This is a genomic window from Acinetobacter sp. 12966, assembly GCF_031196995.1.
In the GTDB taxonomy this organism is placed as follows: Bacteria; Pseudomonadota; Gammaproteobacteria; order Pseudomonadales; family Moraxellaceae; genus Acinetobacter; species Acinetobacter geminorum.
Genome location: NZ_JAVIMC010000071.1, coordinates 230,686 through 288,356, shown reverse-complemented (window position 1 = coordinate 288,356; position 57,671 = coordinate 230,686). Strand labels below are relative to the sequence as shown.

The window sequence follows — 57,671 nt, the reverse complement described above, 5'->3', positions numbered from 1 at the left end:
TATGGCTGCTTTTGCAGTAATAGCTACAATTATTGTTCAACTTTATTCAGACTCTATGATTGTCGCAGGGCTGGTAGGTGTTGCGATTTTGAGCTGTGCAGGAATTTTCAAATGGAAAGAAGCTGATGATGTTATCGTTAGTGGTATGAGAATGATGGCATTGGTTGGCTTTACCATGATTGCTGCTCAAGGCTTTGCAGCGGTAATTGAGGCAACACATCAAGTTCCTGAATTGGTCAAAGCCACAGCTGGATGGATTGGTGATAGTAAAGCACTTGCTGCTTTTGTGATGTTGTTAGTGGGATTATTGATTACTTTAGGAATTGGTTCTTCATTTTCTACTGTGCCAATTTTGGCAATCATGTACGTACCTTTGTGTTTACAATTTGGTTTCTCTCCTATGGCTACAATTGCACTTATTGGTACAGCAGCAGCATTAGGTGATGCTGGATCACCAGCCTCTGACTCAACCTTAGGGCCAACAGCTGGTTTAGGGGTAGACGGGCAACATGATCATATTTGGGATACGGTTGTACCTACTTTTGTTCACTTCAATATTCCGCTATTAATTTTTGGCTGGATCGCTGCAATGGTTTTATAAAGTTTTTATAAAATATTGAATCATAAACCTTCTTAATCATGATCTTTAGATTTAAATTAAGAAGGTTTTTTATTGTCTAAATAAAACATGTATTCAAAATAAATTATATTAAAATACTCGGAATTTTAAAGTATATTAAAATGGTTGGTAATATAAAATAATCTTGATTAGTAAGGTTGGAATAAAACCTATTAAAATAGTTGGGTAATATATAATTTTATTTAAAACAGTAGTTTAAAAATAAACTATAAAATAATTTTATAATGAGTATTGCATGGGTTTAAAATAAATGTTTATTATAAATATAAATAAGGTTGGAGATATTAAAGTGTTCAAAAAAGCTTTGGTTATTGCATTAATGGGGATGTCTTCTTTTACTTTTGCTGGTAACTGGCAAGTGAAATTTGGTGGTAGTGTTATTGCGCCATCAGAAGATACGACACTTGCTGAAAACACTGTAGTTGAAGCAGATGATGAATATGCTTTTACACCATCAGTAGAATACTTCTTTGGCCAGTCTCCATTTTCGGCAGAATTATTATTAGCAGCGCCTGTTAATCATGATGTGTTGTTAAATGGAAATAAGGTAGCACGTATTAAACAATTACCGCCAACGATTACTGCTAAATATCATTTTAAAAATTCGACTCGTTTCACACCTTATATTGGTGTTGGTGCTACAGCATTTATTGCTTGGGATGAAGATGGTATTGTAAAAGATGTAAAAGAAGACTTTGGCGTGGCAGGACAAGTTGGTTTTAATTTCCAACCTGCTGATGCTAAAAACTGGGGTGTATTTGTAGATGTACGTTATGCTGATTTAAGCCCAGAAGTTACTTTAACAAATGGTGCTAAATTTGATCTAGATATTAATCCTTTTGTTTACACTTTGGGTTATAGCTATAAATTTTAAGCATAATAATAAATAGAAAAATATAATAATAAACCTAGACTCAGGCACCTCACATATATTTTATGTGAGGTTTTTTTATGGATTTTATTTGCACTAAAAAAGCATAAAACAGACAGTTTTACACATATTTTCTGCAAGTTTTTTTCTAAACTAATTTCTATTCATTACAAGCATGGGAATAAAAATATGAATAACAAATTAGCGATTTGTTTAGCACTCTTGAGCGGTATTGCTTTTACTCAAAATTTACAAGCTGCAAGTTTTTCTTGCGATGCTGCAAAAACGAAAACGGAAAAAAGTATTTGTAAAAACCGTTCTTTAAATGATGCAGATGTAAAAATGGCAACGACGTATCAAATCGTTCTGCATGCTTTACCTATGGGTGGGCGAGATAATCAGAAAGATACTCAGCAGCAATGGCTGAAAAAAAGAAACGCTTGTGCTGCAAATGTCAGTTGTATTGGCAAAGCTTACCAACAACGTCAAAAGCAGTTAGATGCGATATTGCAAGATAGGGTGTTAAGCCACGGCCCATTTTAATTAGAGTAAAAATTTTTGATATTCAGGATTGAAAAATTCTAGAAGTACTCCATTCATAAAGCATTCGAGAACAAACAGCTTCAAAATTTAAGGAGTGATTTATGAGTGAACAAGCATCACAAAATTATAGTTTCCAAGCAGAAGTAGCCCAGCTTTTACATTTAGTGACGCATTCTCTCTATTCTAACCCTGAGATTTTCTTACGTGAGCTTATCTCTAATGCATCAGATGCATGTGATAAGTTACGTTTTGAAGGAATCAATCATCCTGAATATTATGAAAATGATCCAGACTTACATGTACGAATCAGCTTAAATAAAGAAGATAAAACGTTAACGATTTCTGATAACGGTATTGGTTTAAGCCAACAAGAAGCAATTGATAACTTGGGTACAATTGCTAAGTCAGGCACTAAAGATTTCATGTCAAAATTGACTGGCGATCAAAAAGCAGATGCTCAGTTGATTGGTCAATTTGGTGTGGGTTTCTATTCAGGTTTTATTGTTGCCGACAAGATTACGGTTGAATCACGCCGTGCGGGTCTAGAGACATCTGAAGGGGTGCGCTGGATTAGTGGTGGTACAGGCGAGTTTGAAGTTCAGCAAATTGATAAGGCCTCACGTGGTACTGACATTATTCTTCACTTACGTGATGATGCACTTGATTATTTAGAATCTTATAAAGTTAAGCAAATCGTTAATAAATACTCTGACCACATTAGCTTGCCAATTGAAATGCAAAAAGAAGTTTGGCAAGAAGAAGAGGTTGCTGAAGGTGAAGAGCCTAAAGGTGGCCGAATGGTCAAAACTGACGAGTGGGAAGCGATTAACTCGGCAAGTGCTTTATGGACACGTAACAAGAGTGAAGTGACTGAAGAGCAATATATTGAGTTTTATAAAAACTTAACTCATGACTTTGAAGCGCCACTGGCTTGGGCACATAACCGTGTTGAAGGTAGTACGGAATATACCCAGTTACTTTATATTCCAAGTAAAGCACCTCATGACATTTTTACTCGTGAAGCAAAAGCGGGAATTAAGCTATATGTAAAACGCGTCTTTATTATGGATGATGCGGATAATTTGATTCCAAACTATTTACGCTTTGTTCAAGGTGTAGTGGACAGTGCTGATTTACCGCTTAATGTTAGTCGTGAATTGTTGCAAGAAAGCCGTGATGTCAAAACGATTCGTGAAGGTAATGCACGCCGTGTATTAACTGTACTTGATGGTTTGGCTAAATCGGAAGATGAAAAAGACCAAGAAAAATTCAAGACTTTCTACAGTGAATTTGGTTCAGTACTTAAAGAAGGCTTGGGCGAAGACTTTGGTAATCGTGAACGTATTTTAAAATTATTACGTTATGCGACTTCAACAAATGATGAAGTAACGACTTCTTTTGCTGACTATAAGGCACGTATGAAAGAGGGGCAAAAAGCCATCTATTATGTGACTGCTGACAGTCTAGCAGCAGCGAAAAACTCGCCGCAGCTTGAGTTGTTTAAGAAAAAAGGTATTGAAGTATTATTAATGGCAGAGCGTGTTGATGAATGGGCAATGAATTTTGTCCAAGAGTTTGACGGTACTCCATTAAAGAATGTATCTAAAGGCGCGGTTGATTTAGGTGATTTGCAAGATGCCGAAGAGAAAAAGGCACTTGAGCAAGCGGCTGAACAGTTTAAGCCTGTGGTTGAGAAATTAAGTGATTCGTTGAAGGCTAAAACTAAAGAAGTACGTGTAACAACTCGTTTGGTAGATTCTCCTGCATGTTTAGTAACAAGTGAGGGTGAGTTGTCTCCACAACTTATTCGTATGCTTAAACAAGCGGGGCAAGCTGTACCTGAAATCAAGCCAATTTTAGAAATTAACCCTGAGCATCCTTTGGTGAAAAAACTTGAAGGTTCAGAACAGTTTGATGATTTGGCAAACGTAATTTTTGATCAGGCTGTGATTGCAGAAGGTGGTTTACCAGAAGACCCAGCAGCTTATGTGAAGCGTATTAATAGCTTATTGTTGAAATAATTTTTTGATATAAAAAAGCCTCTGAACTGTCAGGGGCTTTTTTGTGGATAAAGAAAGAGTTATCCACAACTTGATGATTTTTGGTTAAAAATTAGCTTCAAGATTCATTTGCACACTAAGTTGATGCTTAGGATCATCATCAAGATGATTAAAAAAATTAAGATCATTTTGCATAAAAATCCAATCTCGCCATATAGGCTGACGCCATGAAATATAAGGACCCCAGCTATTTAGTCGCATATCATTTTTGGTATATACACCACCGCTATAAATACCGTAAGTCAGACTATTATCTTTTAAAAACTCAAATTGTTGAAAAGTCCAATTGCCCCAGTTGTATTCTTCATTTTCGCTCTTATTCACATTAAATTTATTAGAAAATAATGTGTTATCTTGCATTTTTTGCGTTAGGTTTAGCGTGGTTTCAGTGTAGTTTCGGCTAGTAGAGCCATAGCGAAATATCTGCTCTGTATCAAAGCTAATGTTATGTCTCAAATTCCATTTCTTTTTTGCCAGAAACTGGACATACACATCACTCTCAGAGTTAGATCCTAAATCAAGGTCATTTTCAAAAGGCATCCATTTTGAAATGGTGGTCCAGCTTGCACTCAGTGGATTAGTAGCCGAAACCTGTGCCGATGAGGTCTTCTTCTTTTTCTTACCAAAGGCTTTATAAGTTTGTTCAGGCTGAGTCGCACGTTTCCATAACGTATCATTTCCAAATACAGCCATAAGTTCTTGAATTAAACCAGCATCAGATAAAGCATTGTGTGCTTCTACTTCACAAGGTGAGTGTGAAAGTGATTGTCTTTTTACTTTAGCGAAGCTTGTAGAAGAATAGGGGTAACGCCGTGACCGTTGGTGTTTTAAAGAGTTATAAAAAAATTGAGTGTGTGGAAGTAAAGCTAATAGACCTAAACTATAAATACAAATGAAGACTGTCGATTTATTTTGAAATGGAGAAGAAAATTGATTCATTTTTAAAGATAAGGAATCAAAAATAAAATTAGAACAATACTTTAAAAGGCTAATCTTAAAATTTTATTTAAAAGTATTTTCTTATTCATCACCTTGGATAAGGTTCCAAGGTGATGTTTGCTAGCTTAGAAAAGTGCTTCTAAACGTAAGAAGGTGCTGACAAAATGGTTACGATCTTCGCGGTGGTCATTAAAGTAATTTACATCGCCTTGTACAAAGAACCATTCACGTAAAACGGGTTGGCGCCATGAAACAAACGGTCCCCAACTGTTTAAACGCAAGTCATTGTCGTTGTAATAACCGCTAGTATAAATACCATAGTTAAAACGGTTGTTTGCAAAGAAACTGTGTTCGCGGAAAGTTCGGTTTTCCCAAGCTAGATCATCATCCTGATCATCAGCATAGGTCAGGCTGAACTGATTCGATAAAAACGGTTGATTTGGCCTAGCATGTGTAAGTTCAAGATTGCTACGCAGATAGTTTTCGCTGTCTATGCCGTAACGATAAATTTGCTCTGCATAAAACTTAAAATCATTACGAAGTTGCCAGTCTCTTGATGCTTTTAAACGAACATAAATATCGTCTCCAGAACGAATACCTAAGTCAGCATCTGTTTCAAAAGGTAACTTTTTCGAGAAATTTGACCAACGTAAAGCGATTGAGCTGTTGTCATCTCGAGTTCGTTTACCATCTAACTTTTTATTTGGATCTTGATTGGGATTCTGATTGACATTGGCTGGGCTATTATTAAATTCGTCATCTAACGAGTCATCACCAAATACCACGCTAATGCGTTTCTCTAGAGTAGGTAATTTAATCTTACCGCGAATTCTGGGTTTGATTTCATAGTTATCGTATTCATTCCAATAGTTATCGACCATGACACGAATGGTTGCGGTAGCTGGCTTTTGTGGATCGACTTCACCAAACCAATTATCAATTTTTTCAGAAGTACGATCGGCCCAATTACGAATTTTCTTTTGCTTACGGTCAACCCAGGTTTGATCTTCTGTTTGTTCGGTAGGTGGAACAATAGGTTGATTAGACTGCTCTGGAAAAATAGTTGGAGTCGCGTCCACCCAGCGCGGAATTTGATCTAACAGATTTTCATCTGAGTTAACTTCGGTTTGTACTCCAGATGATGTACTTCCTACTTGTTGGTTTGTAGAAGAAGAGACCGTCTCTGCATGAGCGATGCATACTGAACCAAATCCAATAGTTAAAAGTGCAAAAAGCTGCCGGTATGGCATTACATGAAATGTTTTCATATCTATCTTTATGTTTTGTTGTTGTTTCCACTTTTGTTGATTTTTCTAATAAAATCAAGAGGGAGACACAAAAGTTAAGTAAATTTAACTTTTTTTACATATTTGAAATAAATGAAAAAGTTTAAGCTAGTAGCGGTTATTTTTAGCCAAAAAAAATCCCCCAGTGAAGGGGGACGATAGATCAAGGAAACTTTAAATTCCGATCATTAAACACATAAAAAACAGAACATTACAGCGCGAATATTCTAAGCGGCAATAATAAACTGATTTTTAGCAATTAGATAGTTCTTTTTTTAGAACGCTCTATTGCTAAAATGGTGATAAAACATACGATTTGATCACATTTTAATTGTGTTGATCTATTTCTTTGGAATATCACATGATTCATCAGTACAAACAGCTGCATCATCTTGCTCGACTTCTTCAGTATTTGCTTTGATTTGCGCTTTTTCTAAAACTTGTAAAAAGACTTCACGAGGTTGAGCACCAGCAAGCGCGATTCTTTGGTCGAATACAAAAAATGGCACGCCAGTTACATTGAGCTGCTCTTGAGCAATTTTTTCATCATGACGGACAAAGTCAGATAGTTCGTTGGTATCTAATACATATTCAACTTCGGCATTATCAAGGCCAATACGAGATGCAATTTCTTCTACGACTTCACGTTCGCCAATTGCGAGACCTTCGGTCATATAAGCATGGAAAAAAGCTTCTTTTGCTTGGTTGCCTAAACCTTTGCTTTGTGCAAGGTGAATAATACGGTGTGCATTAAAACTATTGCCTGAGTTGGCTTTTTGCCATTGAAAATCAATACCTTCAGAGGCAGCCATGGCCGCAATATTGCGTTCCATTTCTTCCATCTCTTCATAGGTACGGCCGTATTTTTTAGCCAAACGTTCTGTATTTGAAGTGTCATGTTTTGCTGGCGCATCAGGATCTAATTCAAAACTATGCCAGTGAATTTCAAGATCAATACCTGCTTCAGCAGCGACATGTTCAAGGCGTTTTTTGCCGATATAACAGAAAGGGCAAACTACATCAGACCAGACATCAACACGCATGGGAGAATCTCATAAATTTTAATTACCCATCATAATAGGGATGATGGATAAGGATTTAAAGCTTTGAGTAGCGAATACAGTGTTGCGTATTGTGAAATAAATGGCATATAAAGAAGAATAAGCTCTATTTTATAACGATAAAGAGCAAAACTATAAGAATGGAAATAGGAGGTGTGTATGCGCCGAGTTTTGATTGCGATTGCAAGTCTGGTTGTTATCACAAGCATTATTTTTTTCACCTATCAACATATCAAACAGCAGCAGGCCAAAGACAGTAGTCAAATGTTTGATGTCGTCATGACTGAAAAAATGAATCAGCTTTATGAACAAGCACAAGATTGGTCTAAACCCGTCCAGCTCGATATTCATGATAAGCGTTTGGCAGGGCACTATAAGCAAATTTCAGAATTTCTCTTAAGTTATTGGATTCAAAATATAAATGCACGTAATGAATATTTAAGAGAATTAAAAGCAGCAAAGTGGGATACTTTTTTAAATGTTGATCGTTTAGATCTTGATAAAAAACAGAAGTATGTGGAAACAGAAAAAATGTTAGCCGATGTTCGTACGGCTTCAGATAAATATCAAACTCAATATGAAAAAATTCATAAAACTTTCTTAGCAAAAGTTCAGGAATTATCTGTGGATGCAGAGATGAGGCAACTGCTGGAAATGAAATTGGGGTCTCAACAAAAAGCAGATCAAGATCATGCAATTTTTATGATTGAGCTACAAATTTTAGATAAAGCTGAACAAATGTTTAAGCTTCTAAAAAATTATGAATGGCAAAAGAAAGATCAGATGATTCTTTTTCATGAAAATGCTCAGGTCAAAAAGTTTAATGGGCTTTATCAAGATGTTCTAAAGCTAAATGCAAAAATTGAAAAAATTAAGAAAAAAAATGTAGCTGCGCTCGAAGGAGATTTAAAAGAATAAATTGAACGTGAGCATCAAAATTTATGGATTGGTGCTCTCAGCTTTCCCTTTACTTAAAAAAGATTGTAATAAACTTTGAGAAGATTGTAGTTTGTTTAACTGCTCAGACACATGCATGAGTTCAGTTTGCAGTTTTTCTTGAACCACTGAGCATAGTGTAAATACGCGTTCATCTAAATCAAAACAAGGCAGCAAGACCTGAATATCTTTTAGATGCATGCCTGCATCATTTAATATTTTAATTTTCTTAATATTTTCAATATCTTTTTGCGTATAACTTCGGTAGTTATTACTTGCTCGATAAGGCTTTATAAGCCCTAAACTCTCATAATAACGCAGCATACGAGGGCTTACTTTTGTGAGTTCGGCAACTTTAGCTAAGTTCATAAAATGGGGTTGACCTTAACACTGGTGTCATAGTTTAGCATGTTTTTATCTTTCAAAATGGTACTTGTTCCATGATCAGAAAACTCATTTTATTGGTGTTATTCGGCTTCATGTCATTTATTGCAAATGCCAAAATAATTGAACTTCGGGAGAACAACATGCGTCAAATATTTGTACTTCATGGTTATTCAGCTTCTATAGATGATCACTGGTTTTTAGACCTAAAACATCAAATAGAAGATGAGCATACAACCGTTACCTTAATTCCATTTCCAGATTCTGAGCATCCTGATGTAGATGCATGGCAAAAGGTTTTAGATCAACAGATCCCTAAGGTGGATGAAAATACTTATTTTGTTGCGCACAGTTTAGGGGTGATTACGTTACTGCACTTTTTGCAAAGACATGATTATCAAAATATTGGAGGAATGATTTTAGTATCTGGATTCTCTGGACCAATTTCAGTTTCTTCACCTCTTAGTCCTTATATAACAAAGAGTAAAGTCGACACCAACTATTTCCGTGACATAAAGAAAAAGCTGGTTTATTTGTCTGATAATGATGATTTGGTTCCACCACAACTAACGATTCAATTGGCTAAGGATATTGATGCGCCTTATATTACCGTTCCTAATGGTGGGCACTTTTTAGGTCGGGAAGGTTATACGGAATTTCCGCAATTAGTCGATTCTTTAAAAGAAATATTAGAAAATTGATAAAAAATCCCCGCATTGAGCGGGGATTTTTTATCTTTACTGAAATTTGTAATTTTTATTCCTAATCTATTAAGGCTGGTAAATGATACCCATGACTTTCGCAGGTAAAGCGATAATATCGAAAGTTAAGGTAAACGGAAGCAGTGGTAAACTTGCTAGCTTCTCCTTAGTTGATAAGGGCACTTTTCCGCTTTTATCATGAAGATATTGGATTCTAACGTGATATGGCTTAGATAAAGGGGTTATTTTTTTAAGATTGTTTACAGGAGGATAAACAGTTCCTCTAAGATTTAACTCAAATTTATGTAGTTCTAATGTCTTTTCATAGTCACATGGAACTACACCATATTGTTTAAATAAAGCTGATTCTTTCTCGTTCAATTTCCCATTAGGTGGGGTGTAAGAAAATCTAATATGTCCGTAAAAATGGTTACTATTCGAAGCTGGAGCATTAAAATCTAGCTCATTACTTATTTGAATATATTGTGGATTTAATTGACTAATTAATTGAATGAAATCGTTACCGCCTTTACTAATGACATAACTATATTTTTTCCCTGCGATAACAATACTGTCCTCTGGTTCATTTGGGAGAGATACTGATGGTTTACCGAATGCAATTACATCATCTTCTGTTAAAGTGATCCATTCATAGCCTGAGTCGTATTTTGTAAATAGCTCTCGCGTGTTTTCACCAATAATTCGATTACTCACACAACCAGTGAGAAAGAAACTGGCTAGTAAGCAGCTCATAAGAATATTCTGATTTAATATTTTAAAGTTCATTATTTCTGTCGAATTCAATAGATTTATAAAAAGCTGACTATAAACAAAAAATCGTAATATTTAAATCTGGCAATATAATATGACTTAGCCACATTCAGATTAATTTCTAAAATCTTTTATGAATTTCTTTTTAATAATTTTAAAAATCTAACGTTATTTACCGTTTATCTGAGCATTACTGAATCAAAAATGACTTTGTTGTAGCCTATTTATAGAACATTTTATTTAGTCATCATTTTGAGTTCGCGTAGGGTGACTGATCTTGGGAGCCAGTTATGAACTTTCTAAAACAATCAGCCTTTATTGCTGTATTTGCTTTTATGGGTTTACCAACTGTTCAAGCAGAAGAAGTGGCTACTTTACCAACAATTCGCGTTATGGCCGAATCTGAGCTACGTGAAGAAGTAGGCTTTGTCCCATTTCAAGAAGATAAAAAAGTGCGTCAGGCTCTACAACATCGTGAGTATAAAACTCATAACGATATACAGAATGCTTTAGTCCCTGAAGGCATGACTACAGTAGATTATCAGCCAGTCATGGCACAGCCAGACTTGTCTCAGCTTTCTCCATTTCTACAAGAGTATATTTTAGCTGTAGCGGGCGGGATTCAGTCTTCTGATCCAACCAATGGTCTTTTTGAAATGTTAAAGCCGCTGAACATTAACCGAAGTAATGTCGATGCTTATCGTGAAGGTACGATGAAAGTAAATTTAGATGATATTTTGAAATTACAGCAACAAATCCAAGATGGTTTAAAAGGCCGATAAAAAAAATCCCCGCACTAAGCGGGGACAGTAGTTTTATAGTTAATAAATATTTATTGAACAATAGTCAATTTTGGTCTTTTTGACTCTTTATAATCTGTAAATAAGGTGAGTGAACGAAAAGTTAGGTTATCAAAATCTTCCCAAGAGATACCTATTTCATTGAGCATTTCATTTATTGAAAAATTGCCTTTCGCATCTAAAAGTTTTAATAATTTTAGATACAGAATTGATTGATCGTGGTGAGTTGGTTGAGGCTCATTTTTGTGATAGCCCAATGAGTTAATTTTCATGCAATTACTTCTATAAACCCAATCTGTAATTAAATTAAGTTTATGGGATTTATAATTGATCGCTTGTAATGAAACACGCCAATAACTTTTATATTTTAGCATATTGCCAATACTCATTTCATTTGGCGCTAACTCACGGAAACTTTCATTAGGCATTAAAAAACAGGAAGCGAATCTATCAGCTTCACTTTCACGTTTTTTGTAATCAATATCGTCGGTTGGTGTTTGTGTATCATAAATATGCAAAAAAATATGTGCGAGTTCATGCGCAGCATCAAACCTCGATCGTTCTGCAGATTTAAAAGTATCTAATAATACGAATGGTTGTCCATCAAGTGAAATAGAAAGCGCATCTACCTCTCTAACATTTAATGGAAGAGAGAATACCTTTATACCCTTAAGTTCCATTAAAGAAATTATATTATTAATAGGTTGTACACCTAGTCCCCATTCACTTCTTATACGTAAAGCAGTAATTTCAGGGGAGTCATCACTATCAGGATCAAGATTATAATCATCCAATATATTAAAGACAGGAAGATTCTTAATATTTCTTGAAAAATAAGAACTAATCGATTCTGCTAAAGAAATATATTCGGCGATAGAATTCGAATAAGATGCTTTGATCCTAGCTCTTGCTCTAAAATTGACTTCAGACATTCCAAACGGTGTAGAGTTCTTTTCGTAAAAAAAAGACAAAGGGACATTAAAAATCTGAGATAATTTTTTCCAAAAGTCATAGGGTACACTTCTCTCTCCACTCAAGTATTTTTTAAAAGTGGCTAAGGGAATATCAAGAGCTTCAGCTGTTCTCGAATGACTAAAACCGCGCAAATTTTGCGCGGCTTTGATACGATCAAGTTGGTACATACAAATTCTCATTAAAGCAAATTATTTAACTCTTTGAAGTTAAATAGCTTGTAAGTCTCCGAAGTCATCTTCGGTAATAGGATTGTTCTCATCCGGAATTGGTGCTTCATATGCCTCTGGAGCATTTGGAGATTCAGTCATAATTAATCTTAATGTATGATTAATAGGGTAGCACTTAGTTTTTTCATCCTCAGCAGACACCTTATAAACACCAGTAGCATATGCAATTTCAAATGGTAAGAAACTACTATTTTCAGAATCGATTAGGTTACTTGGTTGATAGTAAACAATAAAAGTTCTGAAAAATTTTTCATCCGCATAATGAGATTTATTTGATAATAATTTTAACTCAGTTGCATGACCTTTATGGCATTTTGAGGTAATTACATTTAACTCGTTTCCAAATGCTTCATCATTCGGAGACATAAATATAAGTTGTAAATTTTTCTCAGAATTAACAAGACAGGGTTGACCGTTCTTACGAATTAAAGACCATCCGAATGGTTCTAGGATCGTATCTGCATGTTCACAGATATCACCCCATCGTCCCATAGCACGACCTGGGTTCTTTTTCTTACGAATTGCGTATCCGTTATTAGATAACCGAAAAGCGAGCTGTAGTTCATCCGTAATATCAAGCCCAAGCTCAATAAGTTTGTTGTTAGCATCAGTTCCTTGTAAGATTTCACAAGGAATTTGATTTAACTCATTCCAATTCATGCTATGAAGCGTATGCTGCATAAGTTTACTCTAAGAAAAATTTGTATACTAAATATAGCATCTAATGATGACAAAAAAAGGATACAAATTAAATATGTTACCTATTAGTTTGTATCTAAATATTTCTTAAAAAAATCCCCGCACATAGCGGGGATTTTTTTATCTTGGTGTTAATTAAACACGTTCGATAATCGTTGCAATACCTTGACCAAGGCCGATACACATGGTCGCAAGACCAATTTGAGTATCTTGTTGTTCCATTACGTTTAACAAAGTCGTTGTGATACGCGCACCAGAACAACCTAGTGGGTGACCCAAAGCAATCGCACCACCATTTAAGTTAATGATGTCTTGTTTGTCATAAATACCTAAGCCTTTCATTACTGATAAGCCTTGAGCAGCAAATGCTTCGTTTAACTCGATAGTTTGAATATCAGCCATCGTTAAACCAGCACGTTTAAGTGCTTTTTGAGTTGCTGGAACTGGACCGTAACCCATGATTGCTGCGTCACAACCTGCAACTGCCATAGAGCGAATTACAGCGCGTGGTTTTAAACCTAAAGCTTGTGCGCGTTCAGCAGACATAAGTAACATTGCAGAAGCACCGTCAGATAAAGCTGAAGATGTGGCCGCAGTTACAGTACCGCCTTTCGGGTCAAATACAGGACGTAATGCTTTGAACGCTTCAAGGTTTGCATCTGGACGAATTACTTCGTCGATATCGCAAAGGATTTTAAAGCCATTTGCATCGTGGCCTTCAACACCAACGATTTCGTTTTTGAAACGACCTTCTTGAGTTGCAGCCCAAGCACGGCGGTGAGATTCAACACCAAAAGCGTCTTGCTCTTCACGGCTAATACCATTCATGCGACCTAACATTTCAGCAGTTAAGCCCATCATGTTAGATGCTTTTGCATAGTGTTTAGATGCTTCTGGGTTTAAGTCGATGCCGTGCATCATACCTACGTGGCCCATGTGCTCTACACCACCAATAATGAAGATATCACCTTGGTTTGTTGCAATCTGTGCAGCAGCAGTATGAAGCGCTTGCATAGAAGAACCACAAAGACGGTTTACTGTTTGACCAGCAACAGTTTTTGGTAAGTCAGCCAATAGGCCGATGTTACGACCAATATTCATACCTTGTTCTAGAGTCTGGTTTACACAACCCCAGATCAGGTCTTCAACTTCGTTTACATCAAACTGGTTACGAGCAACGAGTGCACGAACCAATTCAGCAGATAAGCTGTCAGCACGTACATTACGGAACATACCGTTTTTGGTTTTACCCATTGCAGAACGTACGCCATCAACGATGACAACGTCACGTGGATTTAAAGTAGCCATTCACGTTGCTCCTTAACCGTAGAATTTTTTGTTGTTAGCAGCCATGTCACGCAACATTTGTGGCGCTTCATAAGCCTTACCTAAGTGCGCATATTTGTTGCAAAGCGCAACGTATTCAGCAACACCTGTTTGGTCGATATAACGACATGGACCACCACGGAATGGAGGGAAACCTACACCCATAATCATTGCCATATCAGCTTCAGCTGCAGTTGCAACGATGTTGTCTTCTAAGCAACGAACTGTTTCGTTACAGAAAGCAAGCATCATGCGGTCAATGATTTCTTGGTTATCAAACTCGCGTTTTTCACCAGTAACGAAAGGAGCAATGATTTCATATGCTGTTGGATCAACAGTTTTTGCTTTTTTGCCTTTCTTATCGAGTTCGTATTTGTAGAAACCAACGTCATTCTTTTGACCAAGACGTTTAGCTTCGTACATTGCTTGGATTGAACCTTTGTAGTCTGGCTTCATACGGTCTGGGAAACCTTCAGCCATGACTTCTGCACCATGTACACCTGTGTCGATACCTACAACGTCGATGAGGTAAGCAGGGCCCATTGGCCAGCCAAATTTCGACATTACATTGTCAACTTGCTGGAAGTCTGCGCCGTCTTTTACAAGAAGGTCGAACGCACCGAAGTAAGGGAACAATACACGGTTAACCAAGAACCCTGGGCAGTCGTTTACAACGATTGGTGTTTTACCCATTTTTTGAGCAAGAACAACAGTAGTTGCAATCGCTTCTTCAGAAGTCTTTTCACCACGAATGACTTCTACAAGCGGCATCATGTGAACTGGGTTGAAGAAGTGCATACCAACGAAGTTTTCAGGACGTTGTAATGCTTTTGCTAAACGCGTGATTGAAATCGTAGAAGTATTAGAAGCAATAATCGTATTTTCACGAACATTCTTTTCAGTGTCTGCAAGAACGATTTCTTTTACTTTTGGATTTTCTGTAACTGCTTCGATCACGATATCAACTTCTTTAAACTCATCGTAGCTTAAAGTAGGACGGATACGTGCAAGCGTTTCACCCATTTGCGCAGGTTTCATTTTCTTGCGTTCAACTTGTTTAGTTAACAAGCTGTTTGCTTCTTTCATACCTAGAGCAAGTTGTGGATTACCAATATCTTTCATGATAATTGGTGTGCCTTTACTTGCTGCTTGGTAAGCAATACCACCACCCATGATACCAGCGCCAAGTACAGCTGCTTGGTTTACTGGGTGCGCACCTTTTTCATATTTTTTAGCAGTTTTCTTAACAACTTGATCATTGAGGAATAAACCAATCAATGCACCAGCTTGTGGTGTAATCGCAGCTTTTGCAAAGCCTTCAGCTTCAGCTTTTAATGCTTCGTCACGCGCAAGGCTTGCACCTGCTTGTAATGAATCGAGTAATAATTTTGGAGCAGGGTATTGAGCAGGATTTGCTTTAGCAAGCACTGCACCTTTTGCAGTATTGAACGCCATCATTTGTTCAAGCGGGTTCAATTTTACAGCTTCAAGCTTTTCTTGACGTTTTGCTTTCCAGTTTAAACGACCAGAAATTGCTTGCTTAACCAAGTCAGTTGCAGCTTCAAGTAATTTATCAGCAGCTACAACTGCATCTACAGCGCCATCTTTTAAAGCAGCAGCAGGTTTTTTAGGAGCAGCCATCGCCATCCATTCAACCGCGTTGTCGATACCGATCAGACGGCTTAAACGTACGCTACCACCGAAACCTGGGTAGATACCAAGTTTAATTTCCGGTAAGCCCACTTGTGCAGCTTCTGACATCACACGGTAGTCACAAACTAAACACATTTCAAAACCGCCACCTAACGCCATACCGTTAATAGCAACTACTTTTGGAATCTCTAAATCTTCAAAGCTATTGAAGATTTCGTGAACAGGCATAAGCCAGTCAACAATCGCTTTTTCGCCTTGTGCGAAGTTTTCACCAAATTCGGTAATGTCTGCCCCAACAATAAATGTCGATTTGCCTGAGGTAACAACTAAGCCTTTAATATCATTATTTGCTTTTACCGCAGCAATAGCAGCTTGGAAATCTTCAATTGTTGCACGGTTAAATTTATTGACCGACTCACCTTGTAAGTCAAAGCGGAATTCTGCAATTCCGTCCGAAAGCATTTGGACGGTAATGGCATTGCCAGCGTGGATCATGCCTGATCTCCTTAGTTTTGGAGGACTTCTAAGTTGATGTTATGAAGCGTGTGCACATCTTAGGTACACATTTATGCTTCGCTAATCTTACGATAACTATATCTAAAAAAAACCTGACAAGTTGTATCAAGCAGTGACGCAAGGGTCATCTTATTTATTATTCAATTCATCTATATGAAATGCATAAAAGAAATTATAAAGATAGCTAATAACGAAAGACATTTGTTTTAACTTAATTTTTTCTTTATAAAGCATTGGAATTATCAATTTTTTATATAAAAACGAATAAGTTTTAAAAGTTATTTTTTTGTCAAAAATGTCAATTGTTAGAAGGATAGTCTGTAAATAACAGTAATAATAGTAATAAATTTTAACTTCCTTAAATTTATGGAAAAATACACTATATTTAAAATTTTTATTACAACAGCGCTGTCTATTATTTGACTTAATTTTTTTACATTCGCTTTTTCTAAGTCAATTTTGTTAAAATTTGCGCCAATTAAATAAACTTCCGGTTTCTCTCTCCTTAAATATAAGGTGAAGTTGCCCCTAATCTTTTGAAAGAGTAGCAATATGATTAAGTGGATCATATTAGCGATTTTTGTGATATCAGCATTGTATATCCAACATCGCGGCAAAGTGCGTCACTCGTTTTATCGTCAATTTTTTGACCATTCAACCTTGCTCGCACCGATTAACTTTTTAATGTACATCTTTTCAAAGGTGCCGAATCAGCCTTATATCGACACACAGCATTTTAAAGATTTAAAAGTGCTGGATGAAAATTGGGAAATGATTCGTGATGAAGCGAAGGCGTTATATGACCAAGGTGGGATTAAAGCTTCAAGTACCTATAACGACTTAGGTTTTAACTCATTCTTTAAAACAGGTTGGAAGCGTTTTTACCTTAAATGGTATGAATCGAGTCATCCATCTGCTGCTGAACTTTGTCCAAAAACCACAGCACTTCTTAAAACATTGCCGACAATTAAAGCAGCCATGTTTACCGAGCTTGCACCTGATAGTCGTTTAGTAAGACACCGTGATCCGTATGCAGGTTCATTGCGTTATCACTTAGGTCTAATTACACCAAATGATGACCGTTGTTTTATTGATGTCGATGGCGAAAGATATTCTTGGCGTGATGGTCAAAGTGTCGTGTTTGATGAAACTTATATTCACTATGCTGAAAATAAGACTGATCAAAACCGTATTATTTTCTTTGCAGACGTTGAACGTCCAATGAAAGTAAAATGGATGGAGCGTTTCAACCATTGGTTTGGTCGCAATGTGATGACTGCGGCAAGTTCACCGAATGAAACGGGGGATAAAACGGGTGGTTTAAATAAAGTATTTGGCTATGTGTACCAAATTCGTATTAAAGCCAAAGCATTAAAAGCGAAAAAGCGTAAGTTATATTATTTCTTGAAATGGTTCCTTATGCTTGGGATTTTTTTCCTGATTTTTGTTCGACCATATGTATTTTAATTAAAGCGCCCGAAAGGGCGTTTTTTTATTTTGATTATTTAAATAATTTGCATTTATTTTATGCATTTAAAAAAAGATTATTGGCATGAATAGTACTTTATTTAAAATTTTAGGTGAATTTTATATTAATTATTGGGATGATAATACAACTGGTAAATATATACCTTTCTTGTACTTAATAAATTTAAAAATTTGCGTGGAATATAAATGAATACGGTGATGAAACAAGCTTTAGTAATAACTACATTCAGTGCAGCAGTAATATCGACTGGATGCGGTAAATCTAAGCCAGAGCCAAAATCAAAAACAGAAAAAGTTGAGGTAGTTTCGGATTGGAGTTGTACACACCCTGAGAATTTAAATCAGATTCAAACTTCTTTGAAAAAAGAATATTTGAAGCAAATTGAGCGTAGCTTAAGACAAAGTCAATATCAGGTTGATGCAGATATTCTTAATAAAATTAATCAAGGTTTGAAGTTTGAAATTAAAAATATCCGCACTTTACCATTAGAAGACGAAAGCCAAAAAAATACACAATTAAGTTGTGAAAGCCAATTGGTCATTACACTGCCGAAAGGTTTACAAAAACGTGCGGAAAAAGCATATATTGAAGAGCTGCGTCATTCTGATAAAGAATCGGATACGCTCAATGACTATTTTTCAGATAATGAATCATCTTTGACTCTTGAAAATGACCAATTGAAAGGTGGCTTTTTCTATAACATCACAAAAACAGATAAAGAGGGTTTGGTGTTTGACTTGTCAACTCAAAATAGTGTGATTGAAGGATTGGTTTTTGTTGCCACTAAAGCTGTGCAATATGCAGCCTATGTTAAAGAAAATGAGTTGATTGAAGAAAATATTGAAGAAAATCAGCAATTATCTGAACAAAATAATGAAGAGCAAACAGCTTTGGCTCAGGAAGCCATGGATGTTCGTAAAAAAGAATTGGATAGTGACAAAGCGAAGCAAGTTGAACGCTTAAATCAGACTTGGGACAAATTGAGTGCTGAGAAAAAAACTCAATTTAAACAAGATCAATCAGATTGGTTTAAAAAACGTGATGTTGAATGTAAGGTACTGGCACAAAAGACTGTAGATGAAATTCCTGAAAAAGACTTAGAAACTTACCAAAAGCAATCCGATTATTGGACTGCTGACATGCGTAAGCAAAACCAAGAGATGCAATATACACAGTGCTTTACTCAAAAAACGATAGAGCGAACGGTTTATTTAAATAATTTAAATTAATCCTAAAACTCTTTATAAATGCTTGGTCAGTCGTATTGAAAGGAATGCGATTGACCAATTACGGGTAAATACTCTACTTTTGCAAGTAGGGGCTTAAGCTCAGTAATTGAATTTCATTTGTAATGTATATTTATACAAATATTAAAGCGCCCGAAAGGGCCTTTTTTATGGCATAAAGCATCCAATAACTTTTGTGATCTATTTCACGGTGCTGGCAATTTGTTACAACTATTAAAAGCCAATAGCCAATTTTGATTCTACAATGGCGCGGTTTTTTCGAAGACTGGTCAGCGGAAGTAGGTTTTAAAATGGCTCATGCTCATCACGCAGCTCATGCACATGTTCATCATATCGAAGAGAGAAAAGAAGACAGTTCTCAAGGCGATTTAAAAACAAAAGTGATGTTAAGACAAGCCGCTTCGACGACTGAAAAATCTAAACGATCTAGAACTAAAAATCATAAAACTAAAGACCAAAATATTAATTTGCATAAGTTCTCCAGTAAGCTCGAAAGTATCTCTGCCAACCATAGTAAAGAGAAATGCGCCAAAAATATTCGCATTGCTCTACAAGCGGCTGGAGCAGATGTGTCAAAGCATCCTGTAGCTGCTTCTGATTGGGGGCAAACGCTAGAAAAGAATGGTTATAAGAAAATTAAACCTGCTTTTAACCGTCCACAAGAAGGTGACATTTACATTATTGAGCGAACAAGTGGTCACACTTATGGTCATATTGCAGGTTATACAGGCAATGGTTGGTTCTCGGATTTCCGTCAAAAAAGCTATGCGGTGTATAAAGAAAAAGATGTTAAATATAGTTACTACCGTCTAGATTCTTAAGCGAGTACGACACAATCTGTCGGATCATATCTAAATCTATTTCCAAATTTATGTTCTGGCACAGTAAAGCACTTGAAAAGTAGGGGTGAAAACATCACATTAGGTATTCAGTATTAAGCCATGCATGCCAATAGTGAATCAAAACGCTCGTCCTCATATTGAAAAAATTTTAGCCAACATGACCCAGCTTCCAGGTGTTTATAAAATGCTAGGTAAGGAGGGTGAATTGTTATATGTCGGCAAAGCAAAAAATCTAAAAAATCGGGTGTCGAGTTATTTTGTTAAAACGATTGAGCATCCTAAAACACAAGCTTTAGTTGCGCGAATTTATGATATTGAAACTTTGGTTACTCGTTCAGAAACTGAAGCTTTACTCTTAGAACAAAACTTAATTAAGCAACACCGCCCGCCTTATAACATTATGCTGCGGGACGATAAGTCTTATGTCTATATTTTTGTTTCGGCTGATAAGCCTTATCCTCGACTTGCCAGTGGGCGTGGTAAAGGTAAGCACCAAATTGGTAAGTTTTTTGGCCCGTACCCAAGTGCCTATAGTGCACGTGATACATTACTGGTTTTGCAAAAACTTTTTAATGTGCGTCAGTGCGAAAATAGTTATTTTTCACAGCGCAAGCGTCCATGTTTGCAATATCAAATCAAGCGATGTTCAGCCCCTTGTGTAGGTCTGATTTCACCCGAAGATTATAAAGAAGACGTTAATAATAGTATTCGCTTTTTGCAAGGTGATACCAAAGAGCTTAATCAAGAGCTTATTGCCAAAATGGAACAAGCAGCGGCTGAGCTTGAATTTGAAAAAGCTGTTTTTTACCGTGATCGATTGTCTTTACTGCGTGAAGTTCAAGCGCAACAAGCCGTGTTTAAAGTCAAAGGCGAAGCGGATATTCTGGCAATTGCATATCAGGCAGGTGTGACATGCGTGCAAATTATGTATGTACGCAACGGGCGAATGCTGGGTGGAAAAAGTTATTTCCCAGACATGCTCGGTGATGATCTTGGGCAAATGCTCAGTGACTTTATGGCGAACTTTTACTTTCAGGTTGCAGATGAAGTACCCAATGAGCTTATTGTAAATATTGCTTTGCCTGATTGTAAAGAATTAGAAGAAGCGTTGGCACAGCAGTTTGGCAAAAAAGTTCAGATTAAGAATAATGTTCGAGAAACTCGTGCCGAGTGGCTGGAGCTAGCCGAAATGAACGTTCAACATGCCATTAAGGGGCAGTTGAGTAATCATTTAGAGCTTAATGAGCGTTTCCATCAGTTAGAGCAAGTAGTGGGAAGACCTGTCGATCGTATTGAGTGTTTTGATATTAGTCATACCATGGGGGAAGCCCCAATTGCCTCATGTGTTGTGTTTGATCAAGGGGGCGCTCGTAAGCGTGACTATCGCCAATTTGCGATTCAAGACATTACAGCAGGCGATGACTATGCTGCTATGCGTCAAGCCTTAACACGACGTTATAAAAAGGCCATATTGCCTGATTTGCTGTTGATTGATGGTGGTAAAGGCCAGCTCCATATGGCAATGGAAGTCATGCAAGAGCTTGGGCTGGACGCTTTTATGGTAGGTGTATCTAAAGGTGAAGGGCGTAAACCCGGACTTGAAACTCTGCATTTTACCGATGGCACAAAAATCCAGTTACCGGAAGACCATAAGGCATTGCATTTAATTCAGCAGGTGCGTGATGAGGCCCATCGTTTTGCGATTACCAAGCATCGTGCTAAACGTGACAAACGTCGAAGTACCTCAGTTTTAGAAGCAATTCCAGGGTTAGGGCCAAAGCGCCGTCGAGATTTATTAACCCATTTTGGTGGGATTCAAGGTGTTTTAAAAGCATCTGAAAAAGAGCTTACCCTTGTGCCTGGTTTTGGTGAAATGATGGCAAGAACGATTTATAAAATTCTGCATGAATAACGATAGGTTTCTATGCCGAGTGACCAAATAGTTGGCATATAAGTAGAAGAATGATCATTCACATTCCCTTTAAAATGATGAAAGATGTTTCATCAAGAGTCGGAGTGCTTTAGGGAAGTAAATGTCATTACTGCAATTGTTTGAAGAAATAAAGCAAAAGGAATCGATTGAAATACCCGAAGGGTGGTTACAAGGACGAACTGTTTTTGGTGGTCTTGTTGCTGGACTACTCATGCAAAAAGCTTGCTGCAATATTCAAGATCCAAATAAAAGATTATTAAGTTGTAGTGTTACTTTCGTGGGCCCTGTACAGCAGGGACCTGCCCAATTGACTATTGAAATTTTAAGAGAAGGAAAGTCGGTCACTACACTTGAAACACGTTTATGGCAAGATGGGGCGGTACAAACGATTTTGGTCGCAAGCTTTGGTGTGCCTCGTGCATCGAATATTGAAGTGCGACATGAGCCTATCGTTCCAGTTTATAGGCAACCTGAAGAGTTGCAACCTATTCCTTTTGCTAGACAAATGCCAGAATGCTATCAACATTTTGATGTGTGTTGGGCAGAAGGTAATTATCCTGTTACAGGAAGTCAGTATGCTGACTTTGGAGGATGGTCAAGGTTTAATCCCGATAAGCATGAAAATCGTCAAATGACTTTGCCAGATTTAATTGTTTTGATGGATATTTGGCCACCTGGTGTATTGCCAATGTTTAAGCAAGTTGCTCCTGCAAGCTCTTTAACTTGGCACATTACCTATGTACATCCGTTTCCACATCAATTGTGTGACTGGTTTAAATATAAAGTGGTAACTGAATATGCAGGTGAAGGTTATTCCACAGAATATGCCCATCTTTGGGACCAAAATGATCATTTAATTGCAATTTTACGGCAAACTGTTACGGTATTTACCTAAGCAGTCCACTTCCTCGATTCATATATTTCGTATAAAGTGGCTGTTACAGATAGATACAATATTGAAGAAAGTATTTTTGTCTGTTACAAGATGCATGAAGACTTAATTGGCGGTGTTTATGACCACAGGGCGAATCCTGAATATCCCAAATATCCTAACATTAGCGCGTATTGCGCTTATTCCTGTATTTTTGGTGATCGCATATTGGCCGCCTGCAATGGGTATTGGTGAGCATGAAGGAAGTATGAGTCGTCATATTATCTTGACGGCTATTTTTGTGTTTGCTGCTATTACCGATTGGTTTGATGGCTATTTGGCACGAACTTTAAACCAAACGTCAGCATTTGGCCGTTTTTTAGATCCAGTTGCAGATAAGCTCATGGTGGCGGCTGCACTTATTGTTTTAGTGCAGTGGAATCCAACCATTTCAATGGCTTTTGCAGCAATTGTGATTATTTCACGCGAAATTACAGTTTCTGCTTTGCGGGAATGGATGGCAGAACTTGGCGCACGAACTAGTGTGGCAGTATCGACTGTAGGTAAATATAAAACAGCCTTTCAGATGATTGCCATTAGTGTGTTCTTACTCAATTGGCAGCCTTTAGAAATGCTCGCATATGCTTTGTTATATACAGCAGTCATTTTAACTTTATGGTCAATGTTTATTTATCTTAAAGCAGCTTGGCCTTATTTAAAGCAACCTTAAGTGCTGCATATTGAATGATTAAGCCTTTCTACAATGAAAGGCTTTTTTTATTTTTAAAGAGTGCAAGAATCGGGTCGTCATAGGGCTTTGGCTACTTTAATGTAAGATATAAGTGCTAAGGAGGTGACACATGCAAATGCTTTCTTCTCGGCAATTTGCTGTAATTGCCACTGTGATTGAATATTTATATGAACATCTAGATCAGCAACCCAGTCTGGACGATGTTGCGAGTCATATGAATTTAAGCTCAAGCTATATTCAACGCCAGTTTCAGGAATGGGTAGGGATTAGCCCCAAAAAATTTGTGCAATATATGAGTTTGCAACAGGCCAAATATCATCTGTTGCAACAACGGAGTTTATTGGAAACTGCTTTAAATACGGGTTTATCTGGCACAGGACGTTTACACGATCTGTTTATTCAGCTTGAAGGGATGACGCCTGGTGAATATAAACAACAAGGCCAAGGCGTTATTCTTAATTATTCGGTTGAGACAAGCCCCTTTGGTGAGTTGTTGGTTGTCAGTAGTGAAAAAGGGATATGTTCTATTCGATTTATCGAAACTCACGAGAATATTGAACAACTAATTAAGCAGTCCTTTCCAAAGGCTCGATTAAAAAATCAGTCGCCGATTTGGCATCAACAAATTGCAAAGTGGTTTGAACAGGATTTTTCAGAACATTTACAGCAAAAACTTCCTCTTAATTTGGCTGGAACTCCATTTCAGCTACAAGTATGGGAGACCTTGCTCACCATTCCAGAAGGCCAATTGCGGACTTATCAAGATATTGCAGAGCAAATTGGGAAGCCTAAAGCAGTTAGAGCCGTTGCTACAGCAATTGGACAAAATCCGATTGCATATCTGATTCCCTGTCATCGAGTGATCCGTGCCACAGGGATGGTTGGAGAATATCATTGGCAAAAGGGGCGTAAATTGGCATTGTTAGCTTGGGAGATGTCAAAGCAACACGGAGAAACTGTATGACCTTGGATTTATTTTCTCCAGAGCCTTGTGAGAATTTATTACCCTACGATGGTGAAGTTCAGGACTATGGTTGTATTTTAAGCCCTGAAGAAGCTGAACAATATTTTCACTACCTTTACCGACACCTCGCATGGAAACATGATGAGGCTAAGTTGTATGGCAAGCACTTTATTACAGCCCGAAAAGTTGCATGGTATGGAGATGACTACTACCAATATAAATATTCGGGTGTCGCACGTGATTCTTTGCCTTGGGACAAAGCCCTGGCTAAATTAAAACAACAGGTAGAGCAAATACTTTCAGAAAAATTTAATTCTTGTTTGGCAAATCTTTATGAAGATGGAACCCAAGGAATGGCTTGGCACAGTGACTCGGATGTATCTTTGGCAAGAACGACAACAATCGCTTCTTTAAGCTTTGGTGCTACCCGTAAATTTTCTTTTAGGCATATTCAAAGTAAAGAAAAAGTTGAATTGTGGCTACAGCCAGGCCAACTCATTGTGATGCGTGGTGAGACTCAACAATATTGGCAACACCGTTTAAATCGCTCAACAAAGATTTTACAACCACGTATTAATCTTACTTTTCGGCAATTTAAGTTTTTATAAAAATAGGGCAAGAAAAAAGCCCATGATGGCAACATGAGCTTATTCCTCTGAGGGGGATGCTTCTACTGATGAGCTGCTGATGAAAAGAATCATCAATAGGAGATAAAATCATAATATGAGAATATTGTGAGATATTCAATGTTTTAAAGTGTAAGAAAAGTTTAAATTATCATAAGGTGGGGGTTTTAGATTTCCCCTTTTTCAGATAATTCCATAAAACGTTGTTCAATAAGTGCTGCATTTTCTTGCAAAATTTCGATGAGCTTTTCAACATTTAAAAAATCAAAACGATTTTTGGAGGCAACTAAGGTCAAAGCTAAAGGTACTTCTTTGGTTGAAAATCGGACAGGAACCGCTAGACCTGAAACATTTGGGTCAATCTCACCTTGTGAGAAATAGAACCCTTGTTTTTTAATTTTACGCATACGCTGAATAAAGCTTGGTTCATCTTCAGCAAAACCTGATTGTTTTAATTCTTGCTGGTAACGGTGGTAGTAGTCTTGCATGCGTTGTTTACTTAAATGCGAAACCATTGTTTTTGGAGATGATCCAACGTAAATCGGTCTTGGGCAGCCTCGGCCATATGAAAGTAGCTCAGTGTCTTTAAATATTTCATGATGTATGTCAATGCAATAGTCATCATTTAAATAGGTAAGCAAACAGCACAGTTCGGTACGTTCTACAATATTTCGCATAAACGGTGTGCTGATCTGAACTAATGGATCGGTTGTTCTGGATATATAGTCAAGAACAGCAATTTTTGAGCCTAAGGTATAATCGCCAGAGGTTCCATTAATACGCTTTAATAGATCAGCCGATACTAGTTCTTTGAGGTAACGGTAACTCGTTGGTTTGGACAAGCCAAGTTCTTCGCAAATAATATCGACATTAATGATTGGACGCGAAACTGAAAATAGATCCAGTACGGTTAAAATTTTGCCAAAACTTGAAATTGCCATAATGTCTTGTTCGTATCCTTTAACAACGAGTCATCTTTGAGTTTTTATAACAGAAAAAAAGAAGGTTTGTCTCAATTCTAAAATAAATGCCTGATTTGAGTATTTTACTCTGACAAAGAGAAAACTTCTCTTGGCTTATACATCATATACGATAATTAAAAAATATATCAAATTATCAAATAGAGATATTTTAGTTGACTAAATTGCTTTATTTTGAAAAAATTGCCAAACAAAATATCTAATTGAGAAATTGATCGGTTCCAGATTGATTTCTTGATACCTCTTCTTTCCAAAGCTTGGCCGTTTAAATGGCGCCCAAACTGAAAGCATCTCGGCCAATCAGGCGAGATGTGGAAAAATCATTGTATTGAAGGATGCTCCTCATATCATTTGCTTTGAGGCAAATGGCAAAGTTGTGTTGTCTTTAGAAAGACAATCAAATATTGAAGGGCATGCTCATCAGTTCAAATCTGTATTTGAGATGAGTTCATGTTATTAAAGCAAATACTGGCGTTCCGCCCGAGTAGGCTTGATCTGATCTTTGCCTTAAAAACATTTATTGCCGGAATGTTGGCACTATTTGTTTCATTTGAATTAGATCTGATTAACCCGATGTGGTCGATTGGTACAGTCCTGATTATTGCCAATCCATATTCAGGAATGGTGTCCTCTAAATGTGTCTATCGGGTGGTAGGGACAATTGGTGGAGCTGTGATTGCCTTAACTCTAACACCACATTTAATTAATACACCTTGGATATTTACCGTGGTGTTATCGTTGTGGGTGGGTTTTGCGCTTTATGTGTCGTTACTTGATCGTACTCCACGTAGTTATGCTTTTATGCTGGCGGGTTACTCGACAGCCATGATCGTCTTCAATGCGATTACCTATATTGATCAATACAATATATTCGATATTGCTTTAGCTCGGGTTATAGAAATTTCGATTGGCGTGATTTCAAGTGCAGTGGTTTCTGCCACGATTCTTCCAATGCATATTGGCTCAGCAATTAAACAGCGGGTGATAAAAGCCCTAAAAGATACAGAAAATCTGTTTGCTAATTTATTAAATACAGATTCGCAGCAGAACAATACCCAGCTTTTGGCTGCCATTACTCGCGACACCACAGATATTCATGCCTTGGCAGTACATTTGAGTTATGAAAAGGGTGAACTGCATGGCATGACCAAACCCTTGCAGGAAATGCTTCATCAAATCTCAATGGTGGTCGCTAATCTAGTCGCTTTATCTGAGCGTATCAAGCAGCTCCAAGAACTTAGATTTATCGAGACTCATGCAGAAAAACTGCAACAGCTTTCAGCTCATGTTGTACAGTTTTTAGAGCAAAAAGATCTGATTATTGATGAAAATATTTTGCAGTTGCCTGATGATTTTGAAAGTGATTTTGCAAGTTTGATGGAATCGGCTTCTACACATCAACAAGTTTTGGTTGCAGCTATGAAAATGGATGTGCGCCATTTCATTAGCAATGTGTTGGCCGTTAAAGTCTTGTGGCAGCGAATTCAGCAAGGTAATAAAGAAATTCCTGACAACATTACCCCAATGACGACCAAATATCCAAGTTTGCACCGTGACCATGGTGTGGCGATACGGGGCGGTATTAGTGCAGTTCTTATTACATTTATTGTGACTGGGGTCTGGATTGTTTCGGGATGGAAAGCTGGATTTATGATGGCACAAATGGGTGCAGTAACCGCCTGTATTTTAACGGCCTTAGATAACCCCGTTCCGGTTCTGCGTATTTTTATCTGGGGTAGTATTGCTTCAGCCGTTTTAGTTTTCATTTATGCGTTTGGTATTTTTCCACATGTCACAACTTTTTGGGAACTTGGACTGGTTTTATTACCGATGTTCTTATTCGCAGTGTCTATGATGGCTAACCAGATGCTAATGCCAGTAGGAATGGTTTTGGGTATTAATACCATGATGGGGCTAAACCTGCACAATGCTTATAGCATGGATGCGGTGTCTTATCTTGATAGTTCATTTGCCATGATCTTAGGTGTTTTAGTGTCTTTGATTGTCATTGATGTTGTTCGTGCCATGTCACCAGACACGAGTGCCAGCCGTATTTTAGCCTTGCATTACCGTGCCATGCGACAAGCGATCTACCTGCCATATGGTCTTGATTTTAAAGTTCATCTACGCAGTATGTTAGATCGGATTGGGATTCTGAACAGCAAAATGGTGCAATCGGATGAGATTAAAGCCTCAATTCAACAAGCACTAATTGAGTCGAGTAGTATTGTTGATTTAAGCCGATTACAAGAGTTGGCTAATCAGTTTCCTCAAACATCCGAACTCACTCAGCATATTGGTGATTTGCAACAAAATCTGGATGAGCTGTTTAGAGCTAAAGAAAATGACGGAAACGATACGACAGTTTTAGTAGAGAAAATCTACCGAGCATTATTTGAATTAAAACAGCTTGCTTCAAATGTTGAAGATATGACTATACGACAAAGACTACTCATTTCACTGAACAATATTGCTTATAGCATGTGCCATGTTTCATCAGAGCAAATGAATGAAAGCAGCACCCTAAGAGGAGCCACAGCAAATGGGTGAGTTTAATGTTTATGGTATTTATGTGCCTTCTTTGCTCGTTCAAGCACTCTTGGCATATATCTGTTTCCGTGGGTTAAGTCCTTTAACAAATAAGTTGATTGCACAAGGCTGGATTGCATTACCTAGTATTTTTAATTTGTGTTTTTACCTCTTATTACTTTTGGTAATACATCAAATTTTTGTTGGGGTCGGTGCGTAGAGATGTTTGCGAAATTAAAGATTGAGTTAGGTGAGTGAAATGAATCAGGTGGATTTGAAAAAAGTCATCCGTCCAGTGATTTTGATTGTCGCATTAATGGTAGCGGTCTATACCATTGTGCATTTATGGAATTACTATAATGCAGCGCCGTGGACGCGTGATGGTCGAGTTCGTGGTGACGTTATTCAAGTATCTTCGGATGTCGCGGGGCTTGTGACAGAAGTATTGGTTCAAGATAACCAGACTGTAAAAAAAGGTCAGGTGCTCTTTAAAATTGATGTTTCTCGCCGCGCTTTAGACGTAGAGCAAGCAAAATCTGATTTAGCAAAAGCAAATGCAGCCTTTGCACAAGCGCAAGCTGGTTTAGCACAAGCAAAAGCGAACCTGATTAAATCGGATACGAATATTAAGTTAGCCGAGAAAAACGCAAGCCGCTATTCAAACCTCATGGATGGCGCTATCTCTAAACAAGAACAAGATCAAGTTTTCGCAACACGTGATCAATCTCACGCTGAACATGAGCAACTCCAAGCTGCTATTCAACAAGCCGAAGCAACTGTTAAGCAACAACAGGCTCTGATTGAGGCGGCAACGAGCAACTTGCATTTGGCCGAGCTTAATATGCATCGTGCTGCGGTAATTGCTCCAGCTGATGGTACTTTATCTAACTTTGATATGCGCCCAGGTAACTATGTTCAAGTTGGTCAGGCTGTTGCGGCACTACTTGACCGTAAACAACTCTATGTTGTGGGCTATTTTGAAGAGACGAAGTTAAACCGTATTCATGTTGGAGATCAGGCCAGTGTACAGTTAATGGGTGATAGTCAGAAAATTAAAGGCCATGTACAGGGTATTGCATCGGGTATTGAAGATCGTGAACGCTCAAGCAGCTCTAATCTTCTTGCCAATGTAAACCCAACATTTAGCTGGGTTCGTTTAGCGCAGCGTGTGCCTGTGAAAATCGTATTAGATGAAACACCAAAAAACCAGCTTGCTTTTGTCTCTGGACGTACGGCAACTGTGCATATTATCGAGAAATAAAAAAGGAAGGCTTTAGCCTTCCTTTTTAATATTACGGGGTTAAACCGACCGGATTTCGATACCAACTCTGAATGAGTAAGGCGGCTGCAAAACTATCTGCAGAAAGTTTTTTTGCTCGACCTTGCTCTTGGTAGAAACCGAGTTCTTCTCGTGCTTCACGTGTAGTTAAACGCTCATCTACCATTAATGTTTCAATATTGGTTTGATGGCGTAAACGTCTCGCAAATTTGCGAGCACGTGTAGAAAGTTCTGACTCGCTATCATCCATATTCAAAGGCAAACCAACCAAAAATAGATCAGGTTGCCATTCTTTCACGATTTTTAAGAGTTGATCCCAGTTTGGAATTCCATCTTTCATCACAAATAGAGGGAGAGGATTGGCACTTTCAATTGAAGACTGACCAATTGCCATTCCCATTTTTTGAGTACCAAAGTCAAAAGCCATAATCGATTTTGATTGTGTTTCGGTCATTAAGCATGTCCGATTTCAGATGCTAACCAAGCACGATCTACACCGATTTTTTTATAGGCTGCATCCCAACGATCGTCATAAGGCAGGTTAAAAATCAGATCCATATCGGCATCACAAATGAGCCAGTCACCGCGCGTAATTTCATCTTCTAACTGGTTTTTACCCCAGCTCGCATAACCTAAAGCAATTTGATATCGACCAACACCTTCATTGTGGGCAATCGCATCAAGAATATCTTTACTGGTGGTAATACAAACATTTTCACCTACAGCAATAGATGAATGCCATGTCGGTTGTCCAGTATGAAGAACGAATCCAGCCTCGGGACGTAATGGCCCACCTTGTAAAACCACATGTGGATTTACATTATCTGCTTCAATGTCGAGATCATTGAGTAATTCTTTAATTTGAATGCCGGAAGGGCGGTTAATAATAATGCCTTGAGCACCTTCTTCATCATGACGGGCAAGATAAATTACAGTGTTTGCGAAAAAGTCATCTGCCATTTCTGGCGGGGCAATCAGACAACGGTGAGTCAGATATTGTTTGGTCACCTAAGCGGTTCTCCCTCAAAAAATGTCACTAGAGGGTCTCTCGACCCTTTTATCTATATAGGTTCTTTTTATCAACATACAAGAGTTAATCGGATTTCGCCAATCTTTTTCTCTCATTTTTTATTAATTTGAAGAAGCCTGAAATTTAAGTTGGCGTAATTGTTTTGCGTGTTGCAAGGTTGTTTCATTAATTTCAACACCGCCTGACATGCGAGCTAACTCTAAAATGATTTGATTTTCATCTAATTCAACAATTGTACTGCTTGCTGGATCAGTTTGTTGTTTCTTCACTAATAAATGCTGATCTGATTGTGCAGCAACTTGTGCTTGATGAGTAATACATAAAAGTTGAACATGTTGGGCTAAGTCGGCAAGTAAACGTCCCACAACTTCTGCTGTACCGCCACTAATCCCGACATCAATTTCATCAAACACTAACACTTCTGCTTCGGTTTTTTCAGCATTCATGACTTGCATGACAAGTGCAATACGTGAAAGTTCACCGCCTGAAGCGACGCGCGCTAATGGTTGTGGAGGAATACCCTTATTGGCAGTAAATAATAGCTGAATAAAACTCAAACCTTCAGCGGTAGGTTGCTCTAGTGGTTCAAACTTAAACTCAAAATGTGCCTCTGGTAGCGCTAAAGGTTTAACTTGTTCTGTTAATTGTTTAGCAAGTGGGGTAGCAGCTTCACGACGAATGTTGTCTAAATGCTGAGCTTTCTCTAAGAATTCCTCATGTGACTTTTCAACTTGCTCTGCCAATGTTTCTGGGTCTTCAAGTTGATGTAATTGCTCAAGCTCACTTTGCCAAGTTTCGTACTCTTCTTTAAGTGTTTCTGGTTGAGTACGGTATTTACGAGCAAGTCGATGGAAAACTTCAAGTTTAGAGTTAAGTTCTTCCATTCGTTCTGGATCAAAACTTTGACGATCAATAAATTGACGCAAGTTTGCTGTTGCATCATCTATTTCACTTTGAGCATTCAGTAAAGAATTATAAATCTCGGAAAGTTGTTCGCTACGGCCCGCGTGGGATTCTAATCTACGAATAATCGAAGACATTTCTTGAGTAATGTTTTGCTCAGCTTCATCTAAAACATTTAAGCTATAGCTACAATCTTGCATGATATGTTCATGATGACTGAGGCGATCGAACTCTTGCTCAATTTCTTTATAGTCAGTTTGAATGACCTCTTCGAGTTCTTCAATTTGATGCTCTAAAGTACCAATGCGTTGTAGACGCGTTGCTTGTGCATCTAGGGCCGCTTGGTGCAAACGAATGGTACGTTGCCATGTGCTATAAGCTTCACGTACATCATTCGCTTCAGCATAAAAATTGTTATAACGGTCTAACCAATGCTTTGGATAAGGCGGTTCAAGAAGTTGCTGTTGACTGTGCTGACTATAAAGTTGAACCAGCAAACGCCCTAATTCTTTAAGTTCAGATAAGCTGCTCGGACGTCCATTGACCCAAGCTTTACTACGTCCAGTTGCAAAAATAACACGACGTAAATGAATTTCCCCAGAATCATCATCTAGCTCGTGGTCTTGGAGCCATTTTGCTTCAGGACTATTATTTTGATAGGTAAAAACAGCGGTAATATCCGCTTTGTCCGAACCATAACGGACATAATTTGTATCTGTACGTTCCCCTAGGCAGGCAGAGAGTGCATCCAGTAATAATGATTTTCCGGCACCTGTTTCGCCTGTTAGAACATTAAATCCTTGTTCTATATCAATAGCCAAATGATCAGCTAATGCAAAATTAATTAAAGTTAAATGTGTGAGCATAAACGCATCCAACGCGCCAAATTATGGGTTAAAGATAGAGAAGTTTTGAATTTGCTACAAGTGATCTATTATTCTAACTGAAATTATAGAACAGCAAGATTGCGGATATTTACAATGAAAAAAACATTAAGCTTACCGAAACCACCAATAGGGATGATCAACCGCCATAAAAAAAATAATCCTGCGGAAATGAATAAAATTTTAAATCAGCATTTTAATGCATTTAAACAGGCAGCAGCACAAGGGGATTATGCCAAAGCTTATCAACATGTTAAACAAGCTGTTAATTTAGTTCCCAAGCATGCTGGTGCCTTATCAGATTTAGCTTATACCGAATTGCGCTTAGGCCGTTATAACGATGCCCATCAACATTATTTACAAGCGATTCAAGCAAGTGGAGCTAACGTAAATACAAATTTATATGATGGACTCACAGAAGTTTGTCATCATTTAAAGAAAAAAGAAGAAACAATCAAATTTGGACGCTTGGCAATTGCAACCAAAAAAGAACTAGCGAAGAGCGAACCTGTTTTGGCAATTCCAGATCATGCACCACCAACCTTTAGTGCAAATCCTGAAGAAAATATTATTGCTTTTTCTTTGTTTGGGGCAAACCCTCGTTATTGTGAAACCTCTATTTTAAATATTCAGTTAGCCAAACAAATTTATCCTGAATGGACGTGTCGCTTTTATGTCGATGATACGGTGCCAGTACTGGTGCAACAGCGTTTAAAAGAGAAGGGCGCGCAAGTTATTCAGGTTACAGATTCTCAAAAACAGCTATCTGGTCTGTTCTGGCGCTTTTTGGTAATGGATGATCCGACAATTAAGCGTTTTCTGATACGTGATGCCGACTCCATTGTCTCGCACCGCGAAAAAGCAGCTGTAGATGCGTGGCTCAAGAGTGATAAATGGTTTCACTTAATGCGTGATAATTATTCTCATACTGAGTTAATTTTGGCTGGAATGTGGGGCGGGTGTACAGGGATTTTTCATAATATTGAAGCACATATCAGGGATTATGTTGCCACCGGACGTTATCTGGATAATCGGGTGATGGATCAACATTATTTGCGTTACTGTATTTGGCCAACCTTAAAACAAAGTGTGCTTATACACGATAGTCAGCAATTTGATTCAGATGCTATCGATTTTCCAGCTTATGATCGGACGTTAATGCAAAACGACAGTGAAAATTTTCATGTAGGAATGAATGACGGTTCACCAATAATTGCTACAGCAGTTGCCCATCCAACTGCACAAAGAGTATGTTGGATACTTCTAGATGAAAATCAGGTCGAAGTTTGCAGATACGATGCAATTGTGTCGAGTAGTCGAAATATTGAGATCAACTTACCTTATGCTTTTGCCAAAAAAATTCAGGCACAGCAGTGGAAATTACAAGTCTATCCGTATGAAAACTGATTGATTAGTTATTTAGGCACAATTAAACTACATTCATCATAATTTATATAAATACGGCATTATCTGGAGAGTGTGCATGAGTTCAACCCAATTTGATCATGTAACGGTCATCAAAAAATCAAACGTTTATTTTGGTGGAGCATGTATCAGCCATACCGTGCAATTTGAAGATGGAACGAAGAAAACACTAGGTGTTATTTTGCCGACTGAGCAAGCTTTAACTTTTGAAACCCATGTTCCTGAGCGTATGGAAATTATTTCAGGTGAATGCCGCGTAACAATTGCGGACAGTAATGAAAGTGAGTTGTTCCGTGCAGGCCAATCATTTTATGTGCCTGGTAATAGTCTTTTTAAAATCGAAACTGATGAAGTGCTCGATTACGTGTGCCATTTAGAAGGCTAAGAAATTCCTATTCAAATCGGGTACACTATGCCCAAAGAAATCCTGTGAAGTTGGCTTTGCAGGATTTTTATTTTTTGCTCAAACGTTGTTAGAGGTCATGCATGGCAAAACCGGAATATTATTATGGCGTTCATTCAGTGGAGTCATTGTTAGAACTTGAGCCGGAACGTGTGCTAACCCTGTTTACTTTAAAAGGACGGGATGACCAGCGTTTGCAAAAGATTTTGCAATTGGCAGAGCCTTTTGGAATTAGTGTACAAAAAGCAAGCCGTGATAGTCTCGAAAAGCTTGCTGGTCTACCGTTTCATCAAGGTGTGGTTGCAGCAGTACGTCCGCATCCGACTTTAAATGAAAAAGATCTAGATCAGATCTTGGCTGAAACCCCAGATGCTTTATTGCTGGCATTAGATCAGGTGACAGACCCGCATAACTTAGGAGCCTGCATTCGTACCGCAGCTGCAATGGGTGTGCAAGCGGTGATTGTACCTCGTGATCGTTCGGCAAGTTTAACCCCAACAGCTCGTAAAGTTGCAGCGGGTGGAGCTGAGAAAGTTAAATTCATCCAAGTAACAAACTTGGCTCGTACATTAGCCCATCTCAAAGAGACGACTCATACACGTGTGATTGGCACTATGCTTGATGAAAGTGCAATGCCAATTCAAAAATGTGATTTCGCGGGTCCAGTCGTGATCGTAATGGGAGCAGAAGATACGGGTTTACGCCCAATTACACAGGCACAGTGTGATCATAAAGTTTATATTCCGATGTCTGGAAATTTACAAAGCCTAAATGTGAGTGTGGCAACGGGTATGGCACTTTATGAGGCTTGTCGTCAGCGTTCTGAGGTATAATCTAGCTGCCTTTCTAGTTTTGTAAGCAGTCTTCATATGTCTCCCCGTAAGCAAGGTTATTTTTTTGTATTGGTGACCATGTGCATTTGGGGCGGGTTTACACTTTTTGCCCGTTTAAATGCACAGTGGCACATCAGTGCTTGGGACATTGCTGCACTGCGCTTTGCTATCGCCTTCCTGATTTTGATGCCTATTCTGATCTATAAGAAAGATCTCGCTTTTTTGTGGAGTAAGCACGCTGTTATTTTGGCGCTCATTGGCGGAGTCATTTATTGTCTTACCGTCTACACCGCGTTTCTCTATGCTCCCGCTGCACATGCTGCCATTTTTTTAAATGGTTGTATTCCAATTTGTACTGCAATTGCAGCATACATTTTATTTAAACAACCATTTGATAAGCATACATGGGTGAGTCTGGCAATTATGATTACTGCCTTGGCTCTCATGAGTGTGTTGATGTTGCAAGGTAACGCTTCGGCCTTTGGCGTGGGGGATTTACTTCTTTTTATTAGTGCGATTTGGTGGGGCATTTTCACTGTATTACTTAAACAGTGGAAACTTTCTGCATGGCACTCTATGGCAAGTGTTGCGATTTGGTCTGCAATTATTTATTTACCCATCTATGCGTTATTTTTGCCTAAACACTTCATGGAAGTGAGTCCTGTTCATTTAGCGATACAGGGCATTTTCCACGGTGTGTTTGTCGTTATTATCGCAACTTTGACTTATGTAGCAGCAATTCAGCGACTTGGTGCTTTTAAAACGGGAAGTATTGTCACTTTGGCGCCGTTTATTGCTGCCATTTTAGCTGTACCTTTACTTGGCGAGTTATTAAGTCCATCAATTGTTGTGGGTTTGGTTGGAATGGGAATCGGTGCCTTACAACCTTGGCGCTGGTTTCGACAAGATAGCTTGGCACAAAAGATTCAGCAGAAAAATAATCAAGATTAGTTGGCACGCTTCAAATAGCTTTGATGTAAAGGCTCTAATTGCTGATATAAATGTTCGAGTAATCCGTCATTAAACACAATGTCATTGGCAAGTTCACGTTTACGCTCGCGTGGCATTTGTGCTGCAATAATTTTCTGGATTTGTTCCTGGTTTTGCCCATCTCGCTGGCTTGCGCGCTGAATTTGAGTTTGTTCACTCGCATCAACTAATAGAGTGTGATTAACCAATTCATGCTGGTTGGTCTCAAAAAGTAGGGGTGAAACTAGAATCACATAAGGACTTTTGGGGTTTTGTAGCTGTTGAACAATAGATTGGCGAATGGCTGGATGCGTGATTTTCTCAAGTGTTTGTCTTGCTTCAGGGTTTTGAAAAATATATTCACGTAGTGCACGGCGATCTAGATTACCGTCGGGTTGAAGTACCCAATCTCCAAAAGTTTGTTGGATTTTTTGGAGGGCAGGTTGGCCTTTTTCAACCACTTCGCGAGCAACAATATCGGCATCGACGACTTGGATTCCTTGGGATTCAAACCATTGCGTTGCAGCAGATTTTCCGCTACCAATACCACCTGTGATTCCCAGAATAAAAGCCATCTTAACCTCCCAAATAAATTTTCATAATCTGATCACCCCATAAAAAGGCAACCCAACCCGCAATGGCAATATATGGTCCAAAGGCAAAAGGCTGATTATCATTACGTAATTTTAGTAAAATGATGCCAATAATTGCACCAAGTAAAGATGACAATAGCACAATTAATGGCAGCATCAATGGCCCCATCCACGCGCCTAATGCGGCAAGTAATTTAAAGTCGCCGTAGCCCATACCTTCTTTGCCTGTAATCACTTTAAATAAGTAATACACAATCCAAAGACATAAAAAGCCGATTAAATATCCCCAAATAGCTGAGTTAGGCGAGGTGTAAATATTAAAGGTATTAATACCTAAGCCGAGAGCAGCCAAAGGTAGTGTGAAACGATCGGGTAGCAGCTGAGTATCAAAGTCTATAAATGTCAAAGCAATCAGAACCCAAGTGAGCACTAGTCCCCAAAGCATTTGTAGGGTCGGGCCAAATACCATAACCACGACTAATGAACATAGCATGGTGAGTAATTCAATCGCTGGATAACGAATACTAATAGGATGTTGGCAATGGCCACATTTTCCTCTTAACATCAACCAACTTATGACAGGAATATTTTGATACCAACGAATAGGTTGATGACACTTTGGACATGATGAAGCAGGTTTACTTAATGTCAGCTTTTCATGCTCAATGATGGGTTGTTCGGGATTAAGCAACATTTGACATTCCTGCTGCCAATCTTGTTCCATCATTTTTGGGGTGCGATAAATCACCACATTCAAAAAGCTACCAATACATAGGCTCAATAGTGCAACTGCAATATAAAGTGCAGTTAAGTTTTGAATAAAATAAGCAATAATTTCTTGCATTATATGACTGAGCCCATTTGGAAAATTGGAAGATACATCGCAATCACTAGACCACCTACGAGCACCCCTAAAATTGCCATGATTAAAGGTTCCATCATTGAAGTTAAACCATCAACGGCATTATCAACTTCATTTTCATAATAAGTGGCAACTTTATCGAGCATGCTGTCTAGTGCACCAGATTCTTCACCAATTGCGACCATTTGTATAGCCATAGATGGAAAACGATTTGAAACACGCATTGCAAATTGGAGTTGTTGGCCTGTAGCAACATCTTCACGAATTTTCATGACGGCTTCTTCATAAATGACATTGTTGGTTGCACCAGCCGTTGACTCAAGCGCATCAATGAGCGGAACACCTGCGGCAAACGTAGTGGCTAAAGTACGGCTATAACGGGCAATAATCGCCTTATAAACCAGATCGCCAAAGATAGGTAGTTTCAGTGTGAGTTTATCTAAGCCATCACGGAATTTTTTACTGCGCTTCTTGGCTTCCAGAAAGGCAGCAATAATTGCCCCAATCACAATAATCATAATGAACCAGTATTCCTGCATCCATTTCGACATGTTCACGACCATTTGGGTGAATGCAGGTAAATCTGCACCAAAAGAAGAAAACAGGTCTTGGAAAACAGGAACTACTTTAACCATCAAAATAATGGTAACAACCACAGCAACCACGATAACCGTTGCTGGATATTTCATAGCCTTCTTAATTTTCTGCTTAAGTAATTCACTTTTTTCTTTGTAAATTGCTACGCGGTCCAACATGGTTTCAAGTGCACCAGATTGTTCACCAGACTCTACAAGAGAACAAAATAAGTTATCGAAGTGTTGAGGATACTTCCTTAAAGCTGAAGCAAAGGTACTACCACCTTCAACTTCACCTTTAATCCCGAGTACCACCTCGCGCATGGCTGGGTTTTCTAGACCCTCCGCTACAATTTCAAAGCCTTGTACCAGTGGCACACCTGCTTTCATCATCGTTGCAAGTTGCCTAGTAAAAATTGTGATATCGAGTGTTGATACTTTCTTCTTGAATAAACCCTCAAGAATATTTTTACGCTTTTCCCGAATATTACGGACAGTTACACCTTGTTTGCGTAGGGTGACTTTGGCTAAGGCCATATTCTTAGCTGGAAGTTCGCCCTTAATTTTTACGCCCTTACGGTCAACCCCTTCATAAGCAAAAGTCGGCATCATTTGTGCCTTTTTGACAGTCATGAATTATCCTTATTTTAAATTGTCTTTTATTCACTAGTCACGCGGTTGACTTCTTGTAAGGAAGTGACGCCTTGCATGACTTTCTTTAACCCTGAACGACGCAGATTATTAAACCCCAGTTTTTCAGAAGCAGCAGCGATTTCTAAAGCATTGCCATCTTCCATAATAATCTTGGAAATTTCAGGTGTAACTTTCATCACCTCGTAAATACCTACTCGACCTTTGTAGCCTTCACGACACTCAGTACAACCCACAGGTTGAAAAACTTGAAAATCGGGGTGGGTTAAATCCTGTTCGGTAAACCCCATTTCTATTAGGCTCTGTTTAGGGATGTCGGCAGGAATTTTACACTGTGGGCATAACCGACGTGCCAAACGTTGAGCAATCACCAGATTGACAGACGTCGCGATATTAAATGATGGAACACCCATATTACGTAGGCGAGTAAGTGTTTCTGGAGCACTATTGGTATGCAGTGTGGACATTACCATGTGACCGGTTTGTGCAGCCTTAATCGCAATCTCAGCCGTTTCTAAGTCACGAATCTCACCGACCATAATAATGTCAGGGTCCTGACGTAAAAAAGATTTCAGTGCGGCCGAAAAAGTAAGACCTACTTTCGGGTTAACGTTAACCTGATTAATACCTTCAAGATTGATTTCGACTGGATCTTCGGCAGTGGAAATATTAGAGCTTTCAGTATTTAAAATATTTAAGCCTGTATATAAAGATACCGTTTTACCAGAACCTGTAGGGCCTGTAATGAGAAGCATACCTTGTGGTTTATCGAGTGCTTCTAAAAAAAGAGCTTTCTGATCTTCTTCATATCCTAAGGCATCAATGCCGAGCATTGCGCTAGATGGATCTAGAATACGCAGAACCAATTTTTCACCAAACAAAGTTGGAAGTGAGTTCACACGAAAATCGATGGCTTTAGTTTTTGATAACTTAAGCTTGATACGACCATCTTGAGGCACTCGTTTTTCGGAAATATCCATTTGAGACATGACTTTTAAACGAGAAGCTAAACGGTTAGCCAATTGCAAAGGCGGATTTGCAATCTGACGTAACACGCCATCGACTCGATAACGAACCCGATATGATTTCTCATAGGGTTCAAAATGTAAGTCTGAAGCCCCCATACGAATCGCATCGATGAGTAATTTATTAATATATTTAACAATAGGTGCTTCATCGCCTTGAGGCGTTTCTTCCTCATCCTCTTGTGAGGGGGGAGCTTCAAGGTCTACATCAAGATCAAACTCTTCATCACTAAATTCGAAGCTACTTTCTTCGGTAAATTGCTGCGCCAGAATTTTCTCAAGCTTATGGTGCTCGACAATAACTGGCTCAACCATGAGCTTGCTATTGAAGCGAATGGCATCAATCGCTTCAATATTACTCGGGTTGCTGGTCGCGACATACAAAATCTGTCCTCTTTGTATAAGAGGTAAGACCCGATGTTTTAAAATCAGTTTCTGATCAACCAAATCTTTGGGAATTTGGCTTGTGTCGTAAACATCCAGATCAAAATATGGTTCAGCAAATTCAATAGAAATTGTTTCTGCTAATAAAGAAGGGGAGAGATGAACCTCTTCAATCAGGTACGCAACCGTATCCCGTTTAGCTCTTTTTGCTGCATCTAATGCTGTTTGCATGGTCGCTGCCGACACATGTTTTTCTTCGACTAATCGCCGAAAAAACCCCGAAAATTTTGGAGATGTATGTATGACTGACATCTGCCTACCTGTGCTCATATGTTTATAATTGGTATATAAAAAATTATACTTTTGTTATCTAAAATTACTACCTGAGAAAATGATGCTCTGGTCTTGATCCACTCGCCAAAGCTTGAACTAGTCGAAGTTTTTATTCATTAATTTTTGAAAGAGGATTCTTTAGATTCAATAAAGTTTTATAACTGTTTTCAATTAGTAGAAAAGATATGGGCAAAGCCGTTAAAGAAAAGTATCTGAAATTTGTATAAATGCGTGTAGAATGTGCTGCATTTTTGATGAAAGGTGAGCCGTATGTCGGGTTCGACGATTACGCCTTGGGTAGTTGGCAACTGGAAAATGAACCCAATGCGTGCCAATGCCAAACAACTTATAGAAGAATTTAAACAACTATTGCAACAAAACCAAATTGCAGATGAAAGCTGTCATGTAGGGGTTGCTCCGGTTTCTATTGCACTTGCAATGGTACAAACACAATTGCAAGATGCTGCAAGAACAGTATATACAGTTGCACAAGATGTATCACGTGTAGCGGGTACTGGCGCTTATACTGGCGAAGTCAGCGCAGAACTATTAAAAGATAGCCAAATTAATTTTGTACTGGTTGGGCATTCTGAGCGCCGTGATATTTTTGGCGACAACGTTGAAATTTTGAAAGCTAAACTCCAAAATGCATTAAATGCGGGCTTGACTGTCATTTATTGTGTCGGTGAAAGCCTCGAACAACGTGAACAAGGTTTGGCAGAACAAGTTGTATTGCAACAAATTTGTGATATTGCTCCTGTAGTGACTGCTGAGCAGTGGCAAAAGCAAATTGTAATTGCCTATGAGCCAATCTGGGCAATTGGGACAGGTAAAACTGCTTCTCCACAAGATGCACAGGCAATGCATGCTAAGATTCGTGAAGGTTTAAGTCAGATTACCCCAGCGGGTTCAGACATTGCGATTTTATATGGCGGTAGTGTAAAAGCTGAAAATGCAGTCGAATTGGCGGCATGTCCAGATATTAATGGTGCGTTGGTAGGCGGTGCTTCGTTAAATGCAGCATCTTTTTATCAAATTGTACAAGCCTTTGCACAAAGTAAATAACGAGGATAGGGTATGCACTCTTTTGTACTGATCGTACATATTATTTTAGCGGTACTGATGATTGCCTTAATTCTAGTGCAACACGGTAAAGGTGCTGATGCCGGTGCTTCTTTCGGCGGTGGTGGAGCAGCAACCGTATTTGGTGCTTCAGGTTCAGGTAACTTCCTTACTCGACTTACTGCTATCTTAACAGCGTTGTTTTTTGTGACGAGTTTAACTCTAGCTGTTTTCGCAAAAAAACAGACTACTGATGCATATAGTTTGAAAACTGTACAAACTACGGCACCAGTTCAAACGACATCGCCTGAAACTTCACCAAATGCACCGAAATCGAGTCAATAATTCGAAATAGGGCTTTCCTTTTGCAGTGGGAAGGACTAGAATGCGTCCCACAAGCTGCGGTGGTGGTGGAATTGGTAGACACGCTACCTTGAGGTGGTAGTGCCTTCGGGCGTGGGGGTTCAAGTCCCCCCTTCCGCACCAACTTTGAACCAGAAAGTTGAGTGCAAGCAGTTTTTTGATGCGGGATGGAGCAGTCTGGTAGCTCGTCGGGCTCATAACCCGAAGGTCGTTGGTTCAAATCCAGCTCCCGCTACCAATTTGATTAAGGTGCAACTTAATCAAGCGAATATTGGATAAGTTTACATTGACTTTTTTCGATATTTGTATATAATTTTTGCACGTTGATGCGGGATGGAGCAGTCTGGTAGCTCGTCGGGCTCATAACCCGAAGGTCGTTGGTTCAAATCCAGCTCCCGCTACCAAGTTTCTTAAAAGAGGCTCACAGACAGGTGGGCCTTTTTGCACAGTGGACTATTGTTTTCTGTGCTAAATAGGGGCGATTAACGCCCTTTTTTATTGGTTATCGTATCGCTATCGTGTAGTGTCGACATCAATTGGTCAAATAGTCATGCTTCACTATAGTAGGTCTGTGTCGGTTAAAACAACCGATTGAATCGCACGAGAATGACGAGAGTAAATGAAATTATCAAATAAATCCCAAGCATTGCATGACTTAATTGTTCCTGCAGTGGAAGCATGTGGTGTCGACCTTTGGGGAATCGAGTTTCTCCCACAAGGTAAACGTTCATTATTGCGTATTTATATCGATAAAGCGGTAAGTGAAGATGCTGAGCCTGTAATTAATGAAGATGGCGAAGTAGAACTAGGCCGTGGTATTGGTGTACAAGATTGTGTGCGTGTAACACAACAAGTTGGCGCAATGTTGGATGTTCATGATCCAATTTCAGGTGAGTATTCATTAGAAGTTTCTTCACCGGGTTGGGATCGTCCATTTTTTCAACTAGAACAGTTACAAGGCTACATCGGACAACAAATTGCTTTGCGTTTAATTGCAGCAGTAGAAAACCGTCGTAAATTTCAAGCAAAACTTATCGCAGTAGACCTTGAAAATGAAGAAATTCAGGTTGAAGTTGATGGGAAGCATGTGCTTGTGATCGACAGCAACAATATCGATAAAGCAAACTTGATCTATCAAGATTAAATTTATTTAAATTTTATAAGAAATCGGTAGGTGACTTATGGGCCGCGAAATTCTTACCGTTGTTGAAACGGTTAGTAATGAAAAAGGTGTTAGTCGTGAAGCGATCTTCGAAGCTTTAGAACAAGCTCTAGTTGCTGCAACGAAGAAAAGATTTTACGAAGGTACGCATGCTGAAGAAGCTCAGCTTCGTGTAGAAATTGATCGTAAAACTGGTGATTACCGTACGTTCCGTCAATGGACTGTTGTGGCAGATGAAGATCATGAAATGCCGGCTTGCCAAGATGCAATTTCTGACGTTGATCCAGCTAAATGGTCAATTGGTGACGTGCGTGAACTCGAAGTAGAATCTATTGAGTTTGGTCGTATTGCTGCACAAATTGCAAAACAAGTTATCGTACAAAAAATTCGTGAAGCTGAGCGTGCTTTAGTTGCTGATGCATACGAGTCTAAAGTTGGTGAGTTAATTTACGGTGAGGTGAAAAAACAAACCAAAGATGGCTTCATTATCGACTTAGGCGACAACGCAGAAGCTTATCTTGCACGCGAAGAAATGATTCCAAAAGAAATTCTTCGTCCAAAACAACGTGTAAACGCTATTTTATATAATGTTAACCGTGAAGGTCGTGGCGCTCAGTTGTTGTTATCACGCGCTAAGCCTGAAATGTTAATTGCTTTAATGAAAAAAGAAATTCCTGAAATTTCTGAAGAAATTATTGAAATTAAAGCAGCGGCACGTCAACCAGGCGTTCGTGCTAAAATTGCAGTGAAAACAAATGATCACCGCATTGACCCTGTAGGTGCATGTATTGGTATGCGTGGTACGCGTATTCAAGCTGTACAACAAGAGTTAAATGGTGAACGTATTGATGTAGTGGTCTGGTCTGATGATCCGGCTCAATACATTGCTAGTGCATTAGAACCAGCTGATGTTTCAGGCATCGTGCTTGATGAAGATGCAAGAAGTGCCGACATTATTTTTGCAACCAGCGATCAATTAGCTCGTGCGATTGGCTCTCAAGGTCAAAACGTTCGTTTAGCTTCTGATTTAACTGGCTACAAACTCGACATGATGCTTGAAGAAGAGTATCGTGCTCGTCAGCAAAATGAAGCTCAGCAATATCTTGATATGTTTGTATCACGTCTCGATATTGAAGAAGATTTAGCAATGGCATTGGTGGAGATGGGCTTCACTTCTTTAGAAGAGATTGCTTATGTTCCTGCTGAAACTTTTGACGAAATTGAGCTTGATGCTGAGTTGGTTGAGTTATTGCAAAGTCGTGCAAAAGAAGCAGCCCTTACTGATGCTTTGAAACAGCAAGAAAATATTCAAGAACCGAGCGCAGACCTTCTTACTATGGAAGGCATGACTTCTGAGATCGCTTACTCGCTTGCCGCTCGCGGTATTATTACTGTCGACGATTTGGCAGATCAGGCTACTGATGATATCTCTGATATTGAAGGACTTGGTCATGAAAAAGCAGGTCAATTGATCATGAAAGCTCGCGAATCATGGTTTAACTAGGAGATGAAATATGACGGACAAGTCGATTAAAGAGTTAGCTCTCAGTGTAGGACGTCCTGTTGAGAAGCTCCTAGAACAGGCTCGTGAAGCAGGTTTGCCTCAACGTACAGCAGACGACATTATTACCACTGAACAACAGGATACTTTGGTCAATCACTTGAAAAAAGTTCATGGTCAGGAAAGTGGTAACACAGGAAAAATTGCGTTGAAACGTAAAACAACCAGTACCGCTAAAGTTGCAAGTACTTCAGGCAAAGCAAAAACAATTAACGTAGAAGTACGTAAAAAACAGGTTTTTGCTAAACCAAACCCTGAACAAATTGCAGCTGAAGCTAAAGCACGTGCAGAAGCCGAAGCGAAAGCACGTGTAGAACAGCAAACGCGTGAAACTGCCGAGCAAAAAGCGCGTCTTCAAACAGAGCAAAAAGCTAAAGCAACTTTAGATGCTATGCGTGCTGCTCATCAACAAGATAGTGCTGCACAGACAGCTCCAAAAGCTGCTGTTGTAGTGAAAAAGCGTGGTGGTGGTACAGTAAAACCTGCACCAAAACCAGCTGAAACTCCAGAACAGAAACGAGCTCGTGAAGAGCAGTCAGCTCAGTTAAAAGCAACTGAAGAAGCTGCTCGTCGTAAAGCGGCTGAAGAAGCTCAGCAACGTACACTTGAACAAATGCGCAAAATGGCGTCTAAGTATTCAAATGACGATGCTACTACGACAATTCGTGTGATTGATGATTCTCCACTTGCTTCAGGTCTAGTTGGCCAAGCTTATGAAGATTCATTTAAGCAAGAAGACCGTGAAATTAAACGCGGTGGCGCAACCACTAACCCACGTGCTGGGAAGAAAGGTGGTCGTCGTGGTCAAGAAGAGCAAAGCTTTGTTAACCATAACAAACGTGGTTTAAAATCAAGCCAAGCGAATAAGCATGGATTTGAAAAGCCAGTTAAAAAGCAAGTTTATGATGTAGAAATCGGTTCAAGCATTGTTGTTGCCGATCTTGCTCAAAAAATGGCGATTAAAGTACGTGAAGTTATCAAAACACTTATGAAAATGGGTGAATTGGTTAATCAAGATCAAGCTATTGATCAAGACACAGCGGCACTTGTTGTAGAAGAAATGGGCCACAACCCTGTTTTAGTTTCTGATACACAAGCGGAAGATAACTTGCTTGAAGCAGCTGAAGAAGCTCGTGGTGAGCAAACAACTCGTCCGCCAGTTGTTACCATTATGGGTCACGTTGACCATGGTAAAACATCATTGCTTGACCGTATCCGTCGTTCGAAAGTGGCGGCTGGAGAAGCAGGTGGTATTACCCAGCATATTGGTGCATATCACGTTGAAACAGACAAAGGAATTATTACATTCCTTGATACACCGGGACATGCGGCATTTACTTCAATGCGTGCACGTGGTGCTAAAGCAACCGATATCGTTGTATTAGTTGTTGCTGCAGATGACGGTGTAATGCCACAAACTGCAGAAGCAATTGACCATGCTCGTGCAGCAGGTACTCCAATTATTGTTGCAATCAACAAAATGGATAAAGAATCTGCTGATCCAGACCGTGTGTTAAATGAATTAACAACTAAACAAATCGTTCCAGAAGAATGGGGTGGTGATGTTCCAGTTGCTAAAGTTTCTGCACACAGTGGACAAGGTATTGATGAACTCCTTGATTTAATTCTTATTCAATCAGAATTGATGGAATTAAAAGCATCTGCTGAAGGTGCTGCGCAAGGTGTTGTTATTGAAGCACGTGTTGATAAAGGCCGTGGTGCAGTAACTTCGATTCTTGTTCAAAACGGTACATTAAACATTGGTGACCTTGTTCTTGCAGGTTCATCATATGGTCGTGTCCGTGCAATGTCTGATGAAAACGGTAAGCCGATTAAATCAGCAGGACCATCTATTCCGGTAGAAATTCTGGGTCTTCCAGATGCTCCAATGGCGGGTGATGAAGTTCTTGTTGTAAATGACGAGAAGAAAGCGCGTGAAGTTGCCGATGCTCGTGCTGACCGTGAGCGTCAAAAACGTATTGATCGTCAAAGTGCAATGCGTCTAGAAAATATCATGTCGTCAATGGGCAAAAAAGATGTTCCTACAGTGAACGTTGTTTTGAAAACAGACGTACGTGGTACTTTAGAAGCATTGAATGCAGCTCTACATGAATTATCTACTGATGAAGTAAAAGTTCGTGTAATTAGCTCAGGTGTTGGTGCGATTACCGAGTCTGATGTGATTCTTGCTGAATCTTCAGAAGCTGTATTATTAGGCTTTAACGTTCGTGCCGATACTACTGCTCGTCAGAGAAGTGACCAAGATGGTATCGATATTCGTTACTACAGCATCATCTATGAATTGATTGATGATGTAAAAGATGCCATGAGCGGTAAGCTTGCTCCTGAACATCGTGAAACAATCTTGGGTGTTGCGGAAGTACGTGAAGTATTCCACTCAAGTAAGTTTGGTGCAGCAGCAGGCTGTATGGTACTTGAAGGCACATTACATCGTAATAAACCGATTCGCGTATTACGTGATGATGTTGTAATTTTCCAAGGCGAGCTTGAATCTCTTCGTCGTTATAAAGATGTTGTTGATGAAGTTCGTGCTGGTATGGAATGTGGCCTTGCAGTGAAAGGTTATAAAGACATCAAACCACAAGATAAGATCGAAGTGTATGATGTTCAATTGATTAAACGGAGTCTTTAATGGCGGGTAGCCAACGCTTAAAGCGCATGGCGGATTCAGTACAACGTGAGTTGTCTGATCTAATCCGTCAAGAGCTTAAAGATCCTCGCTTAGGTGGTCTAGTGACCATCTCTGCGGTGAAAGTCAGTGCGGATATGGGTTATGCTGAAGTTTATGTCACCGTTATGGGACGTGAACTAGGCGATGAGCAAAGTGAAGCAGCAAATAAAGAAACTTTAGATGTATTAAATAAAGCTTCTGGTTTCTTGCGTCATGAATTGAGCCGTCGCATTAAGACTCGTATTACGCCTCGCTTACGTTTCCATTACGATAAGACGAATGCATATGGTAACTATATGTTTGGTCTAATCGAAAAAGCGGTACAAGATTTACCAGAACGTAAGTCAGATGATGAAGAGTAATTAAAACTCAAAATAAAAAAGCCACCTTCGGGTGGCTTTTTTATTGATTCAATTTTTTATTCTTTAGGAGGTTCCATTGGTGGTTTGTTTTGTGAAAAGCGCTGACCAATTTTATAACGATCCCAAGGTAGAGGGCGTTCAATAGCTTCAGGTACTTCACCACTCAATGAGCGTAAACGTAAATGTAGCGCAGCTTGAGCAATCAAATTAGCCGAAACTGGTGCGGTAATGAAAGCTAAAAGGGTAATAAGTAGCTCAGCAAAACCGAACCGCCCTTCGAAAGCAAAAAATATCATTGAAGCGATCAGAAAGCTTCCTAAACCAAGCGTACTCGATTTAGTTGGCGCGTGTAAGCGCATGAATAAGTCGGGTAAACGGACCATACCGATTGAGCCAACTAACATGAAGAAGGCGCCAAAAACCAGAAAGACCGAAACAATAATTTCAATTGTAAATTGCATTTGACCTCTCCTTAATCGATAACATGACCGGTTGTGAAGTAGCGTGCTAAGGCAGCTGTAGATACGAAACCTAGCATCGCAACCAGCAGTGCTCCTTCAAATAGAGAAGTCGTCATCCAATAAATGCCTAACACAACAATCAGGCAAGTTGCATTGAGGAAAAGCGTATCGAGCGCTAAAAGGCGGTCTACAATTGAAGGCCCCATAACCAGTCTAAAAAGGCAAAGTAGCATCGAGATTGTAATGGCAATCAAGCTAATACCTAGAGCATAAGGTAGGATTGTCATGCACTTGCCTCCGTTTTACTTTTCACATTAAAAATTTCCATAAGAGGAATTTCATAACGTTGTTTGATGTCTTGAATATCAGATTCAGTATTATCTGTGCTCAAAGCATGAACCAGAATATCCCCACGTTCCTGATCAATACCCGCAGAAACCGTACCTGGTGTTGTGGTAATGATCATTGCCAGTAAGGTGTTGACCTGCTCATGTTCTGTCTCTAAAGGTACGCGATACCATTTAGGATGTAATTTTTTAGTAGGCCCCAAAACAAGTTTTGCGACCTTAAAGTTAGAAATAATAATATCCCAAAGAACCACAAAACATAGTTTAACCGCAGGTTTCCAGTGAATATGCGGTGTGCGAGTAATAAACGGTTTGACTAAGCGAGGGATAATTAAGCCCAAAAGCATAGCAGTCAAAAGATCACTCGCATCCAGACTATGCGTCAGCATTAACCAAAATAAAATGATGAGAACCGAAACAAATGGATGTGGAAACCAGCGTTCAAGCAAATGAGATAACTGCATTGTTATGGCTCCATAGGTTTCAATTGACTTTCATCAACAATGGTAGGCGTTTGGAGTTTGTCCTGTTGCTGAATTTGTCGTTGTTTATATTCAGAAATATGTTCGCCATTGAGCGTATCTTTCGAAATAATATCTGGAACAAGATAAGCATTATGATCTTCAACCTCACCGCCATACTTCGTTTCCGGTAAGTAACTTGGGTCATATGGCTGTACACTAATGAACTCACCGTTTTGATCTACTTTAAGAATAGAGTGTTGGTAAAGCGCATGGTCTTGGATCTGTTGTGCGGTGCTTAATGTGTAATGCTGAATTGGTGCAGCAAAAACAACATATGCGATTAAACCAGCCAAGAATAGATAAATGACTTGATCGTTACGTGGCGGTGCGCGTTCCGGTAAAGCATGATAAAGAATATAAGCTGGCTGGATTGGATCTTCTTCTGGAGAAGATGCGCGCCAGAATAAGATAAAACCAACACGTGTGAGTGCAATAATACTTAATAGGCTTACCACAAGCACAACACCAATAATCCAGCCTTGATAGCTAGCTTCAACTGTCGCTTGTAAAATGAATACTTTTCCAAGAAAACCACTAAAAGGTGGTAATCCAGCCATCATCATCGCAATCAAGAAATAAGTCAGCATAGCCGCTTTTTCTTGTTTAATTCTTGGGGCAACTTTTAAATGATCTTTAAAATCTCCACGTTGTGAGGTAATCCATCCACAAAATAGATAAAAAGCTGCTCCGATCAATGTACTGTGCACTAAGTAATATAAAGCGCCAGACCATGCCTGTGTATTAGACATGGCAATTGCTGTAAGTAAGGTGCCAATTGAAGAAAGGACCATAAAGCCGACAAATCGACGTAAACGATCTGCCCCAATTGCGGCAATCACACCATAGAGTGAAGTAATTAAGCCAATAGGGAGTAACCAGCTTTTTAAGATTTCTTGACTAAGTGCATCGTCAAAGACTGTTCCATTTACACGTAAAATAGAATAGATCCCGACTTTAGTCATGATGGTGAAAATAGCAGCTACAGGTGTACTTGCAACGGCATAAGTTTTTGGTAGCCAAAAACCGACAGGAAGCATTGCTGCTTTAATGCCGAAGACAACAAAAAGAAGTAAGGAACCAGCGACTGCTAATTTGTGTTGATCTGCTTCAAGTGTCGGTATAAGACGTGAGACATCCGCCATATTAAGGCTACCCACACTGCCATAAATCATGCCAAGCCCAATTAAGAAGAGGGCAGAGGCTAAAAGATTGATAATGACATAGTGAACACCAAGCTGAAAACGAGGTTTGCCTTGTCCATGTAAGAGCAACACATACGAAGCCATCAGTAGGATTTCAAAAAAGACGAAAAGGTTAAATAAGTCGCCTGTTAGAAATGCGCCACAGATCCCCATCAATAGGAAATGTACCATTGCATGGAAATAGCGACCACGGGTGTCCCAGTTGTCACTTGCATACCATAAAACTGGTACTGCTAATGCATAGGTCAGTACTAGCATAAAAGCAGACAGACGATCGAGTACAAGCACAATACCAAATGGTGCTGACCATTCACTTAATTGGTAAACAGTAATTTGACCCGTACTGGCGTAACTTAGATAAACAATAGCGGTAATTAATCCGGCAATTGCTGAGATAAGACTAATACCACGACGCCAAGGCTGACGCCAGTCATCTTTTAAGGAGCCTGCCCCTGGGTTACCTAACAGTAATAAGATAAAACCAGTAAATGCTGGGATAAGAATGCTAAAAATAGGCGTGTGTTGTTGCCAAAAAGATAAAAAATCAAACATCACGGCTCATCCTCACGTGGGTCGTATGTTGGGGAAGCATCTTCTTTAGCATCAACATGATCACTACCTGATTCATAACGGCTACGTAGCGCCAGTTGTACAATAAACGCTGTAGTTGCAAAACCGATCACGATGGCAGTTAACACCAGTGCTTGAGGAAGTGGATCGGTTATTTTTGTTGTTTCAGTTAAAATTGCCGGTGAGCTGATTTGTAGTCGACCCATGGCAAATAAAAATAGGTTTACTGCATAACCGATTACAGCCAATCCAAGTACAACAGGGAAGGTACGAGCACGTAAAATCAGATAAATACCTGTGGCAACAAGTAAACCAATAGCAGAAGCCAATAAGAATTCTAAACTGATCATGATGATTCCTCCCGATTTTGTACAGGACCAGACATACTCGAGTGACGAGAGTCGCCTAATACAGAGATAAGCAACATTGTCGCGCCTACAACGGTGATATAAACACCCAAGTCAAAACTTGCAGCTGAAGGTAAATGTAGTTTTCCTAGAATTGGTAATTCAACATAGATATGAGCGCTAGTGAGGAAAGGACGTAACCAGAACCATGCTGCTACACCGGTCAGACCTGCAATCATTAATCCTGTGCCAATCCAGACTTCATAAAGGCGGCCAGACTTCGCTTTTAACAGCTGTTCTGCTTGATCTTGACCTAGTGCAATATATTGAATGATTAGCGCCATTGAGGTGATTAGACCTGCAATGAAGCCACCGCCTGGATAGTTGTGTCCTCGCAAAAAGATATAAACGCTGACCACAAGCGCTAGTGGTAATACCCAAGATGCTGTAATACGGAACATAAGCGGTGATGGATTAAAACGGTAGGTGAGACCTTGCGTCATGGTTGTGCCGTGTACACGCATACCATCCATAAGACATAGAGCACCAATCGCAGCGATGCCTAATACTGTAATTTCACCGAAGGTATCGAAGCCACGGAAGTCAACTAAAATGACATTTACAATATTTGAGCCACCACCAAGTGGTAGAGACTGTTGGGCAAAGAACCAAGAAATCGAATTGTGATCACGGGTTAAAATGAGCCACGTAATCCAACCAATTCCTAAACCTCCAATAATTGCTAAAGCTGCATCTCTTAAACGTCTAGAACGAAGAGACTCATACGGTGTTAGCTGTGGAAGTAACGATAAGCTCATTAGTAAGAGAACAGTGGTTACTACATCTACTGTAATTTGAGTCAGTGCTAAATCTGGCGCTGACATGGTGACGAAGACCATCGTTACCACTAGACCAATTGCACCACTAATAAGTACTGCCTTAATACGCTCATGGTGGAACCAGAGCATCATCCAACAGCCTGAGAACAACGTTAGCCAAAGAACTACAGCAATCCATGGAGCATGGGTGAGTTCACGCGTACCTGTGCTCAGCCCTTGATTGAGTAAAGGCATTGTCACTATGATGATGCTAAAAGCGACTATCCAGAACAAATAACTTTGCAATGAACCATTTTCAGTTTTTTGTTTGATTTTCCGGCTTGTAAGAAGCAAATGTTTTAAAAATAAATCAAATAAGATGCGGCCTTGTAATCTACCTAGGCGCGGATCAAGGTCAATTTTACGAATCATGCCGTCTTTTGCTAAAGCAAAGTAGAACAGCGTACCGCCCACTAAAGCAATAATACTCATCACAAGAGGAGCGTTGAATCCATGCCAAATTGCAAGGTGTGTACCTGCAAATTCTGGTTGCATTAAGCTTGCTCTAGTTACGCTATTGACCAGTGGTTCTACCAATAACGAAGGCAGAATGCCGACCAAGATACAGAGTACAGCAAGAAGAATGGCTGGAGCACGCATCCCGATTGGTGGTTCATGTGCGTCTTTATTTGGCACTTGTTTACCGATTGGGCCGTCAAAGAACACACCATGCACTAAGCGAATTGAATAACTTACTGCGAAGATACCAGCCAGAGTGGCAATAATACTGGCAAAGATAACCGTTGAACCTGAAAGATTTGCCAATAGCTCGGTAAAGAACATCTCTTTTGAAATAAAGCCGTTGGTAAGTGGTACACCTGCCATAGAGGCAGCGGTGATCATGGTGAGTGTGGCAGTGAAAGGAAGTAATTGCCAAATACCACTGAGTTTTCGAAGATCACGTGTGCCAGTTTCATGATCAATAATCCCTGCAAGCATAAACAGCGCTGCTTTAAATGTTGCATGGTTAATAATATGGAAAATAGCAGCGGCAACCGCTAAAGGAGAACCGATCCCAAGTAAACAAACAATAAGCCCTAAATGACTAATGGTTGAATAGGCTAACAGTCCTTTTAAATCTTCTTTGAAAATAGCAAAACACGCTGCCATACAGAGCGTAAAGAGGCCGACAAACGTAACGATATTGTGATAGATCGCAGCGCCTATAAAGATTGGAAGTAAGCGGGCAAGTAGAAAAATCCCGGCTTTTACCATGGTCGCAGAGTGCAGGTAAGCGGACACTGGTGTTGGTGCCGCCATTGCGTTAGGTAACCAAAAATGAAATGGAAATTGAGCACTCTTTGTAAATGCACCAAGCAAAATAAGCAATAACATAGGCATAAAAAGAGTGTGAGCTTGGATCACATCTTTCATGCCCATGATTTCGCTAATTTCATAGGTTCCGGTGATTTGTCCTAATAGAACAAATCCACCTAGCATTGCTAAACCGCCCATCCCTGTAATGGTGAGTGCCATCCGAGAGCCACGTTGAGCAGCTTCATAATGACTCCAATAACCCACTAACAAGAAAGATGAAATACTGGTGAGCTCCCAAAAGACTAATAAAATAATAAGATTATTAGAGAGCGAAATACCCAGCATTGCTGCCATAAACAGCATGAGTAAAGTATAGAGTTTACTTAATGAATTTTTAGGGCCTAAATAATAATAGGCGTATATATAAATGAGTGTACCGATACCGGTAATAAGTAAAGAGAATAATAAACCAAGAGCATCGAGCCTGAAGCTCAGATTGATCCCTAATTGAGGTAGCCAATCCCAGCTTTGTTGAATGCTTGCACCACCAAGCACAGTTTTAGCTTGAGTCAGTAATAAACCAAAACTGGTTAAACTGACTCCAATTGCCCCTAAAGCCGTTACTCCACGCGAGAACCGTTGAAGCAATGAAACAAGGGTGGTGCCTAATATTAACGGTAATAAGATAATTATCGGTAGCACACTCGTATCCATATATGATTTAGGCCGAAACCTAAAGGTGAAATTTTAATTTCAGAATAGATAGGAATTCAAAGAGAGTTCCAAAGCTTATTATTCCGAAAACCCAACCAAATTAGAAAATAAAGCGAGAAACAAGTTGTATTGCGCAACTTGAAGAATAAAAACGCAAAATGAAATTTATTGTACACTAAAAAAGCATTGAAAATCTGATGTTATTACATGTAGTAACAACATCTAGTTGTTTTAGTGCCCAAAAAACTCACTCAACTATATATTTTGTGAGTGCGGTTTTTTCGATTATAAAACTTAAACCGAAGGGCTCTCTTCCGGTGTGTCTCCCGCATGAATCATTCTTAATAATTCATTTTTTTGTTGTTCATTCAAACCCTGAATCTGCTGAAATAAAACCTCAATCTGTGCTGGTGTTGGGTCTATTAAGCTCAGAGGCTGTGCTTCTATAGATGGTGTTAAAGGCTCGCTTCTTTGAAGTAAGGTATAGATATGTTCAAGCTGTTGTTTGGTGGTGTTTAGATCAAGATGGCTAATTTTACCGTGTTCTAATTTTAGACATTGATAGGTCGAAGCATGTTCAAGGAGCTCTTCACGACTTCCTGTTGCAATAATTTGTAGGCGTGGGAAGGCTTGATGAAGTCGATTTAAGATCTCGGAGCAATGCGTTGAGTCGAGCTGTGCATCAATTTGATCAATGAGTAAAACGCCATCCCCCTCAAGGCAAGGGTTTAGGCTTAAAGGATTAAGTAAACAGAGTCGGCGGGCTATATCGCCTACTAAAGCAATCCAAGTTTTTGTTGTATTTGAAAGTTGCTGAAAAGGTAAAGTTTGATCTTCATAGTCGACCATGAGTTGCAGTCGAGGCTGATACTGTAGATAGAGGTCTTTAAGCTCAGGCAAAACTATATTCAATGCATTCTTGAGGGCATAGAGATTGGGTGAAGTGAGCTGTTTAGGTTGCCCTGCTAACTCTTTTTGGAGCTCATTTAATAATTCTGTTTGATCTTGTTGATCTGACTGTTTAGATCTAATCCGTTGTACTAGATATGCAGCTTGAGCATTTTCGATATCACTGATTTCTCGTAACCATTCAAAAAAGCGTGTAAAAGTTGTAAACGGTAGTGGGCTAATATCATAGGCTGAAATGGCTTGAGTAATGCCAGGTAAATTTTTATTAAGCAGATTAATATCATTTACAAATCGCTCGGCTGGGTAGTAAGCGATTAAGGGAAGTCCTTGTAATGGATCTTTTTTTATGACTTGTTGATAAAGAGCCATGGTTTGGTCAAGTTGCTGAGTTTCAACTTGGCTCACTCCAATCCCGCTTGCATTTAAGGTTTTAAAAAGTTTCCAGCTACACAGCGAAGAATCTACCTGCTGAGCAGAGGTACTTTCTGGTAGATGACCAATTTCTGAAGGAACTTGAATAGTCACTTCAATTTTTGATTGTAGACGCGACTGAGTAATGTCTTGATCAGGCATGACAATACCGGGACTACGCAAATCTTTAAGGCGAGCAGGGAGCCAAGTTAAAGCATGGTAAGTATGTTTGAGCAACATACTTTTACCAGTTGCCTGTTCACCTAAAATTAAGGTGATTGGCTGTTTTTTATAGTGAAAGTGTATTTTAAGGTCGTGAAACAGAGCAATATGTTTAAATTGGACAGATTCAAGTTTCATAGGCTCACCTAAATATGAGCGCTTCAACCAACCGACTGACGAAGACTTAAAGGCGCCCTTAGTTTTAATTGTTGTATCAGATCATAAAGATGATGGATATTTAGACTTACTTTAGCACGAGTACAGGCAACGTACAGTAATCTTAATTCTTCATCGGTAATCTTGTGTTCTAACCCATTAATTTTAAATTGATAGTCATCTTCAATATGAACGCGGTTCCATTCTAAGCCTTTCGCTTTATGGGCTGTAGAGATGACGTAGTCAGCTTGCTCAAGTGGTGTAATCTTTGCAAGCGCTTTTTTTAGTGGGTCGGTGCCGTGGTCATCGACAAGTTTAACCAATGGCTTAATATCACTACCTTCATTAGTTTCACAATATTCATGGACATCATGCCATGAATTAAACCATGCTAATTCAGGTACATCAGTAACTCGTTTTCCTTGCTTTAAGAGGCTTGCGGCATCTACAAAACGGTTTAGTTTTTGATGGTCAGCCTGCAAACTTACTTTATCGCCGTGAACTAAACCAGCTAATAAAAGTTCCATTGCACGAGCATTGGTACGGCACAAAATCGCATCACGCATTTTAGTGTGTGGTTTATTTACAACACTTGATTTCTGGTTTGGATTACCAAGCAGAGGAACAGTTTCATTTAAGCCGCCCAGCAATGCATTGGCAACATCGGCAATCGTTTCACCAAAACGAAAAGAAGTGGTGAGGCGAGACTCTGGCAATGGTAATTGCTGCATGGCATTAATTGCACCACGCCACGCGTAGATTTGCTGATGTGCATCGCCAACATAGATAACCTGAGTATTTTTTTGACGAAGCAAAATGCCCAACATTAAAGGATCAGCATCTTGTGCTTCATCAAATAGTACATAATCGGCTGGAATGTTCGGTTCAGACAATGCCCAAAGTTTGAGGTAAACATCGTGACCAATTCCTGCTTGATGATTCGGGTCGATCGACTCTAACCAGCGGCGTTCAACAGCAGGGTAAAGATGAGTTTGTAGCTCGGTAATATCGTCTGGATGTAACCAGTTTGGTGCCTGAATATGTCGAGGAGCAGGGTATTGCGAGCTGGTCGAGCAAAAATAGCTGACAGCATTGGCGACAAGACTTGCGAGGCGACTTGGCATTAAGACGTATTTTTCATAACGTCCACCCATCATGCGTCGCAAAGTTATAGGTTGTAGTCGATATTCTTTTGCAATAAAACTTGGGCTTAAGCGAGGTAAGCGTAATTTATCAGTCACACCTCGTGGCACACTGCGAAAAGCGAGGGAGTGAAAAGTACGACAATCTACATTACGATGAAATTTGTTTTGTGCTTCGCCTGCAATTGCCTTGTTAAATGCTAGATACATACCGCGCCGTTCAGGCATGGCATCACTAATCATTTGTAAGGTAGTAGTTTTACCTGTACCCGCATAGGCAATCACTTTAAATGATTGCCCAAGACGTGCGTTATCTATGGCAATTGCTTGCTCATAGGTGGCTTTAGGTTTTTCGATATTCGACACTGAGTGATTTTAAACCTTGTTACGGTTAGCTTTTTCAACTAAACCAGATAAACCCTGACGACGAGCTAATTCGTCAATAATAAGTTGTGGATTAAGATCGAAATAACCCAACATGACAATGCTATGGAACCACAAATCGGCAGTTTCATAAATCAAGTCATTTAAATTACTTTCTGTATTTTGAGCAGCGTAGT

General features: G+C 39.2%; 57 protein-coding genes and 3 tRNA genes (2 of these 60 only partly in view). 33 read left to right on the top strand and 27 right to left on the bottom strand.

The window, feature by feature from the left end:
* The 4 genes from RFW85_RS12245 to htpG form a co-directional block, all read left to right on the top strand.
* A protein-coding gene (locus tag RFW85_RS12245; protein ID WP_170247535.1) for a Na+/H+ antiporter family protein crosses the window boundary here: on the top strand, nucleotides 1–601 show its 3' end. The gene continues 764 nt to the left of window position 1, outside the view; only the last 601 of its 1,365 coding nucleotides appear in the window; its start codon lies off the left edge, out of view; its stop codon occupies nucleotides 599–601.
* Nucleotides 602–929: 328 nt separating this feature from the next.
* Nucleotides 930–1,514 carry an OmpW family protein gene (locus RFW85_RS12240; RefSeq protein WP_170247536.1) on the top strand — a complete coding sequence of 195 codons (585 nt, stop codon included), beginning with the start codon at nucleotides 930–932 and terminating at the stop codon, nucleotides 1,512–1,514.
* Nucleotides 1,515–1,700: 186 nt separating this feature from the next.
* Nucleotides 1,701–2,054 (top strand): lysozyme inhibitor LprI family protein, encoded by a 354-nt coding sequence (locus RFW85_RS12235; RefSeq protein WP_170247537.1) that lies wholly within the window; start codon nucleotides 1,701–1,703, stop codon nucleotides 2,052–2,054.
* A 101-nt stretch (nucleotides 2,055–2,155) separates the two neighbouring features.
* On the top strand, nucleotides 2,156–4,075 hold the full coding sequence (gene htpG, locus RFW85_RS12230) for a molecular chaperone HtpG (RefSeq protein WP_170247538.1): 1,920 nt from the start codon (nucleotides 2,156–2,158) through the stop codon (nucleotides 4,073–4,075).
* An 84-nt stretch (nucleotides 4,076–4,159) separates the two neighbouring features.
* On the opposite strand, the gene RFW85_RS12225 is transcribed toward htpG, so the two are convergent.
* The 3 genes from RFW85_RS12225 to RFW85_RS12215 all read right to left on the bottom strand — a co-directional run bounded on the left by RFW85_RS12225 (nucleotide 4,160) and on the right by RFW85_RS12215 (nucleotide 7,382).
* Entirely contained in the window at nucleotides 4,160–5,053 is an 894-nt protein-coding gene (locus RFW85_RS12225; RefSeq protein WP_170247539.1) for a selenocysteine synthase, read from the bottom strand.
* Between the two features lie 125 nt (nucleotides 5,054–5,178).
* Nucleotides 5,179–6,321, bottom strand: a complete 1,143-nt coding sequence (locus RFW85_RS12220) for a hypothetical protein (protein WP_170247540.1) — start codon at nucleotides 6,319–6,321, stop codon at nucleotides 5,179–5,181.
* A gap of 359 nt (nucleotides 6,322–6,680) precedes the next feature.
* Nucleotides 6,681–7,382: a DsbA family oxidoreductase gene (locus tag RFW85_RS12215; protein ID WP_170247541.1), complete on the bottom strand. Its 702-nt coding sequence runs from the start codon at nucleotides 7,380–7,382 to the stop codon at nucleotides 6,681–6,683.
* Nucleotides 7,383–7,559: 177 nt separating this feature from the next.
* Between RFW85_RS12215 and RFW85_RS12210 the strand changes: the two genes are divergently transcribed.
* Nucleotides 7,560–8,318 carry a hypothetical protein gene (locus RFW85_RS12210; protein WP_170247542.1) on the top strand — a complete coding sequence of 253 codons (759 nt, stop codon included), beginning with the start codon at nucleotides 7,560–7,562 and terminating at the stop codon, nucleotides 8,316–8,318.
* Nucleotides 8,319–8,339: 21 nt separating this feature from the next.
* On the opposite strand, the gene RFW85_RS12205 is transcribed toward RFW85_RS12210, so the two are convergent.
* On the bottom strand, nucleotides 8,340–8,705 hold the full coding sequence (locus tag RFW85_RS12205; protein WP_170247543.1) for a MerR family transcriptional regulator: 366 nt from the start codon (nucleotides 8,703–8,705) through the stop codon (nucleotides 8,340–8,342).
* Nucleotides 8,706–8,776: 71 nt separating this feature from the next.
* Here RFW85_RS12205 and RFW85_RS12200 point away from each other — a divergent pair, with 71 nt between their 5' ends.
* The gene (locus RFW85_RS12200; RefSeq protein WP_170247544.1) at nucleotides 8,777–9,421 is read left to right on the top strand and encodes an alpha/beta hydrolase; all 645 of its coding nucleotides are present in this window, start codon (nucleotides 8,777–8,779) and stop codon (nucleotides 9,419–9,421) included.
* Between the two features lie 69 nt (nucleotides 9,422–9,490).
* On the opposite strand, the gene RFW85_RS12195 is transcribed toward RFW85_RS12200, so the two are convergent.
* Entirely contained in the window at nucleotides 9,491–10,207 is a 717-nt protein-coding gene (locus RFW85_RS12195; protein ID WP_002132686.1) for a hypothetical protein, read from the bottom strand.
* A gap of 275 nt (nucleotides 10,208–10,482) precedes the next feature.
* Here RFW85_RS12195 and RFW85_RS12190 point away from each other — a divergent pair, with 275 nt between their 5' ends.
* Nucleotides 10,483–10,974: a hypothetical protein gene (locus RFW85_RS12190; RefSeq protein ID WP_001010125.1), complete on the top strand. Its 492-nt coding sequence runs from the start codon at nucleotides 10,483–10,485 to the stop codon at nucleotides 10,972–10,974.
* Nucleotides 10,975–11,024: 50 nt separating this feature from the next.
* Here RFW85_RS12190 and RFW85_RS12185 read toward each other — a convergent pair whose 3' ends face one another.
* The 5 genes from RFW85_RS12185 to RFW85_RS12165 all read right to left on the bottom strand — a co-directional run bounded on the left by RFW85_RS12185 (nucleotide 11,025) and on the right by RFW85_RS12165 (nucleotide 16,634).
* Complete coding sequence (locus RFW85_RS12185) at nucleotides 11,025–12,134, bottom strand: ImmA/IrrE family metallo-endopeptidase (RefSeq protein ID WP_170247545.1); 1,110 nt, start codon at nucleotides 12,132–12,134, stop codon at nucleotides 11,025–11,027.
* A 39-nt stretch (nucleotides 12,135–12,173) separates the two neighbouring features.
* The gene (locus tag RFW85_RS12180) at nucleotides 12,174–12,875 is read right to left on the bottom strand and encodes a hypothetical protein (RefSeq protein WP_098713105.1); all 702 of its coding nucleotides are present in this window, start codon (nucleotides 12,873–12,875) and stop codon (nucleotides 12,174–12,176) included.
* 153 nt (nucleotides 12,876–13,028) lie between these two features.
* On the bottom strand, nucleotides 13,029–14,201 hold the full coding sequence (gene fadA, locus RFW85_RS12175; protein ID WP_170247546.1) for an acetyl-CoA C-acyltransferase FadA: 1,173 nt from the start codon (nucleotides 14,199–14,201) through the stop codon (nucleotides 13,029–13,031).
* A gap of 12 nt (nucleotides 14,202–14,213) precedes the next feature.
* Nucleotides 14,214–16,367 carry a fatty acid oxidation complex subunit alpha FadB gene (gene fadB / locus RFW85_RS12170; RefSeq protein ID WP_170247547.1) on the bottom strand — a complete coding sequence of 718 codons (2,154 nt, stop codon included), beginning with the start codon at nucleotides 16,365–16,367 and terminating at the stop codon, nucleotides 14,214–14,216.
* Nucleotides 16,368–16,517: 150 nt separating this feature from the next.
* Nucleotides 16,518–16,634, bottom strand: coding sequence for a hypothetical protein (locus RFW85_RS12165; RefSeq protein WP_170247548.1), 117 nt, complete (start codon nucleotides 16,632–16,634; stop codon nucleotides 16,518–16,520).
* A 306-nt stretch (nucleotides 16,635–16,940) separates the two neighbouring features.
* Between RFW85_RS12165 and lpxO the strand changes: the two genes are divergently transcribed.
* The 9 genes from lpxO (at nucleotide 16,941) to RFW85_RS12115 (ending at nucleotide 25,093) form a co-directional block, all read left to right on the top strand.
* Nucleotides 16,941–17,855: a lipid A hydroxylase LpxO gene (gene lpxO / locus RFW85_RS12160; protein WP_170247549.1), complete on the top strand. Its 915-nt coding sequence runs from the start codon at nucleotides 16,941–16,943 to the stop codon at nucleotides 17,853–17,855.
* 85 nt (nucleotides 17,856–17,940) lie between these two features.
* The gene (locus RFW85_RS12155) at nucleotides 17,941–18,066 is read left to right on the top strand and encodes a hypothetical protein (protein WP_014208213.1); all 126 of its coding nucleotides are present in this window, start codon (nucleotides 17,941–17,943) and stop codon (nucleotides 18,064–18,066) included.
* The gene (locus RFW85_RS12150) at nucleotides 18,063–19,106 is read left to right on the top strand and encodes a DUF1311 domain-containing protein (RefSeq protein WP_170247550.1); all 1,044 of its coding nucleotides are present in this window, start codon (nucleotides 18,063–18,065) and stop codon (nucleotides 19,104–19,106) included. The genes RFW85_RS12155 and RFW85_RS12150 overlap by 4 nt, the downstream gene beginning before the upstream one ends.
* Nucleotides 19,107–19,414: 308 nt before the next feature.
* Complete coding sequence (locus RFW85_RS12145) at nucleotides 19,415–19,945, top strand: CHAP domain-containing protein (RefSeq protein ID WP_170247551.1); 531 nt, start codon at nucleotides 19,415–19,417, stop codon at nucleotides 19,943–19,945.
* 133 nt (nucleotides 19,946–20,078) lie between these two features.
* A complete protein-coding gene (gene uvrC, locus RFW85_RS12140) occupies nucleotides 20,079–21,878 on the top strand; it encodes an excinuclease ABC subunit UvrC (protein WP_130119374.1) in 1,800 nt (599 codons plus the stop codon).
* Between the two features lie 121 nt (nucleotides 21,879–21,999).
* Entirely contained in the window at nucleotides 22,000–22,794 is a 795-nt protein-coding gene (locus tag RFW85_RS12135; RefSeq protein WP_309171566.1) for a thioesterase family protein, read from the top strand.
* 118 nt (nucleotides 22,795–22,912) lie between these two features.
* The gene (gene pgsA / locus RFW85_RS12130; RefSeq protein ID WP_002114808.1) at nucleotides 22,913–23,500 is read left to right on the top strand and encodes a CDP-diacylglycerol--glycerol-3-phosphate 3-phosphatidyltransferase; all 588 of its coding nucleotides are present in this window, start codon (nucleotides 22,913–22,915) and stop codon (nucleotides 23,498–23,500) included.
* A 130-nt stretch (nucleotides 23,501–23,630) separates the two neighbouring features.
* Nucleotides 23,631–24,485: a methylated-DNA--[protein]-cysteine S-methyltransferase gene (locus RFW85_RS12120; RefSeq protein ID WP_170247553.1), complete on the top strand. Its 855-nt coding sequence runs from the start codon at nucleotides 23,631–23,633 to the stop codon at nucleotides 24,483–24,485.
* A complete protein-coding gene (locus tag RFW85_RS12115; protein ID WP_032005693.1) occupies nucleotides 24,482–25,093 on the top strand; it encodes an alpha-ketoglutarate-dependent dioxygenase AlkB in 612 nt (203 codons plus the stop codon). Before RFW85_RS12120 ends, RFW85_RS12115 begins: the two co-directional genes overlap by 4 nt.
* Before the next feature lie 185 nt (nucleotides 25,094–25,278).
* On the opposite strand, the gene RFW85_RS12110 is transcribed toward RFW85_RS12115, so the two are convergent.
* Entirely contained in the window at nucleotides 25,279–26,052 is a 774-nt protein-coding gene (locus RFW85_RS12110; RefSeq protein ID WP_016142387.1) for an IclR family transcriptional regulator, read from the bottom strand.
* A 367-nt stretch (nucleotides 26,053–26,419) separates the two neighbouring features.
* Here RFW85_RS12110 and RFW85_RS12105 point away from each other — a divergent pair, with 367 nt between their 5' ends.
* From RFW85_RS12105 to RFW85_RS12090, 4 genes are read left to right on the top strand one after another with little or no spacing between them, the layout of a single operon-like run.
* Nucleotides 26,420–26,551 (top strand): hypothetical protein, encoded by a 132-nt coding sequence (locus tag RFW85_RS12105; RefSeq protein ID WP_002115031.1) that lies wholly within the window; start codon nucleotides 26,420–26,422, stop codon nucleotides 26,549–26,551.
* Nucleotides 26,542–28,641 carry an FUSC family protein gene (locus RFW85_RS12100; protein ID WP_170247554.1) on the top strand — a complete coding sequence of 700 codons (2,100 nt, stop codon included), beginning with the start codon at nucleotides 26,542–26,544 and terminating at the stop codon, nucleotides 28,639–28,641. Before RFW85_RS12105 ends, RFW85_RS12100 begins: the two co-directional genes overlap by 10 nt.
* Entirely contained in the window at nucleotides 28,634–28,840 is a 207-nt protein-coding gene (locus RFW85_RS12095; protein ID WP_002115096.1) for a DUF1656 domain-containing protein, read from the top strand. Before RFW85_RS12100 ends, RFW85_RS12095 begins: the two co-directional genes overlap by 8 nt.
* A gap of 39 nt (nucleotides 28,841–28,879) precedes the next feature.
* On the top strand, nucleotides 28,880–29,881 hold the full coding sequence (locus RFW85_RS12090) for an HlyD family secretion protein (protein ID WP_170247555.1): 1,002 nt from the start codon (nucleotides 28,880–28,882) through the stop codon (nucleotides 29,879–29,881).
* Nucleotides 29,882–29,912: 31 nt separating this feature from the next.
* Here the strand turns inward: RFW85_RS12090 and ruvX are convergent, their stop codons facing one another.
* The 3 genes from ruvX to recN all read right to left on the bottom strand — a co-directional run bounded on the left by ruvX (nucleotide 29,913) and on the right by recN (nucleotide 32,698).
* Nucleotides 29,913–30,353 (bottom strand): Holliday junction resolvase RuvX, encoded by a 441-nt coding sequence (gene ruvX / locus RFW85_RS12085; RefSeq protein ID WP_002115066.1) that lies wholly within the window; start codon nucleotides 30,351–30,353, stop codon nucleotides 29,913–29,915.
* Nucleotides 30,353–30,907, bottom strand: a complete 555-nt coding sequence (locus RFW85_RS12080) for a YqgE/AlgH family protein (RefSeq protein ID WP_002114753.1) — start codon at nucleotides 30,905–30,907, stop codon at nucleotides 30,353–30,355. Before RFW85_RS12080 ends, ruvX begins: the two co-directional genes overlap by 1 nt.
* A gap of 123 nt (nucleotides 30,908–31,030) precedes the next feature.
* Nucleotides 31,031–32,698, bottom strand: a complete 1,668-nt coding sequence (recN, locus tag RFW85_RS12075) for a DNA repair protein RecN (protein ID WP_309171564.1) — start codon at nucleotides 32,696–32,698, stop codon at nucleotides 31,031–31,033.
* Nucleotides 32,699–32,812: 114 nt separating this feature from the next.
* On the opposite strand from recN, the gene RFW85_RS12070 reads away from it, so the two are divergent.
* From RFW85_RS12070 to RFW85_RS12055, 4 genes are all read left to right on the top strand, one after another.
* Nucleotides 32,813–34,123 (top strand): tetratricopeptide repeat protein, encoded by a 1,311-nt coding sequence (locus tag RFW85_RS12070; protein ID WP_309171563.1) that lies wholly within the window; start codon nucleotides 32,813–32,815, stop codon nucleotides 34,121–34,123.
* 76 nt (nucleotides 34,124–34,199) lie between these two features.
* Nucleotides 34,200–34,526 (top strand): pyrimidine/purine nucleoside phosphorylase, encoded by a 327-nt coding sequence (locus RFW85_RS12065; RefSeq protein WP_002115102.1) that lies wholly within the window; start codon nucleotides 34,200–34,202, stop codon nucleotides 34,524–34,526.
* Nucleotides 34,527–34,627: 101 nt separating this feature from the next.
* On the top strand, nucleotides 34,628–35,377 hold the full coding sequence (gene rlmB, locus RFW85_RS12060) for a 23S rRNA (guanosine(2251)-2'-O)-methyltransferase RlmB (RefSeq protein ID WP_016142380.1): 750 nt from the start codon (nucleotides 34,628–34,630) through the stop codon (nucleotides 35,375–35,377).
* A gap of 36 nt (nucleotides 35,378–35,413) precedes the next feature.
* Entirely contained in the window at nucleotides 35,414–36,328 is a 915-nt protein-coding gene (locus tag RFW85_RS12055) for a DMT family transporter (RefSeq protein WP_309171562.1), read from the top strand.
* On the opposite strand, the gene coaE is transcribed toward RFW85_RS12055, so the two are convergent.
* Genes coaE through pilB form a run of 4 tightly spaced genes read right to left on the bottom strand, consistent with a single transcriptional unit; the run spans nucleotide 36,325 to nucleotide 40,748 of the window.
* Nucleotides 36,325–36,921: a dephospho-CoA kinase gene (gene coaE, locus RFW85_RS12050; RefSeq protein ID WP_130120472.1), complete on the bottom strand. Its 597-nt coding sequence runs from the start codon at nucleotides 36,919–36,921 to the stop codon at nucleotides 36,325–36,327. The two genes, RFW85_RS12055 and coaE, sit on opposite strands and share 4 nt — an antisense overlap.
* Nucleotide 36,922: 1 nt before the next feature.
* A complete protein-coding gene (locus tag RFW85_RS12045) occupies nucleotides 36,923–37,783 on the bottom strand; it encodes an A24 family peptidase (protein ID WP_170247558.1) in 861 nt (286 codons plus the stop codon).
* Nucleotides 37,783–39,009 carry a type II secretion system F family protein gene (locus tag RFW85_RS12040; RefSeq protein WP_125738580.1) on the bottom strand — a complete coding sequence of 409 codons (1,227 nt, stop codon included), beginning with the start codon at nucleotides 39,007–39,009 and terminating at the stop codon, nucleotides 37,783–37,785. The genes RFW85_RS12045 and RFW85_RS12040 overlap by 1 nt, the downstream gene beginning before the upstream one ends.
* A gap of 26 nt (nucleotides 39,010–39,035) precedes the next feature.
* A complete protein-coding gene (pilB, locus tag RFW85_RS12035; RefSeq protein ID WP_005065876.1) occupies nucleotides 39,036–40,748 on the bottom strand; it encodes a type IV-A pilus assembly ATPase PilB in 1,713 nt (570 codons plus the stop codon).
* Between the two features lie 291 nt (nucleotides 40,749–41,039).
* On the opposite strand from pilB, the gene tpiA reads away from it, so the two are divergent.
* From tpiA to RFW85_RS11990, 9 genes are all read left to right on the top strand, one after another.
* On the top strand, nucleotides 41,040–41,834 hold the full coding sequence (tpiA, locus tag RFW85_RS12030) for a triose-phosphate isomerase (protein ID WP_046812055.1): 795 nt from the start codon (nucleotides 41,040–41,042) through the stop codon (nucleotides 41,832–41,834).
* A gap of 12 nt (nucleotides 41,835–41,846) precedes the next feature.
* A complete protein-coding gene (gene secG, locus RFW85_RS12025; protein ID WP_002115012.1) occupies nucleotides 41,847–42,176 on the top strand; it encodes a preprotein translocase subunit SecG in 330 nt (109 codons plus the stop codon).
* Nucleotides 42,177–42,232: 56 nt separating this feature from the next.
* Nucleotides 42,233–42,317 (top strand) — tRNA-Leu (locus RFW85_RS12020).
* 38 nt (nucleotides 42,318–42,355) lie between these two features.
* Nucleotides 42,356–42,432, top strand: a tRNA-Met gene (locus RFW85_RS12015).
* 89 nt (nucleotides 42,433–42,521) lie between these two features.
* A tRNA-Met gene (locus tag RFW85_RS12010) sits at nucleotides 42,522–42,598 on the top strand.
* A gap of 215 nt (nucleotides 42,599–42,813) precedes the next feature.
* A complete protein-coding gene (gene rimP / locus RFW85_RS12005) occupies nucleotides 42,814–43,338 on the top strand; it encodes a ribosome maturation factor RimP (RefSeq protein WP_002114922.1) in 525 nt (174 codons plus the stop codon).
* 37 nt (nucleotides 43,339–43,375) lie between these two features.
* Nucleotides 43,376–44,860 carry a transcription termination factor NusA gene (gene nusA / locus RFW85_RS12000; RefSeq protein WP_002115134.1) on the top strand — a complete coding sequence of 495 codons (1,485 nt, stop codon included), beginning with the start codon at nucleotides 43,376–43,378 and terminating at the stop codon, nucleotides 44,858–44,860.
* Nucleotides 44,861–44,870: 10 nt separating this feature from the next.
* Complete coding sequence (gene infB / locus RFW85_RS11995) at nucleotides 44,871–47,570, top strand: translation initiation factor IF-2 (RefSeq protein ID WP_039763518.1); 2,700 nt, start codon at nucleotides 44,871–44,873, stop codon at nucleotides 47,568–47,570.
* Nucleotides 47,570–47,971 (top strand): ribosome-binding factor A, encoded by a 402-nt coding sequence (locus tag RFW85_RS11990; protein ID WP_002157043.1) that lies wholly within the window; start codon nucleotides 47,570–47,572, stop codon nucleotides 47,969–47,971. The genes infB and RFW85_RS11990 overlap by 1 nt, the downstream gene beginning before the upstream one ends.
* A gap of 56 nt (nucleotides 47,972–48,027) precedes the next feature.
* Here the strand turns inward: RFW85_RS11990 and RFW85_RS11985 are convergent, their stop codons facing one another.
* The 9 genes from RFW85_RS11985 to hisIE all read right to left on the bottom strand — a co-directional run.
* Entirely contained in the window at nucleotides 48,028–48,432 is a 405-nt protein-coding gene (locus RFW85_RS11985; RefSeq protein ID WP_170247561.1) for a Na+/H+ antiporter subunit G, read from the bottom strand.
* A gap of 11 nt (nucleotides 48,433–48,443) precedes the next feature.
* Complete coding sequence (locus RFW85_RS11980) at nucleotides 48,444–48,719, bottom strand: monovalent cation/H+ antiporter subunit F (protein WP_016142368.1); 276 nt, start codon at nucleotides 48,717–48,719, stop codon at nucleotides 48,444–48,446.
* Nucleotides 48,716–49,243: a Na+/H+ antiporter subunit E gene (locus RFW85_RS11975; protein ID WP_309171561.1), complete on the bottom strand. Its 528-nt coding sequence runs from the start codon at nucleotides 49,241–49,243 to the stop codon at nucleotides 48,716–48,718. The genes RFW85_RS11980 and RFW85_RS11975 overlap by 4 nt, the downstream gene beginning before the upstream one ends.
* 2 nt (nucleotides 49,244–49,245) lie before the next feature.
* Nucleotides 49,246–51,057, bottom strand: a complete 1,812-nt coding sequence (locus RFW85_RS11970; protein WP_309171560.1) for a monovalent cation/H+ antiporter subunit D — start codon at nucleotides 51,055–51,057, stop codon at nucleotides 49,246–49,248.
* Nucleotides 51,057–51,425: a Na+/H+ antiporter subunit C gene (locus RFW85_RS11965; RefSeq protein WP_002115033.1), complete on the bottom strand. Its 369-nt coding sequence runs from the start codon at nucleotides 51,423–51,425 to the stop codon at nucleotides 51,057–51,059. Before RFW85_RS11965 ends, RFW85_RS11970 begins: the two co-directional genes overlap by 1 nt.
* Nucleotides 51,422–54,271 (bottom strand): monovalent cation/H+ antiporter subunit A, encoded by a 2,850-nt coding sequence (locus RFW85_RS11960; protein WP_170247564.1) that lies wholly within the window; start codon nucleotides 54,269–54,271, stop codon nucleotides 51,422–51,424. Before RFW85_RS11960 ends, RFW85_RS11965 begins: the two co-directional genes overlap by 4 nt.
* A gap of 294 nt (nucleotides 54,272–54,565) precedes the next feature.
* Nucleotides 54,566–55,951 carry an AAA family ATPase gene (locus tag RFW85_RS11955; protein WP_170247565.1) on the bottom strand — a complete coding sequence of 462 codons (1,386 nt, stop codon included), beginning with the start codon at nucleotides 55,949–55,951 and terminating at the stop codon, nucleotides 54,566–54,568.
* A gap of 23 nt (nucleotides 55,952–55,974) precedes the next feature.
* Nucleotides 55,975–57,477: a UvrD-helicase domain-containing protein gene (locus RFW85_RS11950; protein WP_170247566.1), complete on the bottom strand. Its 1,503-nt coding sequence runs from the start codon at nucleotides 57,475–57,477 to the stop codon at nucleotides 55,975–55,977.
* Between the two features lie 9 nt (nucleotides 57,478–57,486).
* Nucleotides 57,487–57,671: the end of a bifunctional phosphoribosyl-AMP cyclohydrolase/phosphoribosyl-ATP diphosphatase HisIE gene (gene hisIE, locus RFW85_RS11945; RefSeq protein ID WP_309171559.1), read on the bottom strand. 589 nt of this gene lie beyond the right edge of the window; only the last 185 of its 774 coding nucleotides appear in the window; its start codon lies off the right edge, out of view; the stop codon is at nucleotides 57,487–57,489.

Coding starts and splice junctions, on each gene's coding strand:
- RFW85_RS12235 (WP_170247537.1), top strand. CDS start 1,701: ATGAATAACAAATTAGCGATTTGTTTAGCACTCTTGAGCGGTATTGCT.
- htpG (WP_170247538.1), top strand. CDS start 2,156: ATGAGTGAACAAGCATCACAAAATTATAGTTTCCAAGCAGAAGTAGCC.
- RFW85_RS12225 (WP_170247539.1), bottom strand. CDS start 5,053: ATGAATCAATTTTCTTCTCCATTTCAAAATAAATCGACAGTCTTCATT.
- RFW85_RS12220 (WP_170247540.1), bottom strand. CDS start 6,321: ATGAAAACATTTCATGTAATGCCATACCGGCAGCTTTTTGCACTTTTA.
- RFW85_RS12215 (WP_170247541.1), bottom strand. CDS start 7,382: ATGCGTGTTGATGTCTGGTCTGATGTAGTTTGCCCTTTCTGTTATATC.
- RFW85_RS12210 (WP_170247542.1), top strand. CDS start 7,560: ATGCGCCGAGTTTTGATTGCGATTGCAAGTCTGGTTGTTATCACAAGC.
- RFW85_RS12205 (WP_170247543.1), bottom strand. CDS start 8,705: ATGAACTTAGCTAAAGTTGCCGAACTCACAAAAGTAAGCCCTCGTATG.
- RFW85_RS12200 (WP_170247544.1), top strand. CDS start 8,777: ATGATCAGAAAACTCATTTTATTGGTGTTATTCGGCTTCATGTCATTT.
- RFW85_RS12195 (WP_002132686.1), bottom strand. CDS start 10,207: ATGAACTTTAAAATATTAAATCAGAATATTCTTATGAGCTGCTTACTA.
- RFW85_RS12190 (WP_001010125.1), top strand. CDS start 10,483: ATGAACTTTCTAAAACAATCAGCCTTTATTGCTGTATTTGCTTTTATG.
- RFW85_RS12185 (WP_170247545.1), bottom strand. CDS start 12,134: ATGTACCAACTTGATCGTATCAAAGCCGCGCAAAATTTGCGCGGTTTT.
- RFW85_RS12180 (WP_098713105.1), bottom strand. CDS start 12,875: ATGCAGCATACGCTTCATAGCATGAATTGGAATGAGTTAAATCAAATT.
- fadA (WP_170247546.1), bottom strand. CDS start 14,201: ATGGCTACTTTAAATCCACGTGACGTTGTCATCGTTGATGGCGTACGT.
- fadB (WP_170247547.1), bottom strand. CDS start 16,367: ATGATCCACGCTGGCAATGCCATTACCGTCCAAATGCTTTCGGACGGA.
- lpxO (WP_170247549.1), top strand. CDS start 16,941: ATGATTAAGTGGATCATATTAGCGATTTTTGTGATATCAGCATTGTAT.
- RFW85_RS12155 (WP_014208213.1), top strand. CDS start 17,941: ATGAATAGTACTTTATTTAAAATTTTAGGTGAATTTTATATTAATTAT.
- RFW85_RS12150 (WP_170247550.1), top strand. CDS start 18,063: ATGAATACGGTGATGAAACAAGCTTTAGTAATAACTACATTCAGTGCA.
- RFW85_RS12145 (WP_170247551.1), top strand. CDS start 19,415: ATGGCTCATGCTCATCACGCAGCTCATGCACATGTTCATCATATCGAA.
- RFW85_RS12135 (WP_309171566.1), top strand. CDS start 22,000: ATGTCATTACTGCAATTGTTTGAAGAAATAAAGCAAAAGGAATCGATT.
- pgsA (WP_002114808.1), top strand. CDS start 22,913: ATGACCACAGGGCGAATCCTGAATATCCCAAATATCCTAACATTAGCG.
- RFW85_RS12120 (WP_170247553.1), top strand. CDS start 23,631: ATGCAAATGCTTTCTTCTCGGCAATTTGCTGTAATTGCCACTGTGATT.
- RFW85_RS12115 (WP_032005693.1), top strand. CDS start 24,482: ATGACCTTGGATTTATTTTCTCCAGAGCCTTGTGAGAATTTATTACCC.
- RFW85_RS12110 (WP_016142387.1), bottom strand. CDS start 26,052: ATGGCAATTTCAAGTTTTGGCAAAATTTTAACCGTACTGGATCTATTT.
- RFW85_RS12100 (WP_170247554.1), top strand. CDS start 26,542: ATGTTATTAAAGCAAATACTGGCGTTCCGCCCGAGTAGGCTTGATCTG.
- RFW85_RS12095 (WP_002115096.1), top strand. CDS start 28,634: ATGGGTGAGTTTAATGTTTATGGTATTTATGTGCCTTCTTTGCTCGTT.
- RFW85_RS12090 (WP_170247555.1), top strand. CDS start 28,880: ATGAATCAGGTGGATTTGAAAAAAGTCATCCGTCCAGTGATTTTGATT.
- ruvX (WP_002115066.1), bottom strand. CDS start 30,353: ATGACCGAAACACAATCAAAATCGATTATGGCTTTTGACTTTGGTACT.
- recN (WP_309171564.1), bottom strand. CDS start 32,698: ATGCTCACACATTTAACTTTAATTAATTTTGCATTAGCTGATCATTTG.
- RFW85_RS12070 (WP_309171563.1), top strand. CDS start 32,813: ATGAAAAAAACATTAAGCTTACCGAAACCACCAATAGGGATGATCAAC.
- RFW85_RS12065 (WP_002115102.1), top strand. CDS start 34,200: ATGAGTTCAACCCAATTTGATCATGTAACGGTCATCAAAAAATCAAAC.
- rlmB (WP_016142380.1), top strand. CDS start 34,628: ATGGCAAAACCGGAATATTATTATGGCGTTCATTCAGTGGAGTCATTG.
- RFW85_RS12055 (WP_309171562.1), top strand. CDS start 35,414: ATGTCTCCCCGTAAGCAAGGTTATTTTTTTGTATTGGTGACCATGTGC.
- coaE (WP_130120472.1), bottom strand. CDS start 36,921: ATGGCTTTTATTCTGGGAATCACAGGTGGTATTGGTAGCGGAAAATCT.
- RFW85_RS12045 (WP_170247558.1), bottom strand. CDS start 37,783: ATGCAAGAAATTATTGCTTATTTTATTCAAAACTTAACTGCACTTTAT.
- RFW85_RS12040 (WP_125738580.1), bottom strand. CDS start 39,009: ATGACTGTCAAAAAGGCACAAATGATGCCGACTTTTGCTTATGAAGGG.
- pilB (WP_005065876.1), bottom strand. CDS start 40,748: ATGTCAGTCATACATACATCTCCAAAATTTTCGGGGTTTTTTCGGCGA.
- tpiA (WP_046812055.1), top strand. CDS start 41,040: ATGTCGGGTTCGACGATTACGCCTTGGGTAGTTGGCAACTGGAAAATG.
- secG (WP_002115012.1), top strand. CDS start 41,847: ATGCACTCTTTTGTACTGATCGTACATATTATTTTAGCGGTACTGATG.
- rimP (WP_002114922.1), top strand. CDS start 42,814: ATGAAATTATCAAATAAATCCCAAGCATTGCATGACTTAATTGTTCCT.
- nusA (WP_002115134.1), top strand. CDS start 43,376: ATGGGCCGCGAAATTCTTACCGTTGTTGAAACGGTTAGTAATGAAAAA.
- infB (WP_039763518.1), top strand. CDS start 44,871: ATGACGGACAAGTCGATTAAAGAGTTAGCTCTCAGTGTAGGACGTCCT.
- RFW85_RS11990 (WP_002157043.1), top strand. CDS start 47,570: ATGGCGGGTAGCCAACGCTTAAAGCGCATGGCGGATTCAGTACAACGT.
- RFW85_RS11985 (WP_170247561.1), bottom strand. CDS start 48,432: ATGCAATTTACAATTGAAATTATTGTTTCGGTCTTTCTGGTTTTTGGC.
- RFW85_RS11980 (WP_016142368.1), bottom strand. CDS start 48,719: ATGACAATCCTACCTTATGCTCTAGGTATTAGCTTGATTGCCATTACA.
- RFW85_RS11975 (WP_309171561.1), bottom strand. CDS start 49,243: ATGCAGTTATCTCATTTGCTTGAACGCTGGTTTCCACATCCATTTGTT.
- RFW85_RS11970 (WP_309171560.1), bottom strand. CDS start 51,057: ATGTTTGATTTTTTATCTTTTTGGCAACAACACACGCCTATTTTTAGC.
- RFW85_RS11965 (WP_002115033.1), bottom strand. CDS start 51,425: ATGATCAGTTTAGAATTCTTATTGGCTTCTGCTATTGGTTTACTTGTT.
- RFW85_RS11960 (WP_170247564.1), bottom strand. CDS start 54,271: ATGGATACGAGTGTGCTACCGATAATTATCTTATTACCGTTAATATTA.
- RFW85_RS11955 (WP_170247565.1), bottom strand. CDS start 55,951: ATGAAACTTGAATCTGTCCAATTTAAACATATTGCTCTGTTTCACGAC.